A 53359-nucleotide genomic window follows, 5' to 3' on the forward strand; every position below is an offset into this window, starting at 1 on the left:
CCTGAATAATACGTTTTGTATAAGTGTAAACCGGGAATTCTAACACCACAAAGGGACAATTTGATAGCTGCTAAGCCAATTCCAGAAAACATGCCGCCGCTATGCAAATTTTCACACGCTTCCCGCAGCGCCATTCCAATACTGTATATCCAGACAGGTTAAATTGTGTCATAATTAGCCGTTTCTGCCGTTTGTCCTTCAAGCAAACCAGGCAATCCGTGTATCTACCTACCGGGAAAGGTGAATGGATAAGATCGAAGTTCGGGGCGCCCGCACCCATAATCTCAAAAACATCAACCTCGTTATCCCGCGCGACAAACTCATTGTCGTCACCGGGCTTTCCGGGTCTGGCAAATCTTCACTGGCTTTCGACACCCTGTATGCCGAAGGCCAGCGTCGCTACGTCGAATCGCTCTCCGCCTATGCGCGACAGTTCCTGTCGCTGATGGAGAAGCCGGACGTCGACCATATCGAAGGGCTGTCGCCGGCGATTTCCATCGAACAGAAATCAACCTCTCACAACCCCCGCTCGACGGTGGGTACTATTACCGAAATTCACGACTACCTGCGTCTGCTGTACGCCCGCGTCGGCGAGCCGCGCTGTCCGGACCACGATGTGCCGCTGGCGGCGCAGACCGTCAGCCAGATGGTCGATAACGTCCTCGCCCAGCCGGAAGGCCTGCGTCTGATGCTGCTGGCGCCCATTATTAAAGAGCGTAAGGGCGAGCACACCAAAACCCTGGAAAACCTCGCCAGCCAGGGCTATATCCGCGCACGGATCGACGGCGAAGTCTGCGATCTCTCGGATCCGCCGAAGCTGGAGCTGCAGAAGAAACACACCATCGAGGTGGTGATCGACCGCTTCAAGGTCCGCGACGATCTGGCGCAACGTCTGGCCGAGTCGTTCGAAACCGCGCTGGAGCTCTCCGGCGGTACCGCCATCGTGGCCAATATGGATGATGCGAAAGCGGAAGAACTGCTGTTTTCCGCCAACTTCGCCTGCCCGATCTGCGGCTACAGCATGCGCGAGCTGGAGCCGCGCCTGTTCTCCTTCAACAACCCGGCGGGCGCCTGCCCGACCTGCGACGGCCTCGGCGTGCAGCAATATTTCGACCCCGATCGCGTGGTGCAAAATCCGGAGCTGTCGCTGGCGGGCGGCGCCATCCGCGGCTGGGATCGGCGTAACTTCTACTACTTCCAGATGCTGAAGTCGCTGGCGGAGCACTACAAGTTCGACGTCGAAGCGCCGTGGGGCACTCTCAGCGCCAGCGTGCAGAAAGTGGTCCTGTACGGTTCCGGTAAAGAGAATATTGAATTCAAATACATGAACGACCGCGGCGACACCTCGGTACGCCGCCATCCGTTCGAAGGCGTGCTGCATAACATGGAGCGCCGCTACAAAGAGACGGAATCCAGCGCGGTGCGCGAAGAGCTGGCGAAGTTCATCAGCAATCGCCCGTGCGCCAGCTGCGACGGTACGCGTCTGCGCCGCGAGGCGCGCCACGTGTTTGTGGAAAACACCCCGCTGCCGACCATTTCCGATATGAGCATCGGCCACGCGATGGACTTCTTCAACAATCTGAAACTCTCCGGCCAGCGGGCGAAAATCGCCGAAAAAGTGCTGAAAGAGATTGGCGATCGCCTGAAGTTCCTCGTCAACGTCGGCCTCAACTACCTGACGCTCTCCCGTTCGGCGGAAACGCTCTCCGGCGGCGAGGCCCAGCGTATCCGTCTGGCGAGCCAGATTGGCGCCGGACTGGTTGGCGTGATGTACGTCCTGGATGAGCCCTCCATCGGCCTGCACCAGCGCGATAACGAGCGCCTGCTCGGGACCCTGATCCACCTGCGTAATTTAGGCAACACGGTGATCGTCGTTGAGCATGACGAAGACGCCATTCGCGCCGCCGACCATGTGATCGATATCGGCCCTGGGGCTGGGGTCCACGGCGGCCAGGTGGTGGCGGAAGGGCCGCTGGAGGCCATTATGGCCGTCCCGGAATCCCTGACCGGCCAGTTCATGAGCGGCAAGCGCAAAATTGAAGTGCCGAAGCAGCGCGTGCCCGCCGATCCGGAGAAAGTCCTCAAACTGACCGGCGCGCGCGGCAACAACCTGAAAGACGTGACGCTGACTCTGCCGGTGGGCCTGTTTACCTGCATCACCGGCGTCTCCGGCTCGGGTAAATCAACGCTGATCAACGATACCCTGTTCCCGATTGCCCAGCGTCAGCTTAACGGGGCGACCATCGCCGAACCGGCGCCGTATCGCGATATTCAGGGGCTGGAGCACTTCGATAAAGTCATCGATATCGACCAGAGCCCGATCGGCCGTACGCCGCGCTCCAACCCCGCGACCTATACCGGGGTGTTTACGCCGGTGCGCGAGCTCTTCGCCGGGGTGCCGGAATCACGTTCCCGCGGCTATACGCCGGGTCGTTTCAGTTTTAACGTCCGTGGCGGTCGCTGCGAAGCCTGCCAGGGCGACGGAGTGATCAAGGTCGAAATGCACTTCCTGCCGGATATCTACGTACCGTGCGACCAGTGCAAAGGTAAGCGCTATAACCGCGAAACGCTGGAGATTAAGTACAAGGGCAAAACCATCCACGAAGTGCTGGATATGACCATTGAAGAAGCGCGCGAGTTCTTTGATGCCGTACCGGCGCTGGCGCGTAAGCTGCAAACCCTGATGGATGTCGGCCTGACCTATATCCGTCTCGGCCAGTCGGCGACGACGCTGTCCGGCGGCGAGGCGCAGCGCGTGAAGCTGGCGCGCGAGCTGTCCAAGCGCGGTACCGGCCAGACGCTGTATATCCTCGATGAGCCAACCACCGGTCTGCACTTCGCCGATATCCAGCAGCTGCTGGAAGTGTTGCACCAGCTGCGCGATCAGGGCAATACCATCGTGGTGATTGAGCACAACCTCGACGTGATAAAAACTGCCGACTGGATTGTCGATCTCGGCCCGGAAGGCGGCAGCGGCGGCGGCGAAATTCTGGTTTCCGGTACGCCGGAAACCGTCGCTGAGTGCGAAGCCTCGCACACCGCGCGCTTCCTGAAGCCGATGCTGAAATAATTAGCGGGAAAGCTGCTGCCGGACCGGCTCCGGCAGCATTTTCACCGCCTGCTGGTAAGACGCATCGACCAGGTAGTAGATTTGCGAATCCGGCAGCGAGCCATCCAGAAAGACGGTGCTCCAGTGTGCTTTATTGAGATGCTTGCTGGGCCGGACGTCGCGATGCTGCTGCCGCAGGAGCTCCGCCAGCTCCGGACTCGCCTTCAACGCAACCGCCGGCCGCTGGTCTTCGACCTCCTTCACCATGGCAAACAGCACGTCCGAGACCTTAATTTGCGTGGCTTTCCAGTCGCTGTGGACGCTCTGCTCTGCTCCCGGCTTCGCCATGCAGTACTGCAATAACTCCGAAATTGTCATCTTTTATTCCCCCATGAGCGTCGCAACGATGTGCCGCGAACCGCCGTGTATCCGATGCTCCCCCAGCCAGATGCCCTGCCAGGTCCCCAGCCTGACGCGTCCGTCCTCGACCGGCAGCATCAGCGACACGCCAAGCATCGATGATTTGATGTGCGACGGCATATCGTCAGGGCCTTCATAATCATGTTCGTACGGCGCATTGTCCGGCACGGCGTTGAGAAAATACTGCTCCATGTCATACCGGACGGTGGGATCGCAGTTTTCGTTGAGCGTCAGGGAAGCGGAAGTATGCTGGAGCAGGAGGTGTAGCAGGCCGACCTTCACCCCGGACAGCCCGCGGATCTGGCCGAGGATTTCGTCGGTGACCAGATGAAAACCACGGGATTTGGGCCCAAGCGTCAGGGTTTGCTGATACCACATCATCGACTCCTTTTTGCGAATGAATCCCTCTAAGTGTGCAGCAATACGTGAAAAGGTAAAACCTTCCACCCCGGATTTTGCATAAAAAAACGGCAGCGTCACCGCTGCCGTTTATCCCGTTCAGGCGCCCATCAGTATTCGGAATTGACGATCACTTCTTCGCCCAGCGCGCCGGCCATCGGCAGCGGCTTGTAGGAGGAGTTGGCGGCGCGCAGCACGCGGATCCCGCGGGCGCCCGCCTCGCGGGCAGCGGTAATGTCGTTATCCGAGTCGCCATAGAAAACCTTTATCTGCTTCGCCTGCAGCCACTGGGTCTTGGTGTTCTGACCCGGCTTATCGCCAGCGAAAATTACCGGGTTCATATTGGCGGCCGGGATGAGGAAATCATCCTGCAGGGTTTTAGAAACGGTTTCTGTTTTGGTCTGGCTGCGGCCGGTGACGAACCAGATGCTGTCGCCACGCTTCACATGCATGGCAATCAGCTGGCGCGCCACCTCTTTTGGCATGCTGAATTCGTCCCAGCCGTTGTTCATTTTTTCCCAGAACTGCGGGTTTTTCAGGTAATCCTCACTGCCGGGGGAGAAGGTTTTTTGCCCGCGCCAGAAACCGGGACTGGAGAAGAGGACGGTGTCATCGATATCAAAACCGACGGCCATCGGCGGGCGCCCCAGCAGGCTGTTCTCAATTTGCGCCACCGAAACCCAGTGGATCGGCGCCTGCTCGGCCAGCTGGGCCACGTTGGTACCGACCCACAGCGGCTGCGGCGTGGAGGCGCGCGCCACGACGGCGCTGTTCAGCGTGAACAGGAGAGAGGCCGCCGCAAGGGCGAGAGTAAGTTTGCGCATATTTATCCCTAAATCTATCAATCATTATTGTTTTCAATAATGTGCATGCTTAGTAACGTCCCGACCTTACCCGCAGGCGGCAGGGATGAAAAGCCTTTTTCGCGCAGATGTCATAGAAAAAGAGGATGATCACAATCAGAGGGGGTTGCCCCTGCCCGTTGACCGGCAGAGACAACCTGCTGGAGAGCGGCTTACATTACCGCGGCAAAGGCTTTCGCTACCTGCTGAACATTACGTGAGTTTAACCCCGCCACGCACATACGTCCGCTGGCAATCAGGTAGACGCCAAACTCGTCGCGCAGGCGATCCACCTGCGCCGCGCTAAAGCCGGTGTAGCTGAACATCCCGCGCTGCTTGAGCAGATAATCCACTTTGCTGCCCGGAGCAACCTGCTGCAGCGCGTCGACCAGCGCCTGACGCATGGTCAGGATATGCGCGCGCATGGCGTCCACTTCCGCCTGCCAGGTGGCTTTCAGCCCGGCATCGTTCAGCACTGTCGCCACCACCTGCGCGCCAAAGCTCGGCGGGCTGGAGTAGTTGCGGCGCACGGTGGCCTTCAGTTGGCCCAGCACGCGGCCTGCGGTTTCACTGTCTTCACAGACCACCGACAGGCCGCCGACGCGCTCCCCGTACAGGGAGAAAATTTTGGAGAAAGAGTTGCTGACCAGCATCGGCATCCCGGCGCTGGCGATGGCGCGAATGGCGTAGGCATCCTCTTCCAGCCCTGCGCCAAAGCCCTGGTAGGCAATGTCGAGGAACGGGATCAGCTGACGCGCTTTCAGGATCTCCACCACACGATCCCACTGTTCCGGCGTCAGGTCGGCGCCGGTCGGGTTGTGGCAGCAGGGGTGCAGCAGCACAATGTCGCGCGCCGGCAGCGTTTGCAGCGTCGCCAGCAGCGCTTCAAAGCGCACGCCGTTGGTGGCTTTATCAAACCAGGGGTAAGTACTTACTTCGAAGCCAGCCCCTTCAAATATGGCGATGTGGTTTTCCCAGGTCGGGTCACTGACCCAGACATGAGACTCAGGAAAGTAGCGTTTGAGGAAGTCGGCCCCGACCTTCAGCGCGCCCGAACCGCCGACCGTCTGAATGGAGGCGATGCGGTTTTGCTTAAGCGCGGTATGCTCTGCGCCAAACAGCAGCGGGGCAATCACCTGGCGGTAGCCGCTCAGCCCTTCCATCGGCAGATACAGCGAGGCGCCGTGCGGCTCGGCGTTCAGGCGCGCTTCCGCTTCCGCCACCGCCTGCAGCTGCGGGATAATGCCGTCATCGTTGTAATACAGCCCGATACTCAGGTTGACTTTGTCGCTTCGCGGGTCTTCTTTGAAGCGTTCCATCAGAGAAAGAATTGGGTCGCCGGCGTAGGCGTCAACTTTTTGAAACACGCGATGTATCTCCAGGTTTACATAGGGCAGGTTCTTACACAATAAACCGGATATGACGGCAGGTCGAGAGGATGTTGAGGGGAAAGTGACTGCGCAGCGGTATAAACCGCTTTTTTGTCCGCGGCTATACCGATTGCGTACCGGACCAGCGTCTGAGCTATCCGGTACAAACGAGGCTCAGTCGAGGTATTTCATGGCGACGCGGGAGGTCAGTCGCGTAATAAGTTCGTAAGCGCTCACTTTCGTTATCTCGGCGATGCGCTCTACCGGGAGTCCCTCTCCCCACAGCACCGCCGCGTCGCCGGCTTTATCCTCGGCCTGCGGGCCGAGGTCAACACAGATCATATCCATCGCCACCCGGCCGACAATCGGCACTTCGCGGCCATTGACCAGCACTGGGGTGCCCGACGGCGCGGCGCGCGGATAACCGTCGCCATAGCCCATCGCGACCACGCCGAGCCGAGTGTCGCGTTCGCTGATCCAGGTGCCGCCGTAGCCGACGGGCTCCCCTGCTTTATGCTCGCGCACGGCAATCAGGCTGGACGTCAGGGTCATCACCGGCTGACAGTCAAAATCTTTCCCGGTGGAGCGATCGTCCAGCGGCGACACGCCATACAGGATAATGCCCGGACGCACCCAGTCATAATGCGACTGCGGCCACAGCAGGATGCCGCCCGAGGCGGCAATAGAGCGCCATCCCGGCTTGCCTTCGGTAAAGGTGGTGAAGATATCCAGCTGCCGTTCGGTGGCGCCGCAGGTCGGCTCATCGGCGCGGGCGAAGTGGCTCACCACGTTGACCGGCTGGCGGACGTTTTTGCACTGGCTCAGACGCTGATAAAACGCCTCAGCTTCCTCCGGGCGCACCCCTAAGCGATGCATACCGGTATCCAGTTTCATCCACACGGTTACCGGCTCGGGGAGATCGGCTTGCTCCAGCGCCGCCAGCTGTTCGGGGCTATGCACCGCCGTATGCAGACGCTGAGCGGCGATCACCGCCAGGTCTTCCGCCGCAAAAAAGCCTTCCAGCAGGAGGATCGGCTGGGCGATCCCCCCCGCTCGCAGGCGCAGCGCCTCTTCCAGGCGGGCGACGCCAAAAGCGTCGGCGTCGGTCAGCGTTCGCGCGGTCTCAAGAAGACCGTGTCCGTAGGCGTTCGCTTTCACCACCGCAACCAGTTTGCTGGCAGGCGCCAGTTCACGCAGACGTTGCAGGTTGTGTCGCAGAGCGCGGCGGTTGATAACTACAGTTGCCGCTTGCATTTGAATTCCTTAATTAAAGAAGGAGAAAGGATTACTCATCATCATACTGAGGGCCAGCATAATTATCGAAACGCGACCACTGGCCGTTGAAGGTCAGTCGCACGGTGCCGATCGGGCCGTTACGTTGTTTACCAATGATAATTTCCGCGATGCCCTTCAGATCGCTGTTCTCGTGATAGACCTCATCACGGTAAATGAACATGATTAAGTCGGCATCCTGTTCGATAGAGCCGGACTCACGCAGGTCGGAGTTGACCGGACGTTTATCAGCACGTTGTTCCAGCGAGCGGTTCAGCTGCGACAGCGCCACCACCGGCACCTGCAGCTCTTTGGCCAGCGCCTTCAGCGAGCGGGAGATTTCGGCGATCTCGAGGGTACGGTTGTCGGAGAGCGACGGCACGCGCATCAGCTGCAGGTAGTCGATCATAATCAGCCCGATGCCGCCGTGCTCGCGAGCGATACGCCGCGCGCGGGAACGCACTTCCGTCGGCGTCAGGCCGGAGGAGTCATCGATATAGATGTTACGTTTTTCCAGCAGAATGCCCATGGTGCCGGAGATCCGCGCCCAGTCCTCATCGTCCAGCTGACCGGTACGAATGCGGGTCTGATCGACGCGCGACAGCGAGGCCAGAGAACGCATCATGATCTGTTCCGAGGGCATCTCGAGACTGAAGATGAGTACCGGCTTGTCCTGCAGCATTGCTGCGTTTTCCACGAGGTTCATGGCGAAGGTCGTTTTACCCATCGACGGACGGGCGGCGACGATAATCAGATCCGACGGCTGCAGGCCGGCGGTCTTTTTGTTGAGGTCGTCGTAGCCGGTGTTGACCCCGGTAACGCCGTCGTGGGGCTGCTGGAACAGCTGTTCGATACGGGCGACGGTGGCGTCGAGGACATCGGCGATGTTTTTCGGCCCTTCGTCTTTATTGGCCCGGCTTTCAGCGATTTTAAAGACGCGGGACTCGGCGAGGTCGAGCAGATCTTCGCTGGTTCGCCCCTGCGGGTCGAAGCCGGCCTCGGCGATTTCATTGGCCACCGAGATCATCTCGCGCACGACTGCGCGTTCGCGCACGATGTCGGCATAGGCGCTGATGTTTGCCGCGCTGGGGGTATTTTTGGACAGTTCAGCCAGATAGGCGAAGCCGCCCACGCTGTCCAGCTGTCCCTGACGCTCCAGCGACTCCGCAAGGGTGATGAGGTCAATCGGGCTGCCCGACTCCTGCAGGCGCGCCATCTCGGTAAAGATATGACGATGCGGACGGGTATAAAAGTCGTCGGCAACGACGCGTTCGGCGACGTCGTCCCAGCGCTCGTTATCCAGCATTAAACCGCCCAACACCGACTGCTCCGCTTCAATCGAGTGCGGCGGGACTTTCAGCCCGGCGAGCTGCGGATCGCGTTCGCGGGTTTCTGTCTGTGGTTTGTTGAAGGGTTTATTTCCTGCCATAGCCTAACGTTTCACCGATACGGAAAAGAGCGTGACAGTATAGCGAGAAAGCCATTGCCGCTAAAGAACCCATTCAGCGTGACTGGCCTGAGGCGGGTAAGAAAATCCGTCGCCGCCGCCGCAGGCTGTTAAGCTTACTGGATAATCTCAGAACAACACAGGAGCGAACATGGCAACACGCATCGAATTTTCAAAACACGGGGGCCCGGAGGTGCTTCAGGCGGTTGAATTCACGCCCCGCGATCCCGCTGAGCATGAAATTCAGGTCGAAAACAAAGCCATCGGTATCAATTATATCGACACCTATGTTCGTGGCGGCCTCTATCCGCCGCCCTCGCTGCCGAGCGGCCTCGGCACCGAAGCGGCCGGCGTCGTCAGTAAAGTTGGCCACGGGGTATCGCACATTAAGGTAGGCGATCGGGTGGTGTACGCCCAGTCGGCGCTCGGCGCCTACAGCACGGTGCACAATGTGCTGGCCGACAAAGCGGCGGTCCTCCCGGACGCCATCTCTTTCGAACAGGCCGCCGCGTCGTTCCTCAAGGGATTAACGGTCTGGTATCTGCTGCGCAAAACCTATGAAATTAAGCCTGATGAGATGTTCCTGTTTCACGCAGCCGCCGGCGGCGTGGGGCTGATAGCCTGTCAGTGGGCGAAAGCGCTGGGGGCGAAACTTATCGGCACCGTCGGCAGCGCGCAGAAGGCGCAGCGCGCCAAAGCGGCGGGCGCCTGGCAGGTGATTAACTATCGCGAAGAACCTATCGCGGAGCGGCTCAAAGCGCTCACCGACGGTAAGAAAGTCGCCGTGGTCTATGACTCGGTAGGGAAAGATACCTGGGAAGCCTCTCTGGACTGTCTGCAACGCCGCGGCCTGATGGTCAGCTTTGGCAACTCTTCCGGCCCGGTAACCGGCGTTAATCTGGGGATCCTGAACCAGAAAGGTTCTCTGTATGTCACCCGCCCATCGCTACAGGGCTATATCACCAACCGGGAAGAGCTGGCGGAAGCCTGCAGTGAGCTGTTTTCGCTGATCGCCAGCGGCGTGATTAAAGTGGACGTGCCCGAGAGTCAGACCTATCCGCTCACCGAAGCGCGACGAGCGCATGAAGTTCTGGAGAGCCGGGTGACACAGGGGTCGAGTCTGCTGCTGCCGTAAGCGGACAAAGGGACAAAAGTTTAGGGCTTCCACCTGGGAAGCCCTTACTTTTTTTTAGTTCGGCTGTATGTAGGGTACAGCGCGATGAATTCGTTAACGCGCTAATAGTGACAGATTTGCGCAGTAATGCCTACGCGGTTCTGTGCAAAATTGTTCAGGTTGTGACATACCCCTCAATACCTTAGTAACGCCAACGGTTATTGTCGCGAAAAGCGTTTCCGTCCGGGGTTTTCAGTGCCCGAATAACCCACACCACCACCACCGCCAACAGCAGCCACGGCAGCAATTTAATCATTAAAGCAAACAAACCGCCGACGAACATCAGCGCCGTAGCCACCACGATAGCGGCGATAATCCCCAACAGCGATACGCCGGTGACCAGCAGCATGACAAAAAATCCGATGACAAATAACAGTTCCAGCATGGCTCTCTCCCCACAGTCATTAATATGTCGCTCTGCAGGTATTACAAAAAACATGCCAACAATAAATAATTGAATTTAAAAGAAAACGCCCCGCAATGGTGTGCGGGGCGTGGTCAATTTCACCAGGTTTTGGTGAGAAACTAACGCTTATCGGCCACCAGCTTCAGGGCCTGCTCCAGCACCGCAATGTCGGCGCCGGCTTTATGCGCATTCTCGCTCAGGTAGCGACGCCACTGGCGGGCGCCCGGGATACCCTGAAACAGTCCCAGCATATGACGGGTGATATGGCCCAGATAAGTACCCTTGCTGAGCTCGCGCTCAATATACGGGTACATGGCCCGCACGACGGCCACGGGATCGGCATCCGCACCGGCGACGCCGAAAATCTCCCGGTCGACCGAAGCCAGAATGCCCGGATTCTGATAGGCCTCACGCCCGACCATCACCCCATCCATATGCTCAAGCTGTGCTCTGACTTCATCCAGCGATTTGATGCCGCCGTTAATCGCCATCGTCAGATGGGGGAAGTCGCGCTTCAGCTGCCAGACGCGGGGGTAATCCAGCGGCGGGATCTCGCGGTTCTCTTTCGGGCTCAGACCGGAGAGCCAGGCTTTGCGGGCGTGAATAATAAACATCTCACATTCGCCCTTGCCGGAGACCGTCTCAATGAAATCGCAAAGGAATTCATAGCTATCCTGGTCGTCGATGCCGATACGGGTCTTCACCGTGACCGGGATCGATACCACATCGCGCATCGCTTTGATACAGTCGGCCACCAGCTGGGCGTTCCCCATCAGACAGGCGCCAAACATCCCGTTCTGCACCCGATCGGAGGGGCAGCCGACGTTGAGATTGATCTCATCATAGCCGCGCGCCTCGGCCAGCTTCGCGCACTGCGCCAGGGCCTGCGGATCGCTGCCGCCGAGCTGCAGAGCAACCGGGTGTTCTTCTTCGCTATAGGCCAGATAGTCCCCTTTGCCGTGAATAATCGCCCCGGTGGTCACCATTTCGGTATACAGCAGCGTATGCCGCGACAGCAGCCGCAGGAAGTAGCGGCAATGCCGGTCAGTCCAGTCGAGCATCGGCGCGATGGAGAAGCGGTGAGCAGGAAAAACAGGTGACGTTGATTCAGGCATCATGGCGAATAAATAAGCATCCGGGTAAAAAGGGGCGCTACTATAGCATAAAGATAAACCACAGGCGCGTAGTGCGCCGCGCTTCGCCCCTTCCCGGTGTCGATTACTTTATCCGCGGTTTGCCGTCATGTGGGCCAAAGAACTGCGGCGGATGATCAACCCAGCGATCCTGGCGCGTCGCGGCATAGCCGGGATTGAGCGGGTAGTAAATTCGGTTGTACTTTTTGTTGGCCTCACCCACCACCAACAGACGAACCTCCTGCTCGGTGTTATTGAGAAAGGTGTGGCAAACACCGGTGCCGGCGGGGAACCCCACGCTATCGCCCGGCTCCAGCTTCCAGAGATAGCCATTTATCCACACTTCCGGATAGCCCTCCAGCACATAGATGAACTCTTCCTCATCGCTCTCCGCGTGCGGGTAAGAGGTGCGCCGCCCGGGCGGCAGTCTCTCGTGGTGGATCCCCAGCCGGTTGAGGCGTAAACCGCGCCCCAGCGGCGCGCCAATGGAAAAACGCTCCGGGCTGTCGGGATAAGTGGCATCGTCGGGCCCTTCCAGTTCGCGCCAGTGGCGAATGCAATCAGGTCGTTTCATCGTTTTCTCCCGAAAATGAGACACTTCAGATATAGCATACCCTGGGTCAGGCGTGTTGCGATTAAATCGGGCATGACGGTTTTAGCGACCGGCTAAAGCGCAGCCTCCACGAGCGTCAGCGGCCAGCGCCAGGGAGTGGACTGGCGCCGACAATCTGAAGTATGACCCGCATCACCCGTCGGGTCTCGGCGTTTTCCGCGGAACGTGATAAAGTAACAGATTCAATTTCACGCAACCTGAGGATGCTCATGGATAAGTCCCCTTCGCAAGAGATGTTAGCGCATGCTGAAAAGCTGTGTGCGCAACGCGGCGTACGCCTGACCCCACAGCGTCTGGAAGTGTTGCGCCTGATGAGCCTGCAGCAAGGGGCAATCAGCGCCTACGACCTGCTGGATCTGCTGCGTGAGAAAGAGCCGCAGGCAAAGCCGCCGACGGTCTACCGCGCGCTGGAGTTTTTACTCGAGCAGGGTTTTGTCCACAAGGTGGAATCGACCAACAGCTATGTGCTGTGTCATCTCTTTGACCAGCCAACCCACAGCTCGGCCATGTTTATCTGCGACCGCTGCGGCGTGGTGAAGGAAGAGGCGGCTGAAGGGGTGGAAGATATCATGCATACGCTGGCGGCCAGAATGGGCTTCGCCCTGCGCCACAACGTGATTGAAGCTCATGGCCTTTGCGCGAGCTGCGTGGAAGTGGAAGCCTGCAGCACGCCGGGACAATGCCAGCACGATCATACGATTCAGCTCAAAAAGAAAGCCCGCTGAGCGGCAGCCGCAGCGGGAAAAAGGGTTAACGGCGCGTCCCTGCGCCATTTAGACAGGCACTAACACAAATGCTTCATTCTTCGGATCACGGAACGCTACCAGCGATAGTCGTTCTTATGCTCCCAGTCTGAGACTTCTTTCTCAGCCTGATCTTTCTCATAGCCGTAACGCTCCTGAATTTTGCCGACCAGCTGGTCGCGCTTCCCTTCGATAACGGTCATATCGTCATCGGTAAGTTTGCCCCACTGTTCCTTGGCTTTACCTTTCAACTGTTTCCAGTTACCGCCGATTTCGTCTTTATTCATGATAACGTCCTCATCATTCGGTGGGTTTACAGCCCGTTTTGTGCCGGACATGGTATTAACTATAGATGAGAATGCTGGCGCCGATTCGTTATTCGGAATTTTTAACCATAGCCCTCATTGGAAACGCTGAAGGTGGTTTTCCCGGCACGCGCTACGCTCGCCGGGCTACTGAGTCGCTCCGGCAAGCCTGGCGCGACCGGAGGACGTTCACCGATAATGGCGAGCTAGAGAAAGGGCTAACTAAACCAGGTGCCGCGTCGCCAGTGGCGGCGCCAGATCAGCGCCAGCGACAGGCCTCGCAGCGCGAGAAACACCGCCAGCGCCAGCCACAGGCCGTGATTGCCGAGCACCGGGACCGTAAGCAGCGTCACGGCGAAGCCGGCCGCGGCGACCGCCATACTGTTCCGCATCTCCGCGCCGCGCGTCGCGCCGATAAACATGCCGTCCAGCAGATAGCACCAGACCCCGACCACCGGCAGGATGGTCTGCCAGATCAGATAGCGATCGGCCAGCTGCTGCAGGGAAGGCAATGAGGTTAACAGCGCGATGATGTACTCCCCCGCCAGGCTGTAAACCAGGGCAAACGCCAGCGCCACCATACCGGACTGCCGGCAGGCCGCCCGCCACACCTCCAGCAGCTGGCTGCCATCGCGCGCGCCGTAGGCCTGGCCGGAGTGGGCCTCCACGGCATAGGCAAAGCCATCCAGCGCGTAGGCGGTAAAGGTCAGCATGGTCATCAGTACGGCGTTGACCGCCACGATATCGCTGCCCAGACGAGCGCCGTAGACGGTCAGCGCGCCAAAGCACAGCTGCAGCAGCAGGGAGCGCAGCATGATGTCGCGATTCAACGCCAGCAGACGGCGCATGTCGCCGCGCCAGGCGTTTTTCAGCATCGCCAGCGACACGCCGCGCAGCGTCAGCACCCGCTTCGCCATCATCAGGCCGATAATGAGAGTGGCGTACTCCGCGGTGACCGTGGCCAGCGCCGCCCCCTGGACGTTCATCCGCAGGCCCATCACCAGCCACAGGTCTAGCACAATATTCAACAGATTACCGACCACCAGCAAAATCACCGGCGCCCGGGCGTACTGGACCCCCAGCAGCCAGCCGAGCAGCACAAGGTTGGCCAGCGACGCGGGAGCGCTAAGCCAGCGGATATCGAGAAACCGTCTCGCCTGCTCGAGAACCGCCTCGCTGCCGCCGACGATATGCAGGGCGAGGTTAATCAGCGGCAGGCGAAACAGGATAATCAACGCCCCGGCGCCCAGCGCCAGAGCCAGCGGCTGCACCAGCGCCCGCGCCAGTCGTAGCGGATCTTTGGCCCCCCATGCCTGAGCGGTCAGCCCGGTGGTGCTCATGCGAAGAAACAGCAGCAGCATAAACAGGAAACTGGTGGCCGTCGCTCCGACCGCGACGCCGCCGAGGTATACCGGGCTGTCAAGGTGGCCGATCACCGCGGTATCCACCAGCCCCAGCAGCGGGACGGTGATATTGGAGAAAATCATGGGGAGTGCAAGGCGCCACAGCGCTTTATCGGCAGCGTTGAGCAGCATGTTCGGAGACCTGATTGAGGACAAACGTCGCAGCGTCATGCATCAGATGACGCTGCGCGGGGGCAGGCGTTACAGCCATTCTCCATTACGGATCACGCCAACGGCCAGACCCTCAATGGTAAAACTCTGCTGACGCAGATCGACAACGATAGGGGTAAATTCGCTGTTTTCCGGCAACAGTTCGACGACGTTGCCCTGCTTTTTCAGGCGCTTCACCGTCACTTCATCGTCAATGCGCGCTACCACCACCTGGCCGTTACGCACATCCTGGGTTTTGTGGACCGCCAGCAGATCGCCATCCAGAATACCGATGTCTTTCATCGACATCCCGCTGACGCGCAGCAGAAAATCGGCGTTGGGCTTGAACATCGACGGGTCGACCTGATAGTGGCCTTCAATATGCTGCTGCGCCAGCAGCGGCTCACCGGCGGCGACGCGGCCGATCAGCGGCAGGCCGTGCTCTTCTTCCGTCAGCAGGCGGATACCGCGCGAGGCGCCGGAGACGATCTCGATTGCGCCTTTACGCGCCAGCGCTTTCAGGTGTTCTTCCGCCGCGTTTGGGGAACGGAACCCCAAGCGCTGAGCAATCTCCGCACGCGTCGGCGGCATGCCCGTCTGGCTGATATGATCCCGAATGAGATCAAACACCTCTTGCTGCCTGGTCGTTAACGCTTTCATTCCGCCCCCTGGGTGTATATACAGTTATGCTGTGAGTATATACAGCTAACGGTGATTTTGGAACCACATGGCACACAAAAATCGGCAGATTGTTTATATTTTGCGAGGGTTAGCGAAGAACGTTAGTGATAATGGCTCCACAGCAGCGTTCCCCAGGTGATCAGCGCGATGATAATCGCCAGCAGGACCGCCGCCGACCCCATGTCTTTGGCGCGCCCTGAAAGCTCGTGATAATCCGAGCCAATACGGTCCACGACCGCCTCAATCGCGCTGTTGAGAATTTCGACTATCATCACTAGCAGGACCGAGCCAATCAGCAATACGCGGGTGATGGCGTCGACGTCCAGCCAGCAGGCTATCGCGACGGCCACGATGGCGGCGACACCTTCCTGACGAAACGCGGCCTCGTTGATCCACGCCGCGCGAAATCCTTTCCAGGAGTAACCTGCCGCCTTAATGATTCGGGTTAACCCGGTGGTATTATTGGCCATCACAAAACCTTTTTATGTAAATGACGTCGATGAGTGTACGCGTTTGCCGCGCGGTAACGGAAATTTTGCCCGCTTTCTGTTATTCTTGCCGCGCATTTGCATGATTAACCAGAGGCTTCACATCGTTTATGTCCGGCTGGCAACGAATTTACTATAAATTACTGAATTTACCATTACGGGTGCTGGTAAAAAGCAAGTCTATTCCGGCAGAGCCTGCTCAGGAATTAGGACTCGATACCTCGCGTCCGGTCATGTACGTCCTGCCCTATAACTCCAAGGCGGACCTGCTGACGCTGCGCGCCCAATGTCTGGCGCATGATTTACCTGACCCGCTTGAACCGCTGGAAATCGACGGCGCCCTGCTGCCGCGCTACGTATTCATCCACGGCGGGCCGCGCGTATTCACCTACTACACGCCAAAAGAAGAGTCCATCAAGCTGTTCCACGACTACCTCGATCTGCACCGCAACCATCCGGATCTCGATGTGCAAATGGTGCCGGTGTCGGTGATGTTCGGCCGCTCGCCGGGTCGTGAGAAAGGGGAAGTTAATCCGCCGCTGCGGATGCTTAACGGCATTCAGAAATTTTTCGCCGTCTCCTGGCTCGGCCGCGACAGCTTCGTGCGCTTCTCGCCTTCCGTATCGCTGCGCCGCATGGCGGATGAGCACGGTACCGATAAGATCATCGCCCAGAAACTGGCTCGCGTCGCGCGGATGCATTTTGCCCGCCAGCGCCTGGCCGCCGTCGGCCCGCGTCTGCCGGCCCGCCAGGATCTGTTTAACAAGCTGCTGGCGTCGAAGGCCATTGCCCGGGCGGTGGAAGACGAAGCGCGCAGCAAGAAAATTTCCCACGAGAAGGCCCAGCAGAACGCGATTGCGCTGATGGAAGAGATTGCCGCGAACTTCTCTTACGAGATGATCCGCCTGACCGACCGCATTCTCGGCTTCACCTGGAACCGCCTGTACCAGGGCATCAACGTGCATAACGCCGAGCGCGTACGCCAGCTGGCGCACGATGGCCATGAGATTGTCTATGTCCCCTGCCACCGCAGCCACATGGACTATCTGCTGCTCTCTTACGTTCTGTACCACCAGGGGCTGGTGCCACCGCATATCGCGGCGGGTATCAACCTTAACTTCTGGCCAGCCGGGCCAATCTTCCGCCGCCTCGGCGCATTCTTTATTCGCCGCACCTTTAAGGGCAATAAGCTCTACTCCACGGTGTTCCGCGAGTACCTTGGCGAACTGTTCAGCCGCGGCTATTCCGTGGAGTATTTCGTCGAAGGCGGCCGCTCCCGTACCGGCCGTCTGCTCGATCCGAAGACCGGTACGCTGTCGATGACCATCCAGGCGATGCTGCGCGGCGGCACCCGGCCGATCACCCTGGTGCCGATTTACATCGGCTACGAGCACGTGATGGAGGTAGGGACCTATGCCAAAGAGCTGCGCGGCGCCACCAAAGAGAAAGAGAGTCTGCCGCAGATGGTGCGCGGCTTAAGCAAGCTGCGCAATCTTGGCCAGGGCTACGTTAACTTCGGCGAACCGCTGCCGCTGATGACCTATCTGAACCACCATGTGCCGGAGTGGCGGGAAGCGATTGACCCGATCGAAGCGGTCCGCCCTTCCTGGCTGACGCCGACGGTGAATAACATCGCCGCTGACCTGATGGTACGCATCAACAACGCCGGCGCGGCCAACGCCATGAACCTCTGCTGTACGGCGCTGCTGGCCTCCCGCCAGCGTTCGCTGACCCGTGAGCAGCTCACCCAGCAGCTGGAGTGTTACCTCGCGCTGCTGCGCAATGTGCCCTATTCGCCGGATGCCACCGCGCCGTCCGCTTCGGCCAGCGAACTTATCGACCACGCGCTGCAGATGAACAAGTTCGAAGTCGAGAAAGACACCATTGGCGACATCATCATTCTGCCGCGCGAGCAGGCGGTGCTGATGACCTACTATCGCAACAACATCGCCCATATGCTGGTGATGCCGTCGCTGTTAGCCGCCCTGGTGACTCAGCATCGTCATCTCAGCCGCGCCGAAGTGCTGCGCCATGTGGAAACGCTCTATCCGTTCCTCAAAGCCGAGCTGTTCCTGCGCTGGGAGAAAGCGGAGCTGGCCGGAGTGATGGATGCGCTGATTGCCGAGATGCTGCGTCAGGAGCTGATCGTCATCGATGGCGATGTGATGAGCCTCAACCCGTCGCACTCTCGCTCTCTGCAGCTGTTGGCCGCAGGTGCCCGCGAGACGCTGCAGCGCTACGCCATTACTTTCTGGCTGCTGAGCGCTAACCCGTCGATCAACCGCAGCTCGCTGGAGAAAGAGAGCCGTACCGTGGCTCAGCGCCTGTCGGTGCTGCATGGCATCAACGCGCCGGAGTTCTTCGATAAAGCGGTGTTCAGTACCCTGGTGCTGACCCTGCGCGATGAAGGCTATATCAGCGATACGGGCGATGCCGAGCCGGAAGAGACCCTGAAGGTCTATCGGATGCTGGCGGATTTGATTACGTCGGATGTACGTCTGACGATCGAAAGCGTCACGCAGGACGACGCGTAACGCGGCGTTTGCTGTCCTCCTCGCCCCCCGGCAAACCGGGGGGATGGGGACAGGGATTTTACAGGTAGCTCATCGCCAGGCCGAGGAACAGCACCAGCCCGACGTAGTTATTGTTCATAAACGCTTTAAAGCAGTTATCGCGGTCGCGATTGAAGATAAGCTTCTGCTGCCAGCCAAACAGACCCGCCGCCACGAACAGCGACCAGTAGTATTCCCAGCCCAGCCCGTTCAGCCAGCCTACCGCGCCCATCAGCGCCAGCACGGCCACCTGCAGGATACCGATAATCAGACGATCGTTTTCGCCGAACAGGATCGCCGTCGATTTAATGCCGATCTTGACGTCGTCATCGCGATCCACCATCGCATACTGGGTATCGTAGGCCACCGCCCACAGAATGTTGGCGAGGAACATCAGCCAGCAGCTCAGCGGCAGCGATTCGCTGACGGCCGAGAAGGCCATTGGGATCGACCAGCCAAAGGCCGCCCCCAGCACCACCTGCGGCAGATGGGTGTAGCGCTTCATAAACGGATAGACCCACGCCAGCGCCAGCGCCGCCACCGACAGCAAAATCGTCATGGTGTTGAGGGTGAGCACCAGCAGGAAGGAGAGCAGCACCAGAACGATAAACAGCGTTCGCGCCTCTTTCTCGGTGACGTCGCCGCTCGGCAGCGGACGGCGGGCGGTACGCTTTACGTGACCATCAAATTTTCGATCGGCATAGTCATTCACCACGCAGCCGGCGGCGCGCATCAGCCAGACGCCGGCGACGAACACCGCCAGGATCCACAGCGGCGGGACGCCCGGCGAGGCCACCCACAGCGCCCACAGCGTCGGCCACAGCAGCAGCAAGGCGCCGATCGGTTTGTCAGTGCGCATCAGGCGATGAAACGCCAACAGCTTATTCTGCGACAGACTCCACTCCATTTTTTCTTCCTCTTAGTACAACGGCGACGCAGGCAAAAACAGCTCGGTCAGCAGCAGGGGTTTGCCGCTCAGCCGCAGACGGGAACGACGCCCCCACAGCGCTGCATCGCGACCAATTTCAATAAAATCGCGGGTTAACGTCGACGACGTGAACAGGTATCGGCCCAGCGGGGTCTGCCCGAGCTGCTGTAGCGCCAGCTCCGGCCCACACAGCGTCGACTCCGGCACCACCGTGCGTCCGGCCAGCCAGGGCTCGCCATCGGCATTGAGTATAATCTCCCGCAGCCAGTAGCGCGGCTCGTCGGGCAACAGCGCCGCTTCGTCAGCCAGCGCCTCACGCCCGATATACCCTTCGTTAACCAGGGTGACGGTGACCTGCTTTCCTTGTTGCTCAAAACGCTGGGTCATTGAGTCCTCCAGCAGCAGCCAGTCACTCAGGGGCGGCGCCAGGGGCGGCATAACGGCAAAATAGCGCAGCGCACGCAGTCGCGTAAGCGCAGGATGGGACATGCCTGATTCTCCGGTACATAACGTGAGAGCATTGTATCGCAGAATAGGCGGTTGGTGGCGGGCAAACGTCAATATACGATCATTCACGCAACAGCCATGCAACAGACCGCCGCGCGTGCAAAAAAAGGTGCATCCCGGAGGATGCACCTAAAGGCTGTGCCTAAACATCAGCATTGTGGGGAGACGATTACCCCTTGCCTTTTACACTGCTGATAAAGGTGGAACGAGCGGATTTGGAGCCGAGGCGCTCAGCTTCGTTCATCAATTTCAGGGCTTTGTCGATGTCACCTTGTTTCACCGCCTGCTTAATACCGTTGTTGAAGTAGGTCTCGGTATCGCTGAGCATCGGTTCGCTTTTGGCGGCCGGCGCCGCAGCGGCTGCGGCGGCTGGCGCAGCTACCGGCGCCGCGGTGTTACCGACGGTGACCGGGCCCGGGCCGGAGGAGCCGAACAGCGGCCCCACCAGCACGCTGGAGGTGCTGTTGGTTTTCACTTTCAGCTTCAGCACACCATCGGTGGTATGTTTGGCGATCGGATCCGGGATGTCCGGCGCCGCATTGCCTGCGCCTTTGGCATAGGCCTTCGCCGGATCCAGCAGGGTGGTGGTCTGCTGGAGATCTTTTTCAGTGGTAAACACCAGCACATAGAGTTTCTGCTGGCCCAGCGCCGGGGTCAGGCGCATCACACCGCCCAGGCGATCGGCAGTCATCACGCCCGGCTGCTGATAGGTAAAGTAGTTGCTGGGAAAGAACGCCGCTGGCGTCATGTTCTGGTCGAGAATCAGCACGTTCGGCGCAAAAATCTGCTTATGTTTGTTCAGTTCGCTGTCGAGGGTCAGGGTCAGCTCACCGATATTGGCCGGCACGCTCCAGGCGGCGACCGCTCCGACGATCCCTGGAACATCCAGGCGTTGACCGCCGGTGGTTAAATCTACGCTCTGCGTCTTCGATTGATCGGCAGGCGTCCAGATCAGCTGCTGTAACGCGCTGGCTGGAATAGACGGCGCGGCGCTGGTGTTCTGCGGTACAAAGTTAACGTCGGCAAGGCTCATCCCCGGCACGCATGCCAACATCCCTGCGGATAAACACAGAGCGACGAGAGTTTTCTTCATTTTCATTCTTCTCACCTTGGATAGCATCGGTTTAGCGGTAGCCAGGCAATAGCGCGCTAACCCTGAATAGTCAGGAGGGGCCGATGCCCCTCCCAGGTTACACCCGTCCTGCGGACGGTATTACCACCACACTTCCATCTGGGCACCGAAGGTAACTTCGCTGTCGTCACCGCGGCTGGAGGTGAAAGCGCCGCTTCCGCTGCTGTCTTTCGTCTGCAGACCAGAGGTGTTGCTGTAGCCCCAGTTTTCATCCCACTTCGCGTAGGTTGCGAAGATACGGATAGCCGGACGAGACCAGACGCTGTTGCCTGCCTGCCACTGTTGAGCCAGAGTAATTTTGTACTGGTTGTTGTTTTCGCTGGTACGCTGAGATTTCACGTTGTCGTAACCGATTTCCAGCTGGGTGCTCATGATCGGCGTCCATTTGTACATCGGACGAACACCCACGGTGTACCAGGTGGAGCCGTTTTTGCTGTCCAGATCCACGTCCTGGTACATCGCAACGTACATCAGGCCCCAGTCATCGTTGAAGTCCATCGCGCCGTGATCCAGAACGCGGATCATGCTGCCGTTGTTATCGATGCTGGTTCCCTGAGAGTGGCCGCTGTTCCAGGAGGTCATTGCGTCAGTGGCGTACTGAACCACAAACTTGTTGAAGCCGCCCCAGATGGACTGAGTATGTTCACCGGTCCACATCCAGCCGTCTTTCGACGCGCCGTCTTCCAGGCGATAGTCATCCTGCGGGTTCGCACGGCCGTAATCGACGCCTAACTCCAGTACGCCGCCCGGGTTGGTTTCCAGGCCCGCCAGACGGATGTCAAAGACGTCGTTGGCAGTTTTCGCAGCATATTTCTTGGTGTCATCGCTGGAGAAAGTATAAGAACCGCCGCTTTCTGAGTTACGGGTAGCGGCCAGAGAGAGCTTACCGAAGCCAAGGTCAACGTTTTCCAGACCTGCACCCGGGCCGGAGATATCCCAGTAGTAGAAGTCGATCATGTGAACGTCATGACGCTGATAGAAGCGTTTACCCGCCCACAGCGTGGAGCCCGGCAGCCAGTCGATCAGGTTTTTACCCTGGATGTTGGCTTCACGGAACGCCGGAGAGGTGCTTTCCCAGTCATCTTCCTGATTCACGGAATAGGCAACGTTAGTATCGAAATAAAAACTCTTATCTCCTTCCTTCCACAGCTCCTGGCCCAGCTTCAGTTCCGCATAGGTTTCACATTCGTTACCAAGACGGTATTTACTTTGAGCGCCGGTCGCTTTGAAGCACTGTTGCTCGCCGCCGCTGCCGGTCCAGCCAATGCCGGAACGCGCGTAACCATGGAAATCGACAGCCAGCGCCTGAGCAGACATAACGCCTGCCGCGACGGCGACCGCCAGTGGAAGTTTGCGCAGAGTAATCATCATTCTATCTCCTGAGATCATTGCTTTTCTTTGCACGCTTCGCCGGTGTACCGCCAGCCGGGTTCGCGCCTTTTTTTAATGGGAAGCCTTACACGCCCGGCTCTTTATGCAGCCGACGACAAGCGGTGCCATCCTCACGGAATAAATGGCAACGTTCTGGCGGCAAACCGATAGCGAATGTGGCTCCCTCTTCTACCAACACCACGTCGTTCTGGCGGTAGACCAGGTTTTGACGGATGGCGGGGATCTGGATATGAATTTGCGTTTCGTGACCTAACTGCTCGACAACCTGAACCTCGCCTTCGAGGGTCACATCGGCGATATCGCTGGGCAGTAAATGCTCCGGGCGGATACCTAAGGACATGTTGGCGCCCGCCTGAACGTTGGCGCTGTCCACCGGCAACCAGATTTGCTGACGGTTTGGCAGTTCAACCTGCACCTGATCGATAGCCGTCGCGGTAACTTTGACCGGCAGGAAGTTCATCTTCGGTGAACCGATAAAGCCGGCGACGAAGCGGTCAGCCGGATAGTGATAGAGTTCCAGCGGTTTCCCGACCTGCGCCACACGGCCGGCGTCGAGGACCACGATCTTGTCCGCGAGGGTCATCGCTTCCACCTGATCGTGGGTCACATAGATCATGGTGCGGCCCAGTCGCTTATGCAGACGGGAGATTTCGATACGCATCTGAACGCGCAGGGCGGCATCGAGGTTGGAGAGCGGCTCATCCAGCAGGAAGACGCTCGGCTCAGCCACCAGCGTACGGCCAATAGCCACACGCTGGCGCTGACCGCCGGAGAGGGCTTTCGGTTTACGCTCCAGCAGATGGGCCAGCTGCAGCACTTCCGCCACCTGGGTCACCCGCTGGTTAATCAGATCTTTTTTCGCGCCGGCCAGCTTCAGGCCAAACGACATATTTTCCGCAACGGAAAGGTGGGGATAGAGCGCATAAGACTGGAATACCATCCCAACGCCGCGTTCTGCCGGTGGGATCTCGTTCATGCGGGTGTCACCGATAAACAGGTCCCCGCTGGTAATAGTTTCTAACCCGGCAATCATACGCAGCAGGGTAGATTTGCCGCAGCCCGATGGCCCGACAAACACGACGAATTCCCCTTCGTGGATATCGAGATTGATATCTTTCGATACCACCACGTCACCCCAGGCTTTCGTTACATTTCGCAGCTGTACGCTCGCCATGCCCTTCTCCCTTCGTTACAACCTGTCACTAACAGTCACATTCAAGATGGGTCGACTATGCGGCATTCATTAGCCGGGCAAATCCTCCACCCCCCGGCTTTTTTATGGGGGAGGAGATGGGAGGATGAGAGATTGGCTCTCGCCGCGGGGGATGGCGGGCAGCGGGTGATTTCGTGATGGAGGCGACAAAATTGGGCGCTTTTTTCTGTGCTCCAGGACGCAATACGGCCGTTTTTGCAATGGAGATCACACAACCAGCGGGTGGGGCGTAGACCTGGGGAGGATGGAAAGGGGTTGTTAAAAAAGGAAACTCATCATCGTTAAGCCACCGAAGTGTATCCACGAGTACAACACCAAAAAGGACGGGTATATGAAAATCAAAACTGGCGCTCGCATCCTCGCGCTGTCGGCACTGACCACGATGATGTTTTCCGCCTCTGCCCTCGCGAAAATTGAAGAAGGTAAGCTGGTTATCTGGATTAACGGCGACAAAGGCTACAACGGCCTCGCTGAAGTGGGTAAAAAGTTTGAAAAAGACACCGGCATTAAAGTTTCTGTAGAACACCCGGACAAGCTGGAAGAGAAATTCCCGCAGGTTGCGGCGACCGGCGACGGCCCGGACATCATCTTCTGGGCGCATGACCGTTTCGGCGGCTACGCGCAGTCCGGCCTGCTGGCGGAAATCACCCCGGACAAAGCGTTCCAGGACAAACTCTATCCGTTCACCTGGGATGCCGTTCGCTATAACGGCAAACTGATCGCCTACCCGATCGCGGTGGAAGCGCTGTCCCTGATTTACAACAAAGACCTGGTGCCGAACCCGCCGAAGACCTGGGAAGAGATCCCGGCGCTGGATAAAGAACTGAAAGCGAAAGGTAAGAGCGCGCTGATGTTCAACCTGCAGGAACCGTACTTCACCTGGCCGCTGATCGCTGCCGACGGCGGATACGCGTTCAAGTTTGAAAACGGCAAGTACGATGTGAAAGACGTCGGCGTGGACAGCGCAGGCGCGAAAGCGGGCCTGACCTTCCTGGTTGACCTGATCAAGAACAAGCACATGAATGCCGATACCGATTACTCCATCGCGGAAGCGGCCTTCAACAAAGGTGAAACCGCGATGACCATCAACGGTCCGTGGGCGTGGTCTAACATCGATAAGAGCAAGGTTAACTACGGCGTGACCCTGCTGCCGACTTTTAAAGGCAAACCATCGAAACCGTTCGTTGGCGTGCTGAGCGCGGGGATCAACGCCGCCAGCCCGAACAAGGAGCTGGCGAAAGAGTTCCTCGAAAACTACCTGATGACCGATCAGGGTCTGGAATCCGTTAATAACGACAAACCGCTGGGTGCGGTGGCGCTGAAATCCTTCCAGGAAAAACTGGAAAAAGATCCGCGCATCGCTGCCACCATGGCGAACGCCCAGAAAGGCGAAATTATGCCTAACATCCCGCAGATGTCTGCCTTCTGGTATGCCGTTCGTACCGCGGTTATCAACGCCGCCAGCGGCCGTCAGACTGTCGATGCTGCGCTGAAGGATGCCCAGAGCCGTATCACTAAGTAATGCTGTAGCGTACGTGCCGGATGGCGGCATGAATGCCTTATCCGGCCTACACAATCCGTAGGCCGGATAAGCGCAGCGCCATCAGGCACTGACGCCGACAGATGTTTAACGCTGTAGAGGATGATCCCCATGGATGCCGTTAAAAAGAGACACTGGTGGCAAAGTCCGCAACTCACATGGTCTGTGATTGGCTTACTGTGCCTGCTGGTGGGTTACCTTGTTGTTTTGATGTACGCCCAGGGGGAGTACCTGTTCGCCATCATGACGCTGATTTTAAGCTCAGTTGGCCTGTATATTTTCGCTAATCGCAAGGCCTATGCCTGGCGCTATGTTTATCCCGGCCTCGCCGGCATGGGCCTGTTTGTCCTGTTTCCGCTGATCTGTACTATCGCTATCGCGTTCACCAACTACAGCAGCACCAACCAGCTGACCTTTGAGCGCGCGCAGCAGGTGCTGATGGATCGCTCCTTCCAGGCCGGCAAAGCCTATAACTTCACGCTGATCCCGGCAGGCGACGAGTGGAAGCTGGCCCTGACCGATGGCGAGAGCGGTAAAAACTACCTTTCCGATGCCTTTAAATTCGGCGGCGAGCAGAAGCTGGCGTTAAAAGAAACTGATGCCCTGCCGGAAGGCGAGCGCGCCAACCTGCGCGTCATTACCCAGAACCGCACCGCGCTGAACCAGCTGACCGCCGTACTGCCTGATGACAGCAAAGTGATCATGAGCTCGCTGCGCCAGTTCTCCGGCACCCAACCGCTGTATACGCTTGGCGAAAACGGCGAGCTGACCAACAATCAAACCCACGTCAAATACCGCCCGAACAACGACGTTGGTTTCTACCAGGCAATCAACGCCGACGGTAGCTGGGGCACAGAAAAGCTGAGCCCGGGCTACACCGTGACTATCGGCTGGGACAACTTTACCCGCGTCTTCCACGATGAAGGCATCCAGAAACCGTTCTTCGCCATCTTCGTCTGGACGGTGGTGTTCTCGGTTCTGACCGTGGTGCTGACCGTCGCGGTGGGGATGATCCTCGCCTGCCTGGTGCAGTGGGAAGCGCTGAAAGGCAAAGCGATTTACCGTGTCCTGCTGATTCTGCCGTATGCCGTACCGTCATTTATTTCGATTCTGATTTTCAAAGGCCTGTTCAACCAGAGCTTTGGTGAAATCAACATGATGCTCAGCGCGCTGTTCGGCATTAAACCGGCGTGGTTTAGCGACCCGACCACCGCGCGCACCATGATCATCATCGTCAACACCTGGCTGGGCTACCCGTACATGATGATCCTGTGCATGGGGCTGCTGAAGGCGATTCCGGACGATCTGTACGAAGCGTCGGCAATGGATGGCGCCGGCCCGTTCCAGAACTTCTTTAAAATTACCTTCCCGCTGCTGATTAAGCCGCTGACGCCGCTGATGATCGCCAGCTTCGCCTTTAACTTTAACAACTTCGTCCTGATTCAACTGTTGACCAACGGCGGTCCGGACCGTCTCGGCACCACCACCCCGGCCGGTTATACCGACCTGCTGGTGAGCTACACCTACCGTATCGCCTTTGAAGGCGGCGGCGGTCAGGACTTCGGCCTGGCGGCGGCTATCGCAACGCTTATCTTCCTGCTGGTTGGCGCGTTAGCGATTGTGAACCTGAAAGCCACACGCATGAAGTTTGATTAAGGGAGATAACGATAATGGCTATGGTCCAACCCAAATCGCAGAAGCTACGTTTATTTACCACGCATCTCCTGCTACTGATTTTTATCGCGGCGATTATGTTTCCGCTGCTGATGGTTATCGCCATCTCGCTGCGCGAAGGCAACTTCGCCACCGGCAGCCTGATCCCGGATACCATCTCCTGGGAACACTGGCGTCTGGCGTTAGGCTTCAGCGTCGAACACGCGGATGGCCGCGTCACGCCGCCGCCGTTCCCGGTCCTGCTGTGGCTGTGGAACTCGATTAAGGTCGCCGGGATTACCGCGATCGGCATCGTCGCCCTCTCCACCACCTGCGCCTACGCTTTTGCCCGTATGCGCTTCCCGGGGAAAGCGACCCTGCTGAAAGGGATGCTGATTTTCCAGATGTTCCCGGCGGTGCTGTCGCTGGTTGCCCTGTACGCGTTGTTTGACCGCCTGGGCCAGTACATCCCGTTCGTCGGCCTCAACACCCACGGCGGCGTGATCTTTGCCTACATGGGCGGTATCGCCCTGCACGTCTGGACGATTAAAGGCTACTTCGAAACCATCGATGGCTCGCTGGAAGAAGCGGCGGCGCTGGATGGCGCGACCCCATGGCAGGCGTTCCGCCTCGTGCTGCTGCCGCTGTCGGTGCCGATTCTGGCGGTGGTCTTTATTCTGTCGTTCATCGCCGCCATCACCGAAGTGCCGGTCGCCTCGCTGCTGCTGCGCGATGTGAACAGCTATACCCTGGCGGTAGGCATGCAACAGTATCTCAACCCGCAGAACTATCTGTGGGGCGACTTTGCCGCCGCGGCGGTACTCTCCGCCATCCCAATCACGGTAGTGTTCCTGCTGGCGCAGCGCTGGCTGGTGAACGGCCTGACGGCGGGTGGGGTGAAAGGTTAAGTTTTTTTTGTAACACCGGCCCCAAATTTCAGATGGGGGCCGACGGTCTAGCCGCAATACACGACCCCAACCGGGTATTGCCGCCGTCGCCCTCAGCTGAAAAAGTAAGGCCAATGCCACTGCTATCCTCAACTGGACCCTACATAAATTCTATTTGTGACTGTTGGTCAGCGGCCCTGGAGGCCGCTTTTTTTTATTCGCGTTTCAGGCGATTGGAGTTACACAGCCAGAGCGTAATCACCAGGATCAGGATCGCGGCGGAGTATATGAGCACCGCCATCGGCGATTCATGATCGATGATGATCAAACGCACAATCGCGGTGATGCCGATATAGACGAAATAGCGCAGCGGGAAGTGGAACCCCGACTGAAAATACTTGACGATCAGCGCGATAAATTCGAAGTAGAGAAAGTAGACCACCAGTCCTTCCACCAGCCGGTACTTACTGGTCGGCTCCGGGGTAAAGAGGACATCGGCCAGATGCAGCGTCTCTTTACCGAGGAAGACGATCAGGATAATCCCCAGGCACAGCAGCCCCAGATTCAAAACCGTTTGCATCGCAGTGGCGATAAAATTTACCAGTGGGCGATAAACCGACGACATATTCACACCTCATAATCAGTCCTTGTTGCGTCCGGTATAGCGCAAAAGTGTGATCCAGATCTACAGTTACCCCTCACCGCGTGGGCTTTCCACGTTTGCGCCCTCAGGACAGGATTTCGGCAAAAGAGAAAAATGCTCTCCTTAACGGCGTGTGATCGACATAACTGAATCCCCTTTTTTGTATAAAAACATCCATGCACAATCATTGTTAATCAATAAGTTAATTTACATACAGGCCTGCATGTTTAGATAAGGCTAAAAATAAAATTTTTCTCCAGACCTCAATAAATAAAGGGTTATTTGAGGAAGTTTTTTTCTGCCGATTCCCTTAGCATATTTCCTCATCATCTTACGTCCAGGAATCATAATAATGTCTGACCAAGCATCCTCACTTTTTATTCGCTGGCTACAGCGAGAAGTCGCACCAGCATTAGGTTGTACGGAACCTGTTGCTATTTCATTTACCACCGCTTACGCCGCGAAACATTTAGCGACACCCTGCGAAAAAATTAGCGGTTTTATTTCTGCCAACCTGTATAAAAACGCCACGGGCGTCACGATTCCCGGCACGACAGTTAATGGCGTCGCGCTGGCCGCCGCCATCGGCGCCTTTGGTGGCGATGCCGAGAAGGGATTACAGACCCTGGCAGGCATAACTTCACAGCATGTGGAACAGGCACAAGCGCTGGTGGATGCCGGCCACGTTACTATTGACGTCCAGGATACGCCTGACTTTATTCATCTCGATCTCACCCTCAGCGCCGGTGACCAGACCTGTCGCGTCGTGGTAAAAGGCACGCATACCAATGTGGTCGAGTTATATATTAATGGCGAACAGCAGCCATTACACGCCGGGGAAAATAGCGCCACAGCGCAGACTGAACTGCCAACTTTCTCTCTCCAGGAAGCGTATGACTTTATTATCTCCACCCCGGTTGAGAATATTACGTTTATTCTGGAAGCCGCCCGCCTCAATAGCGCACTGGCTGCAGAAGGCAAATCGAAAAAGTATGGGTTGAATATTAACGGAACATTCTCTGAAGCCGTTAAAAATGGTTTGTTAAGTAACGACTTAATGAGCGAGGTCATTATCAACACCGTCGCAGCTTCCGATGCGCGTATGGGCGGAGCCCCGGTGGTCGCCATGTCGAACTTCGGCTCTGGCAACCAGGGGATCGCAGCGACCATGCCGGTAGTTACCGTCGCCGAGCATCTGAATGCCGATGAAGAGACGCTCGCTCGCGCGCTGGCGCTCTCGCATCTGACGGCCATTTCCATCCATTCGCGCTATACCCGCCTGTCCGCACTGTGCGCGGCCTCTACCGCCGCCATGGGCGCCGCCGCCGGTATGGCATGGCTGTTTACCCGCAATATCGAAACCATCAACACCGCCATCATCAATATGATTAGCGATGTTACCGGCATGATTTGCGATGGCGCTTCCAACAGCTGCGCGATGAAGGTCTCCTCGGTGGTTTCCAGCGCCTTTAAATCTGTGTTGATGGCGATGCAAAACCGCTGCGCCAGCGCCAACGACGGCATTGTCTGCGCCGACGTCGAACAGTCGATTAATAACCTGTGCCGCCTCGTGATTAAGCCTATGGCGCAAACCGATAAAGAGATCATTCGCATTATGGTCAGCAAATAAGACCAGCCCTTTTGTACCCTACGCAATAATCATTTATTGCCTGCACCAACAGGTATTTTACGATGAATAAAAAAGTCATATTACGCGGCGCCAGCGCCATTATGCCCCTGTGCATCGGGGACTTTCCTTTCTCGTTCATTGTTGGCGCATTAAGCGTCAGCGCCGGCATGAGCGTCTGGCAAAGTACCGCGTGGTCGGCGATTGTGATTGCCGGTTCGGCGCAAATGCTGGCACTGAATATGTTAAAAACCGGCGCCACGCTCGGCGTGATTATTTTCACCACATTAATTATTAATCTTCGCCATGTGCTGTATAGCGCCTCTATTTCCGGCACCGTGCGCGAAGCCTCATTCTTTAAAAAATGCTTTATGTCCTATGCGCTCACCGACGAAGTGTATGCCACCACCGTCAAAGAGATGGAAGGAAATAAAAAGGAAAAATATCTGTTTTATGGTTCGGCGATGGTCACCTTCTGGGCGATTTGGGTGCTGGCCGATTTTCTTGGCGCGCTGGTCGGCGCCTCGTTTCCCCACATTGAGAAATACGGTCTCGATTTCGCCATGGTCGCCGCCTTTATCGCCATCGTGGTGCCGCAAATTAAAAGCCAGGCCTGCACCGTCGCCGCGGTAGTGGCCGCCGTTTCCGGCGTGCTGTTAGTGGTCCTGCCCTACTCGCTGGGGATCGTCGTCGCCTCCGTGCTCGGCGTCCTTGCCGGCCTGTGCGTCGACCTGGCGGAAGAGCGCAAGCAGATGGCAACAACCGAATCCGATATGCCGTTAGTGGAGGCGCTGGAAAATGAGTAATAGCTATTTTATCGCCCTGACGCTGGGCATGGCCGCGGTCACTTTTCTTATTCGTTTCTCGTTTATCGGCCTGGCCGGCAAGATCCAGATGTCTGAGCGGGTGACCAAAACATTGCGCTTCGTGCCGGTCACCGTCCTGCCGGCCATCATCACCATTCAGATCCTGAGCGTGAATTCCAGCATGGAGTTCGACTTAAAAAATCCGAAGGTGATCGCCGCCATTATCTGTACGCTCGCCAGCTTCCGTTTAGGTCTGGTGTGGGTGGTGGTGAGCGGCGTCGGCTCGCTGGTGCTATTGAATTATTTTCTGTAACTGTTTGAAGGGGTAACCACATGATTATTACTACCGCTGACGCGCCCGCCGCGATTGGTCCGTACGTTCAGGGCGTCAATCTCGGCGCGATGACCCTCACCTCCGGCCAGCTGCCCATTAATCCGCAGGACGGCACCATGCCCGACGACATTGCCGAACAGGCGCGCCAGTCGCTGGAGAACGTGAAAGCCATCGTCGAAGCCGCCGGCCTCACCGTTGGTCAGATCGTCAAAACCACGGTGTTTGTGAAAGACCTGGCGGATTTTGCCGCCATTAATGCCGCCTACGAGGCCTTCTTTACCGAACATCAGGCGGCCTTTCCGGCGCGCTCCTGCGTGGAAGTAGCCAGGTTACCGAAAGACGCTGGCGTCGAAATCGAAGCGATCGCTTTCGCCCGTTAATCCCCCCGGCTGGAGGAAGAACCTCCAGCCCCTTCCCCACCGATTTTTGTCGTTCCACGTTGTTCATATTACAGGCACTATAGCCACTGAACGACCCGAGGAACGCAGCATGTTAACTATCCGAAAGGCATTGCCCGAGGACGCGCCACAACTGAGCGCGATGGGTTATGCCAGTTACCAGCACCACTTCGCCCATCTCTGGCGCAATGCCGATGAACTGGCGTTATTTCTTAAGCAAGAATATGCCGAAGATGCGCTACGTCGGAGTCTTACCGATGCCAACCATCATTGGCTCATCGCCGAAGCCGCTTCCCCCGTTGGTTTCGCTAAATATAGCTATCAGCAGCGAATGGCTGAAGATGGCACGATGGGTACGCTGCTGCATAAGCTCTACCTGATGCCGGGGGAGACTGGCCACCGCTACGGCGAGCAGATTTTTCACGCCGTCGAGACGCGAGCAAAAACGGCCGGCGAACGCTGGCTGTGGCTGGAAGTACTCGCCGCGAATCCCGCCGCGCGCCGTTTTTACGAACGCCAGGGGATGCAGCACATCAGAGACACGACTTTCCATTCCGCCAGCCAGCAAAGCACCTTACATATTCTGGCCAAACCGCTGTGAGAGGAACTATGCCTGAGCTTCGTGATACCGGCGTACGTAACGTCGTCTGTGGGAAAAATGTCGTTATTTATCAGCCCGCCAACCTGTACGACTGCACGCTGGGTGATAACGTCTTCGTTGGACCGTTCGTTGAGATCCAGGGGAATACCCGCATCGGCGCGGAGAGTAAAATCCAGTCGCATACCTTTATCTGCGAGTACGTCACCATTGGCCGGCGCTGTTTTATCGGTCACGGGGTGATGTTCGCCAACGACCTGTTTCGCGACGGCAAACCAAACGCCGACCGCGCCAGCTGGGGGCGGATTGAGATTGGCGATGACGTGTCGATCGGTAGCGGCGCCACGATTCTGGCCGTCAACATCTGCGACGGCGTGGTGATTGGCGCGGGCAGCGTGGTGACGAAGTCCATCACCGAGAAAGGCGTGTGGGCGGGAAACCCAGCCCGCCTGCTGCGGAGGCTGTAAAAAAATGCCGACCATAAGGTCGGCATTTCGTCTTAACGGCGCAAGCGTTATGCGCGCCAGGCTTTATAACGGTTAATCAGACCGTTAGTGGAGCTGTCGTGGCTGCTGACTTCGCTGCCGTCTTTCAGCTCCGGCAGGATGCGGTTAGCCAGCTGTTTGCCCAGCTCAACGCCCCACTGGTCGAAAGTGAAGATGTTAAGGATCGCGCCCTGGGTGAAGATTTTGTGCTCATACAGAGCAATCAGCGCCCCGAGGCTGAACGGGGTGATCTCACGCAGCAGGATAGAGTTAGTCGGGCGGTTGCCTTCGAACACTTTGAACGGCACCACGTGCTCCAGGGTCGCCGGATCTTTACCCTGATCGCGATATTCCTGCTCCACCACTTCACGGGATTTACCGAAGGCCAGGGCCTCGGTCTGGGCGAAGAAGTTGGACAGCAGCTTCGGATGATGATCGGAGAGCGGGTTGTGGGTGATAGCCGGGGCGATGAAATCGCACGGTACCATTTTGGTGCCCTGATGGATCAGCTGGTAGAACGCGTGCTGACCGTTGGTGCCCGGCTCGCCCCAGATAATCGGGCCAGTCTGGTAGTCCACGGCGTGGCCGTTACGGTCGACATACTTACCATTGGACTCCATGTTGCCCTGCTGGAAGTAGGCGGCAAAACGGTGCATGTACTGGTCGTACGGCAGAATCGCTTCGGTTTCCGCACCGAAGAAGTTGTTGTACCAGATACCGATCAGCGCCAGCAGCACCGGCAGGTTTTTCTCCGCCGGGGTGGTGGAGAAGTGCTTATCCATCGCATGCGCGCCAGACAGCAGCTCTACGAAGTTGTCGAAGCCCACGGAGAGAATGATGGACAGGCCAATCGCCGACCACAGGGAGTAACGGCCGCCAACCCAGTCCCAGAATTCGAACATGTTGGCGGTGTCGATGCCGAACTCGCCAACCGCTTTCGCGTTGGTGGAGAGCGCCGCGAAGTGTTTAGCCACATGCTTGTCGTCGCCCGCGGTCGCCAGGAACCAGTCGCGCGCGCTGTGGGCGTTGGTCATGGTCTCCTGAGTGGTGAAGGTTTTGGACGCGACCAGGAACAGGGTGGTTTCCGGGTTGACGTTCTTCAGCACTTCGGCGATGTGGGTGCCATCGACGTTGGAGACAAAGTGCATGTTGAGGTGATTTTTATATGGACGCAGCGCTTCGGTGACCATGAACGGACCGAGGTCGGAGCCACCGATACCAATGTTGACCACGTCGGTGATCGGTTTGCCGGTGTAGCCTTTCCAGCTACCGGAGATAATCGCTTCAGAGAAGGCTTTCATCTTCTCCAGCACAGCGTTCACTTCCGGCATCACATCTTTGCCATCAACCACAATCGGCGTATTGCTGCGGTTGCGCAGCGCGACGTGGAGTACCGCGCGATCTTCGGTGCGGTTGATCTTCTCACCGGAGAACATCGACTTGATGGCGCCTGCGAGATCGGTCTCTTTCGCCAGATCCTGCAGTTTAGCCAGCGTCTCTTCGGTGATGCGGTTTTTGGAGAAGTCCACCAGCATCAGATCGTCGAACGTCGCGGAAAACTTAGAAAAACGGTCGCTATCTTTGGCGAACAGCTCGCTGATAGTGACATCTTTCATTTCGTCGAAGTGTTTCTGTAATGCCTGCCAGGCAGAGGTCTGCGTTGGGTTGATGTTTTTCATTAGCAATACTCTTCTGATTTGAGATTGTGACTTCGGTCGATTGTAGCGCCGGTGACGGAAAATTGTGATGATTTTTGTGACTTGTCCCTGACGCCGGTCAGGAATCAGGTCAAAACGGAGTAAAAAGCCCCATTAGTATAGCTATCATAAGGCTTTTTTCTGTTAGCCGCAGGGGCATGAAAAATCCGCATAACCGCAGCGTTGACATAGCTGGCGTTAAGCCTTTATATATCCGCAGTGCTTACGTATTGTAAGTATCTATTGCTCGCGCATTTCACGCTACAGCGAAAGGGTATTCGCGGGGGATATAATGTCCTTATTCCCCCGGCCAGGTGAAAGACGTCGGTAATTGCCAGAAGAGGTGCGTTGCCCAGGTAACCGTATTGGAGGAACCAGTCCGGCGAAAATACGTGAGGGGGAGCAACGCCGAGGTGAAAGAGCGTCTGGTTACGCTCCTCACCGGCCACAGGGGCTGAATCCCCTGGGTTGTCACCAGAAACGTTCGCAGTCGGGCGTTTCATACCCGAACACTTCAGCGCCCAGAGCGGTGAGTCGGGTCTACAAGGTGGAGCACTTCTGGGTGACATCGTAGTTGTTTATCATTCTGCGCCACCCTGTTTATCGCTCTTCCCTTGTGCCATGGCTGAATAATTTGGCCTGGCTTATTAAGACATTTTGTTGCGATCCGGCGGCATCCAGCCCCTGCCAGAATCGGTGTTCAGGAATCGTTTTAATAAGTCAGGCCCCCTGACACGAGGTTGTTATGACAGATTTAGTCGTCGCCAAATTTGGCGGCACCAGCGTTGCTGATTTTGACGCGATGAACCGCAGCATTGATGTGGCGCTGCTCGATGCCAATACCCGTATTGTTGTGCTCTCCGCCTCTGCCGGCGTGACCAACATTCTGGTGGCCTTAGCGGAAGGGCTGGAACCCACCGAACGTTTTGCCCAGCTGGACGCTCTGCGCCAGATCCAGTTCAATATTCTGGAGCGTTTGCGCTATCCCAACGTGATCCGCGAAGAGATTGAGCGCCTGCTGGAAAATATCACCACGCTGGCGGAAGCCGCCGCGCTCGCCTCCTCTAGCGCGCTGACTGACGAACTGGTCAGCCATGGCGAACTGATGTCCACCCTGCTGTTTGTAGAGATTCTGCGTGAGCGCGGAATTCAGGCGCAGTGGTTTGACGCCCGTAAAGTGCTGCGTACTAACGATCGCTTTGGTCGCGCCGAACCGGATATCGCCGCCGTCGCCGAACTGACTCAGCAGCAGCTGACGCCGCGTCTGGCGGAAGGCCTGGTAGTGACGCAGGGCTTTATCGGCAGCGAAGCGAAAGGCCGCACCACCACCCTCGGCCGCGGCGGCAGCGACTATACCGCCGCTCTGCTCGGCGAAGCGCTGAATGCCACCCGCGTCGATATCTGGACCGATGTGCCCGGGATCTATACGACCGACCCGCGCGTCGCGCCTGCGGCGAAACGCATCGACGTCATCGCCTTTGAAGAGGCGGCGGAAATGGCCACCTTTGGCGCCAAAGTGCTGCACCCGGCGACCCTGCTGCCTGCCGTGCGCAGCGATATCCCGGTATTTGTCGGCTCCAGTAAAGAACCTAAAGCGGGCGGTACGCTGGTGTGTAAAACCACCGAGAACCCGCCGCTGTTCCGCGCGCTGGCGCTGCGTCGCCGCCAGACGCTGCTGACGCTGCACAGCCTGAATATGCTGCACTCCCGCGGCTTCCTCGCCGAAGTGTTCGGTATTCTGGCGCGCCATAACATCTCCGTCGATTTGATCACCACCTCCGAAGTGAGCGTGGCCCTGACCATGGACACCACTGGCTCAACCTCTGCGGGCGATACCCTGCTGACCCAGGCGCTGCTGACCGAGCTCTCCTCGCTGTGCCGCGTGGAAGTGGAAGAAGACCTGGCGCTGGTTGCCCTGATCGGCAACGAGCTGTCGAAAGCCTGCGGCGTCGGCAAAGAGGTGTTTGGCGTCCTTGATCCGTTTAACATCCGCATGATCTGCTATGGCGCGTCCAGCCACAACCTCTGCTTCCTGGTGCCTGGCGCCGATGCGGAGAAGGTGGTGCAGACGTTGCATCATAATTTGTTTGAATAAAATTCCTTAGCACGATAAACAATACCTATAGCCGGGCTCGAACCCGGCTTTTTTATAACAACATCAACACAACCAGCTGACCTGCTCGCCGCCCTACCGGGACGGCGCGGCCGGTTTGCGTATCGCAAGGAACACAACATGCTCGCAACTCTGACGCGGCTGTTCCCGTTATGGGCACTGCTGCTCTCCGTTCTGGCCTATTACACCCCCACCACCTTCACCCCGATCGGCCCGTGGGTTACCACCCTGCTGATGCTGATTATGTTCGGTATGGGGGTACATCTGAAGCTGGCGGATTTCAAACGCGTCCTGTCGCGTCCGGCGCCGGTCGCCGCAGGGATATTTCTGCACTATCTGGTGATGCCGCTCGCCGCCTGGCTGCTGGCGCTGCTGTTTCATATGCCGCCGGAGCTCTCCGCCGGGATGGTGCTGGTGGGCAGCGTCGCCAGCGGGACGGCCTCCAACGTGATGATCTTTCTGGCCAAAGGGGATGTGGCCCTGTCGGTGACCATCTCCTCGGTCTCCACCCTGGTCGGCGTCATCGCGACGCCGCTGCTGACCCGTCTGTACGTCGACGCGCACATTCAGGTCGACGTCATGGGGATGTTGCTGAGCATTCTGCAGATTGTGGTCATTCCCATCGCCCTGGGGCTGATTGTCCATCATCTGCTGCCGAAGGTGGTGAAAGCGGTGGAGCCGTTCCTGCCCGCTTTCTCGATGGTGTGCATTTTGGCGATCATCAGCGCGGTGGTGGCGGGTTCCGCGGCCCATATCGCGTCCGTCGGCCTGGTGGTGATTATCGCAGTGATCCTGCATAACACCATCGGCCTGCTCGGCGGCTACTGGGGCGGACGTCTGTTTGGTTTTGATGAATCCACCTGCCGTACGCTGGCGATCGAGGTGGGGATGCAGAACTCCGGCCTGGCGGCCGCGCTGGGTAAAATTTACTTCGGCCCGCTGGCGGCGCTGCCGGGAGCCCTGTTCTCCGTCTGGCATAACCTGTCCGGTTCGCTGCTGGCCGGATACTGGTCAGGGAAGCCCATCGCCAAAAAAACCAGCAAGCGCTGAGCGTGACACGTCCGGGCGCCGGCCCGGACGTGTGCCTGCTTTAGTTGCCATACAGGCTATCAGTAAAATATTCATTGCCGTACACTGGGTGCTCTGGTCTGACTGAGGGCACCACCATGGCACTCCCCCGTATTACACAAAAAGAGATGACCGAGCGCGAACAGCGCGAATTGAAAACGCTGCTTGACCGCGCGCGCATTGCGCACGGCCGCCCGCTGAGCAATGCGGAAACGAACAGCGTAAAAAAGGAATATATCGATAAGCTGATGGCCCAGCGTGAAGCGGAAGCGAAGAAAGCCCGCCAGGTGAAAAAACAGCAGGCTTATAAGACAGATAAGGAAGCGACCTTTTCCTGGTCGGCGAATACGCCGACCCGCGGCAGGCGTTAACGCCCTTTCTTTTTACGTCCCGGCTGGGTGAAACGTTTGCCGTTGCCAGTCGGGCGGCCCTTATCGTTGCTATTTTCCATCTTCACCACCGGGCGCTTGATGCCGGGGGTCGCCGCTTTGGCCTTCGGCTTAGCTTTCGGCTTCGCTTCGGAAGAAGAGTTTTCAATCAGCTTGAACAGATCGATCAGCTCGTCATCGGTCAGATCGCGCCACTCACCCAGCGGGATCCCCGTCAGGCTGACGTTCATAATCCGCGTACGCTCAAGCTTCGTCACTTCATAGCCAAAGTGCTCGCACATGCGACGGATCTGGCGATTCAGCCCCTGCACCAGAGTGATGCGGAAAACGAACGGCGCTTCTTTCTTTACCTTACATTTTTTGGTCACGGTCCCGAGAATCGGTACCCCCGCGCCCATGCCGCGAATGAACTCATCGGTCACCGGCTTATCGACCGTAACCAGATACTCTTTTTCATGGTCGTTGCCGGCGCGCAGGATCTTATTCACCAGGTCGCCGTGATTGGTGAGGAAGATCAGCCCCTGGGAGTCTTTATCCAGACGGCCGATAGGGAAGATACGCTTGCTGTGGTTGACGAAATCGACAATGTTGTCGCGCTCGCCGTCTTCCGTGGTGCTCACAATGCCGACCGGCTTATTCAGCGCAATCAGCACCAGATCATCCGCTTCGCGCGGCTCAATCAACCGTCCGTTAACTTTGACCAGGTCGCCAGGCTTCACCTGATCGCCAATCGTGGCGCGCTTGCCATTGATAAAGACGTTGCCTTGTTCAATAAAGCGGTCCGCTTCGCGACGCGAGCAGATGCCGCTTTCACTGATGTATTTATTTAATCGGGTTGATGAGTCGGGCAGCATAGATTCTCCTGTAAAAGCGAAATATACCCTACCTTGCGGGCGAGAAAAAACCTGGATTGCGTTATTCATTATTCAACGGCTTCGTCGGGCTCATGAACAGCATTCCGCTTACCCACATCATGCGCCATATCAGCGCGCCGGTATCGGGGCGATGCTAGAATTTCTGCTTCAATAATAGGTTTAAAACAGGAAGAAAAGATGGAACTGCTGCTACTCAGTAACTCCACGCTGCCGGGGAAAGCCTGGCTGGAACACGCCCTGCCGCTGATTGCCGGTCAGGTCAAAGGCCGCCGGACGGCGGTATTCATCCCCTTCGCTGGCGTGACGCAAACCTGGGATGATTACACGGCCAAAGTGGCTGCGGTTATGGCGCCGATGGCGGTCAGCGTAACCGGTATCCACAGCGTCGCCGACCCTATCGCCGCCATTGAAAGCGCCGAGATGGTGATCGTCGGCGGCGGGAACACCTTCCAGCTGTTGAAAGAGTGCCGCAGCCGCGGGCTGCTGGCGCCGATTGTCGATGTCGTCAAACGCGGGGCGTTGTATATCGGCTGGAGCGCAGGTTCAAACCTCGCCTGCCCGACCATTCGCACCACCAACGATATGCCGATTGTCGATCCGCAGGGATTTGATGCGCTGGGGCTGTTCCCGCTCCAGATTAACCCGCACTTCACCAACGCGTTGCCGACCGGGCATCAGGGTGAAACCCGCGAACAGCGTATCCGCGAACTGCTGGTCGTGGCGCCGGAATTAACGGTGATTGGTTTACCGGAAGGAAACTGGATCCAGGTCACCGATGGGCACGCGACCCTCGGCGGCCCGAACCCAACGCTGTTGTTCAAAGCGGGGGAAGCAGCGGTAACCCTGCCTGCAGGCCACCGCTTCTGAGCTGGTATGGCTAACGTTTCCCGGATAGCGGCGCGTTGCGCCTTATCCGGGCTGCCTCAACGGAACGTCCAAACGCATAACCCCGGTTAGCGCAGCGCCGCCGGGGAAGTTCTCAGTAGTCATCCCGTTCGTCGTCTTCATCCGGTTGCTCCATCACGCTGTAAGCCACCGAGCAGAACAGGCTGTTCAGACGCTTCATATCCCCCAGCAGCGCCAGGTGCAACGTACTGGTTTCGATACTCTGCACGTTCTGCTGATGCAGACGGTCAACGTGCGCATGCGAGTAGCGGCGGTTAAGAATGCGGAACCGGTGTTTACTGCGCCGCAGGCGACGGGCGCTGGGCACATCGCTGGAGAAGAAGACCGACATCGCCAGCTGCAGGTTGCTGAGCAACAGATCGTACAGGGCGTCCAGCTCCTTTAACCCTTCCACCGAGAAGGCGCGCCGCGCCGCCAGCGATTTATCAGCGATCTCGCTGCCCATCCGCTCGACGATATCGGAGGCCTGCTCGAGGTTTAACGACATCTCAATAATTTCCGCCCAGCGCCGGGACTCCTCTTCCGCCAGCTCATCCTTTGGCATTCGCGCCAGATAGAGCTTAATGGCGGTGTAGAGCACGTTGATATCGTCCGCCATGCGGCGTAGCTCTTTCTCCTGACGCGGTTCGCCATGCATCACCTTATGCAGGCTCTCCAGCATTTGCTCCATCGCGTCACCAATGCGCAGCGTCTCGCGCGCGGCATTGGCCAGCGCCAGCGCCGGGGTGTCCAGCGCCGACGGGTCGAGATGCTTGGGTTTGAGATGGTTATCCAGCTCGGGTTCATCGCGGATCATGCGCTGGCACAGCTTCGCCATCGGTCCGGCAAAAGGCACCATCGCGATGCAGCGCAGCAGGTTGTAAAAAACGTGGAAGTAGATAACCAGCTCGGACTCGGCCAACGGCAGCTTATGCATCGCCGCGGCCAGCGGATGGACGAACGGCAGAATGATCAGGCTTCCCACCAGCTTAAACAGCAGGCTGCCCAGCGCCACCCGGCGCGCCGCCGCGTTCGCCGCGCTGTTGTTGAGCATCGCCAACAGCCCCGATCCCAGGTTGGCGCCAATCACCAGGCACAGCGCCACCGGGAAAGAGATCGCTCCTGCCGCGGTCAGCGTCGCGGTCAGCAGCACCGCCGCCAGGCTGGAGTAGCTGATGATCGCGAATACGGCGCCAATCAAGGCATCCAGCATAATATCCCCGGTCAGCGAGGCAAAAATCACCTGCACGCCGTTGGCCTGGGTAATGGGGTGGACGGCCTGCACAATCAGCTCCAGGGCCAACAGGATCAGCCCAAGGCCAATCCCCACTCGCCCCAGCTGCCCGGCGCGGGTCTGCTTACGGCCGAGGAAGAAAATCACCCCGATAAATATCAACAACGGCGACAGCCACGACAGGTCGAAGGTCAGCACCCTCGCCATCAGCGCCGTCCCGACGTCGGCCCCCAGCACCATCACCAGCGCCGGCGTGAGGCCCACTAAATCCTGGGCGACAAACGAAGTCACCAGCATGGTGGTGGCATTGCTGCTTTGCACCAGCGCAGTCACGCCAAGACCCGCGCAGAAGGCGAGCGGCTTTTTCTCTACGCTGCTACTGAGAACGGTACGCAGGCGAGCGCCATAGACGCGCATCACCCCGGTACGCACGATATGCGTGCCCCACACCAGCAGAGCGACCGCGGACAACAGGTGTAGCAGAGTTAACACGGAATCAGCTTCTCCTTATCGTTATAGGTGTTCCGACGTTCTGGAACCTATCTCAGTATAAGGGGTTAACCTCAATAAAGAGACAAGGCGCTCACAGAGCGCCTTGTTTGTTGTAAGGAAAGATGACGACTAGTCCGCATCATATCCCAGATTAGGGGCTAACCAGCGCTCGACTTCCGCCGGGGTCATCCCTTTACGCAGCGCGTAGTCTTCGACCTGGTCGCGCTGGATCTGCGCCACGGCGAAGTATTTGCTGTCCGGATGGCTGAAGTACCAGCCGGAAACCGATGCCCCCGGCCACATGGCGAACGATTCGGTGAGCTTCATGCCGGTATGGGCTTCGACGTCCAGCAGCTGCCAGATGGTGCCTTTTTCGGTGTGCTCCGGACAGGCCGGATACCCCGGCGCCGGACGGATCCCCTGGTAATTCTCGCGAATAAGCTCCTCATTGCTGAGGTTCTCATTGGCCGCATACCCCCAGTAGACCTTGCGCACTTTCTCGTGCAGATACTCGGCGAAGGCTTCCGCCAGACGATCGGCGATGGCCTTGATCATGATCTTGTTATAGTCATCATGCTGCGCTTCATAGGCTTCCGCCAGCGCGTCCTCTTCCAGGCCGCCGGTGACGGCGAAGGCGCCGATATAGTCCGCTTTGCCGCTCAGCTTCGGCGCCACAAAGTCGGCGAGGCAGTAGTTGGCGAAGCCGACCTTCTCCGTCTGCTGGCGCAGGTGATGGCTCACCGTCAGCACGTGGGTGCGGGTTTCATCGCGATAGATTTCAATATCGTCGCCCACGCGGTTGGCCGGGAACAGGCCCACCACGCCGCGCGGGTTGAGGGTTTTCTCTGCGCTCAGCTTATCCAGCAGCTCGTTAGCGTCTTTGAACAGGCGCTGCGCCTCTTCCCCAACCACTTCATCTTCCAGAATGCGCGGATATTTGCCCGCCAGCGACCAGGTCATAAAGAACGGCGTCCAGTCGATGTAGTTGCGTAGCGTCTCGATATTGGCTTCCACCTCCTGAATCCCCAGGCGATGGGCCACCGGCGGAGTGTAGCTCTCCCAGTCAAAGGCCAGATCGTTTTCCCGTGCGGCGGCCAGGGTTACCGGCGGGGTGCGCGGTTTTTTACGCCCATGCTGGATACGCACGGTTTCATACTCTTTGCGCGTACGGGCGACAAACTCATCGCGCTGCGTGTCCGAGAGCAGCGCAGCCACCACCCCGACGGTGCGCGAAGCGTTCTGTACGTAAACGGTCGGGCCGCTGTAGTTCTGCTCGATTTTCACCGCCGTATGCGCTTTAGAGGTGGTCGCGCCGCCGATCAGCAGCGGGATGGTAAAGCCCTGGCGCTCCATCTCTTTCGCCACGTTAACCATTTCGTCGAGCGACGGGGTAATCAACCCGGAAAGGCCGATGAGATCCGCGTTCACCTCTTTGGCGGTTTTGAGAATTTTATCCGCCGGGACCATCACGCCAAGATCGATTATTTCGTAGTTATTGCACTGCAGCACCACGCCGACGATGTTTTTGCCGATGTCATGAACGTCGCCTTTTACCGTGGCAATCACCATTTTGCCGTTACTGGAGCCCTGCTCTTTACTGGCTTCAATAAACGGCTCCAGGTAGGCCACCGCCTGTTTCATGACGCGGGCGGATTTCACCACCTGCGGCAGGAACATTTTGCCTTCGCCGAACAGATCGCCGACCACGTTCATGCCGTCCATCAGCGGCCCTTCGATCACCTCAATCGGGCGAGCGGCCTGCTGACGCGCTTCTTCGGTGTCCTGTTCAATAAATTCGGTAATGCCCTTCACCAGCGAATATTCGAGGCGTTTTTTCACCTCCCAGCTGCGCCATTCCGCCTGCTGGGCATTGGCGCCGTCGTCAACTTTACTGCCGCGATATTTTTCCGCCAGCTCGAGCAATCTTTCGGTGCTGTCATCGCGGCGGTTGAGGATCACGTCCTCCACCGCGTCGCGCAGCTCGCCCGGCAGGTCATCATAGATGGCCAGCTGACCGGCGTTGACGATCCCCATGTCCATGCCGTTACGGATCGCGTAGTAGAGGAATACCGCGTGGATCGCCTCACGTACCGGGTCATTGCCGCGGAAAGAGAAAGAGACGTTGGAGACGCCGCCGGAGATCAGCGCGTGCGGCAGCTCGCGTTTGATGTCTTCGCAGGCGCCGATAAAGTCCTGGGCATAGTTATTGTGTTCTTCGATACCGGTCGCCACCGCGAAGATATTCGGGTCAAAGATAATATCTTCTGGCGGGAAGCCGACCTCTTCGGTGAGGATTTTGTAGGCGCGACGGCAAATCGCAATTTTACGTTCACGGGTATCGGCCTGGCCCACTTCGTCAAAGGCCATCACCACCACCGCGGCGCCGTAGCGGCGAACCAGTTTCGCATGGTGGATAAAGGGTTCGACGCCCTCTTTCATCGAAATCGAGTTAACGATGCCTTTGCCCTGAATGCATTTCAGGCCCTTTTCGATGACCTCCCATTTGGAGGAGTCGATCATGATCGGCACGCGGGCAATGTCCGGCTCGCCGGCAATCAGGTTGAGGAAGCGCACCATCGCCGCTTCGGCGTCGAGCATCCCCTCGTCCATGTTGATATCGATGATCTGCGCGCCGCTTTCCACCTGCTGACGCGCGACGTCCAGCGCTTCGCTGTACTTCTCTTCTTTGATTAAGCGTTTAAATTTCGCCGAGCCGGTAACGTTGGTACGTTCGCCGACGTTCACAAACAGGCTGTCATCGCCGATATTCAGCGGCTCCAGGCCGGAAAGACGGCAGGCGACGGGGATCTCCGGCAGCTGGCGCGGCGGCAGGCCGGCCACCGCGCGGCTCATGGCGGCGATATGTTCCGGCGTGGTGCCGCAGCAGCCGCCGACGATATTGAGGAAACCGGCTTCCGCCCATTCGCGGATCTGCGCCGCCATGGTATCGGCATCCAGATCGTATTCGCCGAAGGCATTGGGCAGGCCAGCGTTCGGGTGCGCGGTAACGTAGCATTCAGCGATACGCGACAGCTCCTGGACGTACTGGCGCAGTTCGTCCGGCCCGAGGGCACAGTTCAGACCAAACGATAAGGCTTCGGCGTGACGCAGCGAGTTATAGAAAGCTTCGGTGGTCTGCCCGGACAGCGTGCGGCCGGAGGCATCGGTAATGGTCCCGGAGATCATCAGCGGCAGGTCAACGCCCAGCGCCTCCAGCTCCTCTTTCACCGCATAGATGGCCGCTTTGGCGTTCAGGGTGTCAAATACCGTTTCAATCAGGATCAGATCCACGCCGCCTTCCACCAGCGCTCGGGTGGATTCGCGATACGCAGCCACCAGCTGGTCAAAGGTAATATTGCGGAACGCCGGATCGTTCACATCAGGCGAAATAGAGGCGGTGCGGTTGGTTGGGCCAAGCACGCCCGCGACGTAGCGCGGTTTTTCCGGCGTGCGGGCCGTCCAGGCATCGGCGCTGGCGCGGGCCAGCTTCGCCGCCGCAAAGTTGATCTCTGCCGACAGGGATTCCATCTGGTAATCCGCCATCGCAATGGTCGTCGAGTTAAAGGTGTTGGTCTCAATGATATCCGCGCCGGCCTCGAAGTAGGCGTCGTGGATCTCGCGGATCACCTCGGGCTTGCTGAGCACCAGCAGGTCGTTGTTGCCTTTCAGGTCGCACGGCCAGTCAGCAAAGCGCTCACCGCGAAAGTCCTGCTCACTCAGACGGTAGCCCTGGATCATGGTGCCCATGCCCCCATCCAGAACCAGAATACGTTCTTTTAACTGCTGATGCAGTTGCTCAACTTTGCTGCTCACACTTGCTCCCGACAACGCTCAACACAGGCCAAATAGCCAACAAACCATACTGGCATAAACCACCGGAGCGGAAAAGACAACAACGGGCAATATGAGACATGTTCAGCTTCACTCCTCCGATGAGTCCGGTTGTGATTGCATTATCGCCAAATAAAACGAAAATCATTTCCACGATACAGAAAAAGGAGTCCGCGATGGCCACTACCCCCGTTCCCGCGAAACGCGGCAGAAAACCCGCGGCTGCCACCGCCCAGCAGGCTGGCGGTCAGGTTCAGTCGCTGACCCGCGGCCTGAAATTGCTCGAATGGATTGCCGAGTCCCACAGCAGCGTCGCGCTGACCGAGCTGGCGCAGCAGGCGGGTCTGCCCAACTCAACCACTCACCGCCTGCTGACCACCATGCAGCAGCTGGGTTTCGTTCGCCAGGTCGGCGAGCTGGGCCACTGGGCCGTCGGCGCGCATGCCTTCGTGGTCGGCAGCAGCTTTCTGCAAAGCCGCAATCTGCTGGCGATTGTCCACCCGATCCTGCGCCAGCTGATGGAGGATTCCGGTGAAACGGTGAATCTGGCGGTGCTTGACCAGAGCGACCACCAGGCGATCATTATCGACCAGGTGCAGTGCACCCAGCTGATGCGTATGTCGGCGCCAATCGGCGGAAAACTGCCGATGCACGCCTCCGGCGCCGGGAAGGCGTTCCTCTCGCAGCTGAGCGAAGAGCAGGTGACCAGCCTGCTGCACCGTAAAGGGCTGCATGCCTATACGCATGCCACGCTGGTCTCGCCGCTGCATCTGAAGGAAGATTTAGCGCAGACCCGCAAGCGGGGCTACTCGTTCGATGACGAGGAGCACGCGCTCGGCCTGCGCTGCGTCGCCGCCTGCATTTATGATGAACACCGCGAACCGTTCGCGGCAATCTCCATCTCCGGTCCCATCTCACGCATGACCGATGATCGGGTGACCGAGCTGGGCGCGCTGGTGATCAAAGCGGCGAAGGAAGTGACGCTGGCATACGGCGGGGTTAAATAAAAAAATGCCCCGCAGGGGCATTTTAAGTAGGCCGGATAAGCGTAGCGCCATCAGGCAGATCGGCGCACCTTGCCGGATGGCGGCGTAAACGCCTTATCCGGCCTACTGTCAGCGCCATAGCGCACGCTAAAACGCTGCTTACGCCGGTAAGCATAGACATCTTCCACATGACCGTTTTTAATCCGCGTCTGCAGTTCGCGCCAGTAGTCGGCACGCAGCAGGTCGGCATGCATCTCCTCAAACAGCGGCCCAATGCGCGGGTCAGCGCACAGCCAGTGGCGGAACTCCTCCGGAAACACATCCCCCGGCGAGACGCTGTACCACGGCTCGCTGGCCAGCTCATCCTCGGGATAGCGCGGCGGCGGGATCTGGCGGAAATTCACCTCCGTCATATAGCAGATTTCATCATAGTCGTAGAACACCACCCGGCCGTGGCGGGTGACGCCGAAGTTTTTAAACAGCATATCGCCGGGAAAGATGTTGGCGGCGGCCAGCTGGCGGATAGCATTCCCATACTCTTCTACCGCATCGCGCAGCGCCTGGCCGTTAACCTGTTCCAGCCACAGGTTGAGCGGCACCATTCGCCGTTCAATATACAGATGACTGATGACAATCCGGTCGCCGAGGTCGGTCAGTTTGTTCCCCGCTTCCGCCTGCAGCAGCGCCAGCAGCGCTGGCGCGATTTGTCGTTTCTCCAGCACGAAGTTTTCAAACTCCTGCGTGTCCGCCATCCGCCCGACGCGGTCATGCTCCTTTACCAGCTGATAGCAGGCGCGCACGTGGGCGGCGGTCATCTCCTTCTGCGGCGCGAAGCGGTCTTTGATCACCTTGAACACCCGGTCAAACCCCGGCAGGGTAAACACCAGCATCACCATCCCGCGAATGCCCGGCGCCTCGATAAACTGCTCATCGCAGCGAGCGATGTAGTGCAGATATTCGCGATAGCTTTCGGTTTTGGCGTGCTTCTGGCAGCCAATCGCCATATACAGCTCGGCCGTGGTTTTACCCGGCAGGATCTCGCGCAGCCATTCCACCAGAGCGCCGGGCAGGGGCGCATAAACCATAAAATAGGAACGCGCGAAGCCAAAAACGATGCTCGCTTCGGCATGGGTGGTCAGGCAGGTATCGACAAACAGCTCGCCCTCGTCGCTGCGATGGATCGGCAGCAAGAAGGGCAGCGTGGTCATCGGCATCACCAGTTTGCCCACCAGCCAGGCGGCTTTGTTGCGATAGAACAGCTCATTGGCGACCTGTAGATGACAGGTGGCGAGCGGTTCCTCCCCCAGCGCCTCCTGCAGACTGGCAATGATATAGCCGATATCCCGCGTTTTATTTTGCCACGGCAGCCGCAGCGGCAGATCGGACAGCACTTTACCCAGCAGGTGCGACCAGCCGCGCTCTGGATAGAAATCTTTCGCCAGCGGGCGCGGAAGGGTGCGAAAAGGACGCTCGGGCTGCGAGCTGAAAATAAAGAGCCGCTCGGGGGTCAGCGAGCGGTGGTCAAACAGTCGGCAGTAGACCGAATTGAAAAAGCTCTCGGCAATTTCAAAGCGAGGGTAATCCGGCAACAGTTGGGTGTACTGCTGTTTCACCCGCAGAAGAAAATCGACGTCGGTACTTTTCCCTTCGGTAATGCAGCGCAGCTGCTCTACCACCAGGCCAACGTGGTGATCGTAGAGATGGATACGCTGTTTCATCGCCTGCTGCACCGCATGCCAGTCGGCCTGTTCAAAGCGCTGCTGCGCGCCGGAAGTCACTTCGAGAAAACGCCCATACTGAGCGTCAAATCCCTGCAATATCGTTTGGGCAATCAGTAATTCCAGACCACGCGTCATCGAACTCCCCCATCCGGTACCACGTCAGGCCGGATGGCGCGCTCGCTTATCCGGTCTGGATCCCTTCACAGGCCCGGTGAGCGTCGTGCCACCGGGCATGGCTCAAAACTGATCTTCTTCGGTCGAGCCGGTCAGCGCCGTCACCGACGAGGCGCCGCCCTGGATAATGGTAGTGACCTTGTCGAAGTAGCCGGTGCCCACCTCCTGCTGATGCGAGACGAAGGTATAGCCTTCCGGCCCGGCGGCGAATTCCGGCTGCTGCACTTTTTCAACATAGTGGCGCATCCCCTCACCCTGAGCGTAGGCATGGGCGAGGTCGAACATGTTGAACCACATGCTGTGGATCCCGGCGAGAGTAATAAACTGGTATTTGTACCCCATGTCCGACAGCTGCTGCTGGAAGCTGGCGATGGTTTTATCATCGAGATTTTTCTTCCAGTTAAACGACGGCGAGCAGTTATAGGCCAGCAGTTTGCCCGGGAAACGCGCATGAATGGCTTCGGCAAAGCGACGCGCCTGCTCGAGATCCGGTTTCGACGTTTCACACCACACCAGGTCCGCATACGGCGCGTAAGCCAGCCCGCGGCTGATCGCCTGCTCGATCCCGGCATGAGTGCGGAAGAACCCTTCGCTGGTGCGATCTCCGGTAATAAACTCACGATCGTACGGATCGCAGTCTGAGGTAATTAAATCGGCAGCGTCAGCATCGGTACGGGCGATCACCAGCGTCGGGACCCCCATCACGTCGGCAGCCAGACGCGCCGCCACCAGTTTCTGTATCGCCTCCTGGGTTGGAACCAGCACTTTACCGCCCATATGACCGCACTTCTTCACCGACGCCAGCTGATCTTCGAAGTGAACAGCCGCTGCACCGGCTTCAATCATCGATTTCATCAGCTCAAAGGCGTTCAGGACGCCGCCGAAACCGGCCTCCGCATCCGCCACGATCGGCAGGAAGTAGTCGATAAAGCGCGGATCGTTCGGCTCAATCCCGGCTGACCACTGGATCTGATCGGCGCGGCGGAAGGTATTGTTGATCCGATCCACCACCGCCGGTACCGAGTTGGCCGGGTACAGCGACTGATCCGGGTACATGCTGGACGCCAGGTTAGCATCCGCCGCCACCTGCCAGCCGGAGAGATAAATGGCTTCGATGCCGGCCTTCGCCTGCTGCAAGGCCTGGCCGCCGGTCAGCGCGCCAAGGCTGTTGATGTACCCTTTCTTCGCCTCACCGTGCAGCAGACGCCACATTTTCGCTGCGCCAAGCTGCGCCAGCGTGCATTCCGGGTTCACCGAGCCGCGTAATTTCACCACCTCTTCCGCGCTGTACGGGCGGGTAATCCCTTCCCAGCGCGGGTTCGTCCACTCTTTGTTTAATTCTTCGATTTGTTGGGTACGGGTTTTCATGTGCAGATGCTCCATATTATTTCCTGGCTCCCCAGGCGTCATTGGTGAAGGACTAAATGGCGAACAACACCATCTGGCGATTAGGCCAGCAGGCGGTAGCCCGGTAATGTCAGAAAATCAATCAGTTCGTCGGAGGTGGTGATCTGCTCCATCAGCCGCGCCGCATCGTCAAAGCGGCCATGGCTGAAGCGGTGCTCTCCCAGCTCCTCCTGAATCACCATCAGCTCTTCCGCCAGCCACTGGCGGAACAGCGCTTTCGTGACCGGCGTGCCGTCGTTCAGGGTTTTCTGATGATGGATCCACTGCCAGATAGAGGTGCGCGAGATCTCGGCCGTCGCGGCGTCTTCCATCAGGCCATAAATCGGTACACAGCCGTTGCCGGAGATCCAGGCTTCGATGTACTGCACCGCAACGCGGATGTTGGCGCGCATCCCGGCTTCCGTGCGCTCACCCTCGCAGGGGGCCAGCAGCTGTTCGGCGGTAATTGGCGCGTCCTCGCTACGGGTCACCGAGAGCTGATTCGGCTTGTCGCCAAGCACGCGGTTAAACACCGCCATGGCGGTATCCGCCAGCCCAGGATGGGCGATCCAGGTGCCATCGTGACCGTTGTTCGCCTCCAGCTCTTTGTCGGCGGTGACTTTATTCAGCACCTGACGGTTACGCTCGGCCTCTTTACTCGGGATAAAGGCCGCCATTCCACCCATCGCAAACGCCCCGCGTTTGTGGCAGGTCCTAATCAACAGCCGTGAGTAGGCGCTGAGGAAGGGTTTATCCATCGTCACCACCTGGCGGTCCGGCAGTACGCGGTCAGGATGGTTTTTCAGCGTCTTGATATAGCTGAAGATATAGTCCCAGCGGCCGCAGTTCAGGCCGACAATATGGTCGCGCAGCGCATGCAGGATCTCATCCATCTGGAACACCGCCGGCAGTGTTTCAATCAACAGCGTGGCCTTGATGGTGCCGCGCGGCAGGTCAAAGCGATCTTCAGTAAAGCTGAAGACATCGTTCCACCATGCCGCCTCCTGCCAGGCCTGGGTTTTTGGCAGATAGAAGTAGGGACCACTTCCTTTTGCCAGCAGCGCCTGGTAGTTATGAAAGAAATAGAGCGCAAAATCGAAAAGACTGCCGGGAATGGCCTCATTACGCCAGGTCACATGCTTTTCCGGCAGGTGCAGGCCGCGCACACGGCATACCAGCACAGCGGGATTGGGCTGCAGTTGGTAGATTTTGCCAGCCTCATTGGTGTAGCTGATGGTCCCGTTCACGGCATCACGTAGGTTGATTTGGCCATCAATGACTTTACGCCAGTCCGGCGCCAGCGAATCCTCAAAGTCCGCCATAAAGACTTTTACGTTAGCATTCAGCGCGTTAATGACCATCTTGCGCTCGACGGGGCCGGTAATTTCAACGCGGCGATCCTGCAAATCCGCCGGGATACCGCGAATGGTCCAGTCGCCATTTCTAATGGAAGCAGTTTCCGAAATAAAATCCGGCAGCTGCCCATCGTCAATGGCCTGCTGCTGCTGCAGACGCGCGGCCAGCAGTTTATTGCGCGCCGGCGTAAAGCGGCTCACCAGTTCCGTCAGGAATTCTACCGCCTCAGGCGTCAAGATCTGCTTCTCCTGCTCGCCATAGGGCTGACTAAAGGCCAGTTCATCGGTGATTGTCGCCTGCTGCGTCATTGTGCTGCTCCTCTTGGTTGATCCGCTGGAAGCGAGCGAAAGATCGTTGTGCAGTTTTCGCTCAGCACAATTAAGACTACTCAATTAATTTTCAAAATCAAAAACAATTTCCATTTTAATTTTAAAATTAGATTAACATATTGATAACAATGAAATTAAAGTTATCATCAGCCATGAGGTGAATTTCGGAAATAAAAAAGGCACCCGAAGGTGCCAGAGGCAAAGTGCTGAAACGCTTTAGGATCGTTTCGTGCGGAGTATTACTCCAGCGTTGGATTCATATGACGCAGATCGTATGGTGTAATCTGGTAGACGTAATAGTTCAGCCAGTTAGCGAACAGCAGATTACCGTGGCTCCGCCAGGTGGCGCGCGGTTTGTTCTGCGGGTCGTTTTGCGGAAAATAGTTGTGGGGAACCTCAGGGTTCAAACCGGCTTCCACATCGCGGAAATATTCACTTGCCAGGGTATTGGCATCGTACTCGGGGTGGCCGGTGACAAAGGCTATACGCTTATCTTTACTGGCGAACAGATACGCATCGCCCTCTTCCGTCTCCGCGAGGATCTCGAGATCGGTATAATCCCGGATAAGCCCTGCAGGAAAGTCAGCATAGCGTGAGTGTGGGGCCAGGAAAGAGTCGTCGAAACCGCGGGTCAGTAAAGCGTGTGGATGAAGAATATGGTGTTCATAAACGCCAGAAATCTTTTCGGCGCGGGTCTGCTTGGGAATGCCGTACAGAATATTCAGCGCGGCCTGAACCGCCCAACAGACGAACAGCGTCGAAGTGACGTGATCCTTGGCCCACTCCAGCACCTGTTTGATCTGCGGCCAGTAAGCGACATCATTAAATTCAACCAGGCCTAAGGGAGCGCCGGTGACGATCAGGCCGTCGAAGTTCTGATCGCAGATCTCATCGAAATTGCAGTAAAAGTTATTCAGATGCTCCGCCGGCGTATTACGTGACTCACGCGCATCGATACGTAATAACTGGATGTCCACCTGCAGCGGAGAGTTCGACAGCAGACGCAGGAACTGATTCTCCGTCTCGATTTTCTTCGGCATCAGGTTGAGGATTAACACCTTCAGGGGGCGGATTTCCTGAGTTGTTGCACGCGTTGTCGTCATCACAAAGACGTTTTCATTGCGCAAGAAATTGACGGCTGGTAGCTCGTCCTGCACCCGAATTGGCATAACTCTATTACCTCATAGCATACGTATAAACGTTTAGACATCCAGATAGCTGAAGATAACCAGGAATCGGGTGAATGTCGAGTCTGCATGTTCACGGTGAGAAAATTTCACGGCGCGCATTGAGTTAGAATATAAGAATGAAGAAAAGGAGAAAATATGGTTATTAGCATCCGCCGTTCCCGGCCTGATGAAGGGGATAAACTGATTGCGATCTGGTGTCGATCAGTCGACGCCACGCACGATTTTCTGTCAAAAGCGTATCGGAGAGAGCTGGAGGAGCTGGTACGTGCCTTTATACCGGAGGCTCCGCTGTGGGTGGCGGTTAACACGGAGGACCAGCCGATCGCCTTTATGCTGCTGACCGGAGATCATATGGATGCGCTGTTCGTCGATCCGGATGTCCGCGGCTGCGGTGTGGGGAGATTGCTGATCGCGCATGCGCTGTCGTTAACGCCAACACTGACGACCAACGTAAATGAGCAGAATGAACAGGCGGTCGGGTTTTATCAGAGGATGGGTTTTAACGTGACAGGGCGTTCTGAGACGGACGATCTGGGGCAACCGTATCCGTTATTGAATTTGATACATGAGCAGCAGGCTGAAGCAGACTAAGATTGACGTCGCAACTGCTGACCCTTAGACAGGGACCTCCCCGGAGGCGGTGCTGCGCACCTTGTCCGGGCTACAGGTCGTGCAGGGCGGGTGCGAATCCGTAGCCCCGGTAAGCGCAGCGCCACCGGGGAGATATACCCCACACAGCAAAAAAACCCGCACCTTTCGGGACGGGGTTCTTGTTAAAACGCAAAAACAAAAAGCTCAGTCTTTCGACTGAGCTTTTTGCTTTATTTGATGCCTGGCAGTTTATGGCGGGCGTCCTGCCCGCCCCCCTTCGGGCCGTTGCTGCGCAACGTTCAAATCCGCTCCCGGCGGATTTGTCCTCCTCCGGAGAGCGCTCACCGACAGACAACAGACAAAACAAAAGGCCCAGTCTTTCGACTGAGCCTTTCGTTTTATTTGATGCCTGGCAGTTCCCTACTCTCACATGGGGAGACCCCACACTACCA

The 53359-nt window shown here is 57.9% G+C and carries 47 protein-coding genes and 1 riboswitch; of the genes, 20 read left to right on the plus strand and 27 right to left on the minus strand.

Annotation, left to right across the window (positions count from 1 at the left end):
- The first annotated feature begins 244 nt into the window (after nucleotides 1–244).
- Nucleotides 245–3070: an excinuclease ABC subunit UvrA gene (gene uvrA, locus ABLV52_RS21475; protein WP_348890914.1), complete on the plus strand. Its 2826-nt coding sequence runs from the start codon at nucleotides 245–247 to the stop codon at nucleotides 3068–3070.
- Here uvrA and ABLV52_RS21480 read toward each other — a convergent pair whose 3' ends face one another.
- The 6 genes from ABLV52_RS21480 to dnaB all read right to left on the minus strand — a co-directional run bounded on the left by ABLV52_RS21480 (nucleotide 3071) and on the right by dnaB (nucleotide 8781).
- A complete protein-coding gene (locus ABLV52_RS21480) occupies nucleotides 3071–3427 on the minus strand; it encodes an MmcQ/YjbR family DNA-binding protein (protein WP_023291634.1) in 357 nt (118 codons plus the stop codon).
- 3 nt (nucleotides 3428–3430) lie between these two features.
- The gene (locus ABLV52_RS21485) at nucleotides 3431–3847 is read right to left on the minus strand and encodes a secondary thiamine-phosphate synthase enzyme YjbQ (protein ID WP_004206303.1); all 417 of its coding nucleotides are present in this window, start codon (nucleotides 3845–3847) and stop codon (nucleotides 3431–3433) included.
- Between the two features lie 131 nt (nucleotides 3848–3978).
- A complete protein-coding gene (gene aphA / locus ABLV52_RS21490; protein WP_004151745.1) occupies nucleotides 3979–4692 on the minus strand; it encodes an acid phosphatase AphA in 714 nt (237 codons plus the stop codon).
- A 191-nt stretch (nucleotides 4693–4883) separates the two neighbouring features.
- The gene (tyrB, locus tag ABLV52_RS21495; RefSeq protein ID WP_032454560.1) at nucleotides 4884–6077 is read right to left on the minus strand and encodes an aromatic amino acid transaminase; all 1194 of its coding nucleotides are present in this window, start codon (nucleotides 6075–6077) and stop codon (nucleotides 4884–4886) included.
- 177 nt (nucleotides 6078–6254) lie between these two features.
- Nucleotides 6255–7334 (minus strand): alanine racemase, encoded by a 1080-nt coding sequence (gene alr, locus ABLV52_RS21500; RefSeq protein WP_348890915.1) that lies wholly within the window; start codon nucleotides 7332–7334, stop codon nucleotides 6255–6257.
- 31 nt (nucleotides 7335–7365) lie between these two features.
- Complete coding sequence (gene dnaB, locus ABLV52_RS21505) at nucleotides 7366–8781, minus strand: replicative DNA helicase (RefSeq protein WP_002884942.1); 1416 nt, start codon at nucleotides 8779–8781, stop codon at nucleotides 7366–7368.
- Nucleotides 8782–8950: 169 nt separating this feature from the next.
- On the opposite strand from dnaB, the gene ABLV52_RS21510 reads away from it, so the two are divergent.
- Complete coding sequence (locus ABLV52_RS21510; protein ID WP_023291630.1) at nucleotides 8951–9934, plus strand: quinone oxidoreductase; 984 nt, start codon at nucleotides 8951–8953, stop codon at nucleotides 9932–9934.
- Nucleotides 9935–10115: 181 nt separating this feature from the next.
- Here ABLV52_RS21510 and pspG read toward each other — a convergent pair whose 3' ends face one another.
- From pspG to ABLV52_RS21525, 3 genes are all read right to left on the minus strand, one after another.
- Nucleotides 10116–10358: an envelope stress response protein PspG gene (gene pspG / locus ABLV52_RS21515; protein ID WP_004206297.1), complete on the minus strand. Its 243-nt coding sequence runs from the start codon at nucleotides 10356–10358 to the stop codon at nucleotides 10116–10118.
- 140 nt (nucleotides 10359–10498) lie between these two features.
- Complete coding sequence (gene dusA / locus ABLV52_RS21520) at nucleotides 10499–11497, minus strand: tRNA dihydrouridine(20/20a) synthase DusA (RefSeq protein ID WP_072199093.1); 999 nt, start codon at nucleotides 11495–11497, stop codon at nucleotides 10499–10501.
- Nucleotides 11498–11597: 100 nt separating this feature from the next.
- Entirely contained in the window at nucleotides 11598–12086 is a 489-nt protein-coding gene (locus ABLV52_RS21525) for a cupin domain-containing protein (RefSeq protein WP_023291628.1), read from the minus strand.
- A 248-nt stretch (nucleotides 12087–12334) separates the two neighbouring features.
- On the opposite strand from ABLV52_RS21525, the gene zur reads away from it, so the two are divergent.
- The gene (gene zur, locus ABLV52_RS21530; protein WP_348890916.1) at nucleotides 12335–12850 is read left to right on the plus strand and encodes a zinc uptake transcriptional repressor Zur; all 516 of its coding nucleotides are present in this window, start codon (nucleotides 12335–12337) and stop codon (nucleotides 12848–12850) included.
- Nucleotides 12851–12945: 95 nt separating this feature from the next.
- Here zur and ABLV52_RS21535 read toward each other — a convergent pair whose 3' ends face one another.
- From ABLV52_RS21535 to ABLV52_RS21550, 4 genes are all read right to left on the minus strand, one after another.
- A complete protein-coding gene (locus ABLV52_RS21535) occupies nucleotides 12946–13155 on the minus strand; it encodes a CsbD family protein (protein ID WP_023291626.1) in 210 nt (69 codons plus the stop codon).
- 236 nt (nucleotides 13156–13391) lie between these two features.
- The gene (gene dinF, locus ABLV52_RS21540; RefSeq protein WP_186977720.1) at nucleotides 13392–14708 is read right to left on the minus strand and encodes an MATE family efflux transporter DinF; all 1317 of its coding nucleotides are present in this window, start codon (nucleotides 14706–14708) and stop codon (nucleotides 13392–13394) included.
- Nucleotides 14709–14777: 69 nt separating this feature from the next.
- Nucleotides 14778–15386: a transcriptional repressor LexA gene (lexA, locus tag ABLV52_RS21545; RefSeq protein ID WP_004206291.1), complete on the minus strand. Its 609-nt coding sequence runs from the start codon at nucleotides 15384–15386 to the stop codon at nucleotides 14778–14780.
- Nucleotides 15387–15508: 122 nt separating this feature from the next.
- Nucleotides 15509–15877, minus strand: coding sequence for a diacylglycerol kinase (locus ABLV52_RS21550; protein ID WP_004206290.1), 369 nt, complete (start codon nucleotides 15875–15877; stop codon nucleotides 15509–15511).
- A 128-nt stretch (nucleotides 15878–16005) separates the two neighbouring features.
- Here ABLV52_RS21550 and plsB point away from each other — a divergent pair, with 128 nt between their 5' ends.
- The gene (gene plsB, locus ABLV52_RS21555; RefSeq protein WP_017900122.1) at nucleotides 16006–18429 is read left to right on the plus strand and encodes a glycerol-3-phosphate 1-O-acyltransferase PlsB; all 2424 of its coding nucleotides are present in this window, start codon (nucleotides 16006–16008) and stop codon (nucleotides 18427–18429) included.
- Nucleotides 18430–18487: 58 nt separating this feature from the next.
- Here plsB and ubiA read toward each other — a convergent pair whose 3' ends face one another.
- The 5 genes from ubiA to malK form a co-directional block, all read right to left on the minus strand.
- Nucleotides 18488–19354: a 4-hydroxybenzoate octaprenyltransferase gene (gene ubiA / locus ABLV52_RS21560; protein WP_002884808.1), complete on the minus strand. Its 867-nt coding sequence runs from the start codon at nucleotides 19352–19354 to the stop codon at nucleotides 18488–18490.
- A 12-nt stretch (nucleotides 19355–19366) separates the two neighbouring features.
- A complete protein-coding gene (gene ubiC / locus ABLV52_RS21565; protein ID WP_017900123.1) occupies nucleotides 19367–19864 on the minus strand; it encodes a chorismate lyase in 498 nt (165 codons plus the stop codon).
- Nucleotides 19865–20051: 187 nt separating this feature from the next.
- Nucleotides 20052–20981, minus strand: a complete 930-nt coding sequence (gene malM / locus ABLV52_RS21570; protein ID WP_348890917.1) for a maltose operon protein MalM — start codon at nucleotides 20979–20981, stop codon at nucleotides 20052–20054.
- 114 nt (nucleotides 20982–21095) lie between these two features.
- A complete protein-coding gene (locus ABLV52_RS21575; RefSeq protein ID WP_002884747.1) occupies nucleotides 21096–22385 on the minus strand; it encodes a maltoporin in 1290 nt (429 codons plus the stop codon).
- An 85-nt stretch (nucleotides 22386–22470) separates the two neighbouring features.
- Nucleotides 22471–23580 (minus strand): maltose/maltodextrin ABC transporter ATP-binding protein MalK, encoded by a 1110-nt coding sequence (malK, locus tag ABLV52_RS21580; protein WP_002884743.1) that lies wholly within the window; start codon nucleotides 23578–23580, stop codon nucleotides 22471–22473.
- Nucleotides 23581–23950: 370 nt separating this feature from the next.
- Between malK and malE the strand changes: the two genes are divergently transcribed.
- The 3 genes from malE to malG all read left to right on the plus strand — a co-directional run bounded on the left by malE (nucleotide 23951) and on the right by malG (nucleotide 27720).
- Entirely contained in the window at nucleotides 23951–25141 is a 1191-nt protein-coding gene (gene malE, locus ABLV52_RS21585) for a maltose/maltodextrin ABC transporter substrate-binding protein MalE (protein WP_004206285.1), read from the plus strand.
- A 129-nt stretch (nucleotides 25142–25270) separates the two neighbouring features.
- Entirely contained in the window at nucleotides 25271–26815 is a 1545-nt protein-coding gene (gene malF, locus ABLV52_RS21590; RefSeq protein ID WP_023291623.1) for a maltose ABC transporter permease MalF, read from the plus strand.
- A 14-nt stretch (nucleotides 26816–26829) separates the two neighbouring features.
- Nucleotides 26830–27720 carry a maltose ABC transporter permease MalG gene (gene malG / locus ABLV52_RS21595; RefSeq protein WP_002884725.1) on the plus strand — a complete coding sequence of 297 codons (891 nt, stop codon included), beginning with the start codon at nucleotides 26830–26832 and terminating at the stop codon, nucleotides 27718–27720.
- A gap of 193 nt (nucleotides 27721–27913) precedes the next feature.
- Here the strand turns inward: malG and psiE are convergent, their stop codons facing one another.
- Nucleotides 27914–28324 (minus strand): phosphate-starvation-inducible protein PsiE, encoded by a 411-nt coding sequence (gene psiE, locus ABLV52_RS21600; RefSeq protein WP_004206282.1) that lies wholly within the window; start codon nucleotides 28322–28324, stop codon nucleotides 27914–27916.
- Nucleotides 28325–28694: 370 nt separating this feature from the next.
- Between psiE and ABLV52_RS21605 the strand changes: the two genes are divergently transcribed.
- From ABLV52_RS21605 to ABLV52_RS21630, 6 genes are all read left to right on the plus strand, one after another.
- Nucleotides 28695–29972, plus strand: a complete 1278-nt coding sequence (locus tag ABLV52_RS21605; protein WP_102006228.1) for an L-serine ammonia-lyase, iron-sulfur-dependent, subunit alpha — start codon at nucleotides 28695–28697, stop codon at nucleotides 29970–29972.
- A 62-nt stretch (nucleotides 29973–30034) separates the two neighbouring features.
- Nucleotides 30035–30775, plus strand: coding sequence for an AzlC family ABC transporter permease (locus ABLV52_RS21610; protein ID WP_023291621.1), 741 nt, complete (start codon nucleotides 30035–30037; stop codon nucleotides 30773–30775).
- Nucleotides 30768–31088 (plus strand): AzlD domain-containing protein, encoded by a 321-nt coding sequence (locus ABLV52_RS21615; RefSeq protein ID WP_004206276.1) that lies wholly within the window; start codon nucleotides 30768–30770, stop codon nucleotides 31086–31088. The genes ABLV52_RS21610 and ABLV52_RS21615 overlap by 8 nt, the downstream gene beginning before the upstream one ends.
- A 20-nt stretch (nucleotides 31089–31108) precedes the next feature.
- Nucleotides 31109–31489: a Rid family detoxifying hydrolase gene (locus tag ABLV52_RS21620; RefSeq protein WP_047718378.1), complete on the plus strand. Its 381-nt coding sequence runs from the start codon at nucleotides 31109–31111 to the stop codon at nucleotides 31487–31489.
- 109 nt (nucleotides 31490–31598) lie between these two features.
- Nucleotides 31599–32108: a GNAT family N-acetyltransferase gene (locus ABLV52_RS21625; protein ID WP_101977424.1), complete on the plus strand. Its 510-nt coding sequence runs from the start codon at nucleotides 31599–31601 to the stop codon at nucleotides 32106–32108.
- Nucleotides 32109–32116: 8 nt separating this feature from the next.
- A complete protein-coding gene (locus tag ABLV52_RS21630) occupies nucleotides 32117–32572 on the plus strand; it encodes an acyltransferase (protein WP_023291618.1) in 456 nt (151 codons plus the stop codon).
- Between the two features lie 47 nt (nucleotides 32573–32619).
- Here ABLV52_RS21630 and pgi read toward each other — a convergent pair whose 3' ends face one another.
- A complete protein-coding gene (gene pgi, locus ABLV52_RS21635) occupies nucleotides 32620–34269 on the minus strand; it encodes a glucose-6-phosphate isomerase (protein WP_023291617.1) in 1650 nt (549 codons plus the stop codon).
- 348 nt (nucleotides 34270–34617) lie between these two features.
- Nucleotides 34618–34853: riboswitch (Lysine riboswitch) on the plus strand.
- 179 nt (nucleotides 34854–35032) lie between these two features.
- Between pgi and lysC the strand changes: the two genes are divergently transcribed.
- The 3 genes from lysC (at nucleotide 35033) to ABLV52_RS21650 (ending at nucleotide 37839) form a co-directional block, all read left to right on the plus strand.
- Nucleotides 35033–36382 (plus strand): lysine-sensitive aspartokinase 3, encoded by a 1350-nt coding sequence (lysC, locus tag ABLV52_RS21640; RefSeq protein ID WP_032454552.1) that lies wholly within the window; start codon nucleotides 35033–35035, stop codon nucleotides 36380–36382.
- 138 nt (nucleotides 36383–36520) lie between these two features.
- Complete coding sequence (panS, locus tag ABLV52_RS21645) at nucleotides 36521–37450, plus strand: ketopantoate/pantoate/pantothenate transporter PanS (RefSeq protein ID WP_023291615.1); 930 nt, start codon at nucleotides 36521–36523, stop codon at nucleotides 37448–37450.
- A 116-nt stretch (nucleotides 37451–37566) separates the two neighbouring features.
- On the plus strand, nucleotides 37567–37839 hold the full coding sequence (locus ABLV52_RS21650) for a DUF3811 domain-containing protein (RefSeq protein ID WP_004177859.1): 273 nt from the start codon (nucleotides 37567–37569) through the stop codon (nucleotides 37837–37839).
- Here the strand turns inward: ABLV52_RS21650 and rluF are convergent.
- The gene (gene rluF, locus ABLV52_RS21655) at nucleotides 37836–38711 is read right to left on the minus strand and encodes a 23S rRNA pseudouridine(2604) synthase RluF (protein WP_044525123.1); all 876 of its coding nucleotides are present in this window, start codon (nucleotides 38709–38711) and stop codon (nucleotides 37836–37838) included. The two genes, ABLV52_RS21650 and rluF, sit on opposite strands and share 4 nt — an antisense overlap.
- A 198-nt stretch (nucleotides 38712–38909) precedes the next feature.
- Here rluF and pepE point away from each other — a divergent pair, with 198 nt between their 5' ends.
- Nucleotides 38910–39599, plus strand: a complete 690-nt coding sequence (gene pepE / locus ABLV52_RS21660; RefSeq protein ID WP_048336442.1) for a dipeptidase PepE — start codon at nucleotides 38910–38912, stop codon at nucleotides 39597–39599.
- A gap of 112 nt (nucleotides 39600–39711) precedes the next feature.
- On the opposite strand, the gene ABLV52_RS21665 is transcribed toward pepE, so the two are convergent.
- Nucleotides 39712–41343 carry a Na/Pi cotransporter family protein gene (locus ABLV52_RS21665; RefSeq protein WP_004206824.1) on the minus strand — a complete coding sequence of 544 codons (1632 nt, stop codon included), beginning with the start codon at nucleotides 41341–41343 and terminating at the stop codon, nucleotides 39712–39714.
- A gap of 129 nt (nucleotides 41344–41472) precedes the next feature.
- Nucleotides 41473–45156, minus strand: a complete 3684-nt coding sequence (metH, locus tag ABLV52_RS21670; protein ID WP_348890918.1) for a methionine synthase — start codon at nucleotides 45154–45156, stop codon at nucleotides 41473–41475.
- Between the two features lie 194 nt (nucleotides 45157–45350).
- Between metH and iclR the strand changes: the two genes are divergently transcribed.
- Complete coding sequence (gene iclR / locus ABLV52_RS21675) at nucleotides 45351–46181, plus strand: glyoxylate bypass operon transcriptional repressor IclR (protein WP_004206826.1); 831 nt, start codon at nucleotides 45351–45353, stop codon at nucleotides 46179–46181.
- Between the two features lie 50 nt (nucleotides 46182–46231).
- Here the strand turns inward: iclR and aceK are convergent, their stop codons facing one another.
- The 4 genes from aceK to metA all read right to left on the minus strand — a co-directional run bounded on the left by aceK (nucleotide 46232) and on the right by metA (nucleotide 52295).
- On the minus strand, nucleotides 46232–48016 hold the full coding sequence (gene aceK / locus ABLV52_RS21680) for a bifunctional isocitrate dehydrogenase kinase/phosphatase (protein ID WP_348890919.1): 1785 nt from the start codon (nucleotides 48014–48016) through the stop codon (nucleotides 46232–46234).
- Nucleotides 48017–48118: 102 nt separating this feature from the next.
- Nucleotides 48119–49423: an isocitrate lyase gene (gene aceA, locus ABLV52_RS21685; RefSeq protein ID WP_004206828.1), complete on the minus strand. Its 1305-nt coding sequence runs from the start codon at nucleotides 49421–49423 to the stop codon at nucleotides 48119–48121.
- Nucleotides 49424–49503: 80 nt separating this feature from the next.
- Nucleotides 49504–51105, minus strand: coding sequence for a malate synthase A (gene aceB / locus ABLV52_RS21690; RefSeq protein WP_101990232.1), 1602 nt, complete (start codon nucleotides 51103–51105; stop codon nucleotides 49504–49506).
- 260 nt (nucleotides 51106–51365) lie between these two features.
- Nucleotides 51366–52295: a homoserine O-succinyltransferase gene (gene metA, locus ABLV52_RS21695; RefSeq protein ID WP_004206830.1), complete on the minus strand. Its 930-nt coding sequence runs from the start codon at nucleotides 52293–52295 to the stop codon at nucleotides 51366–51368.
- 156 nt (nucleotides 52296–52451) lie between these two features.
- Between metA and ABLV52_RS21700 the strand changes: the two genes are divergently transcribed.
- Both ABLV52_RS21700 and ABLV52_RS21705 read left to right on the plus strand, forming a co-directional pair.
- Nucleotides 52452–52907 (plus strand): acetyltransferase, encoded by a 456-nt coding sequence (locus tag ABLV52_RS21700; RefSeq protein WP_348890920.1) that lies wholly within the window; start codon nucleotides 52452–52454, stop codon nucleotides 52905–52907.
- A gap of 179 nt (nucleotides 52908–53086) precedes the next feature.
- On the plus strand, nucleotides 53087–53359 hold a 273-nt coding region (locus tag ABLV52_RS21705), incomplete at its 3' end, for a hypothetical protein (protein WP_348890921.1).

Origin of the sequence: Klebsiella sp. GB_Kp056 (assembly GCF_040064755.1) — a bacterium.
Classification (GTDB): Bacteria; Pseudomonadota; Gammaproteobacteria; order Enterobacterales; family Enterobacteriaceae; genus Klebsiella; species Klebsiella quasipneumoniae.

Excerpts from the sequence above, each read along its gene's own strand:
- uvrA (WP_348890914.1), top strand. The coding sequence starts at position 245 with ATGGATAAGATCGAAGTTCGGGGCGCCCGCACCCATAATCTCAAAAAC.
- ABLV52_RS21480 (WP_023291634.1), bottom strand. The coding sequence starts at position 3,427 with ATGACAATTTCGGAGTTATTGCAGTACTGCATGGCGAAGCCGGGAGCA.
- ABLV52_RS21485 (WP_004206303.1), bottom strand. The coding sequence starts at position 3,847 with ATGTGGTATCAGCAAACCCTGACGCTTGGGCCCAAATCCCGTGGTTTT.
- aphA (WP_004151745.1), bottom strand. The coding sequence starts at position 4,692 with ATGCGCAAACTTACTCTCGCCCTTGCGGCGGCCTCTCTCCTGTTCACG.
- alr (WP_348890915.1), bottom strand. The coding sequence starts at position 7,334 with ATGCAAGCGGCAACTGTAGTTATCAACCGCCGCGCTCTGCGACACAAC.
- dnaB (WP_002884942.1), bottom strand. The coding sequence starts at position 8,781 with ATGGCAGGAAATAAACCCTTCAACAAACCACAGACAGAAACCCGCGAA.
- ABLV52_RS21510 (WP_023291630.1), top strand. The coding sequence starts at position 8,951 with ATGGCAACACGCATCGAATTTTCAAAACACGGGGGCCCGGAGGTGCTT.
- pspG (WP_004206297.1), bottom strand. The coding sequence starts at position 10,358 with ATGCTGGAACTGTTATTTGTCATCGGATTTTTTGTCATGCTGCTGGTC.
- dusA (WP_072199093.1), bottom strand. The coding sequence starts at position 11,497 with ATGATGCCTGAATCAACGTCACCTGTTTTTCCTGCTCACCGCTTCTCC.
- ABLV52_RS21525 (WP_023291628.1), bottom strand. The coding sequence starts at position 12,086 with ATGAAACGACCTGATTGCATTCGCCACTGGCGCGAACTGGAAGGGCCC.
- zur (WP_348890916.1), top strand. The coding sequence starts at position 12,335 with ATGGATAAGTCCCCTTCGCAAGAGATGTTAGCGCATGCTGAAAAGCTG.
- ABLV52_RS21535 (WP_023291626.1), bottom strand. The coding sequence starts at position 13,155 with ATGAATAAAGACGAAATCGGCGGTAACTGGAAACAGTTGAAAGGTAAA.
- dinF (WP_186977720.1), bottom strand. The coding sequence starts at position 14,708 with ATGCTGCTCAACGCTGCCGATAAAGCGCTGTGGCGCCTTGCACTCCCC.
- lexA (WP_004206291.1), bottom strand. The coding sequence starts at position 15,386 with ATGAAAGCGTTAACGACCAGGCAGCAAGAGGTGTTTGATCTCATTCGG.
- ABLV52_RS21550 (WP_004206290.1), bottom strand. The coding sequence starts at position 15,877 with ATGGCCAATAATACCACCGGGTTAACCCGAATCATTAAGGCGGCAGGT.
- plsB (WP_017900122.1), top strand. The coding sequence starts at position 16,006 with ATGTCCGGCTGGCAACGAATTTACTATAAATTACTGAATTTACCATTA.
- ubiA (WP_002884808.1), bottom strand. The coding sequence starts at position 19,354 with ATGGAGTGGAGTCTGTCGCAGAATAAGCTGTTGGCGTTTCATCGCCTG.
- ubiC (WP_017900123.1), bottom strand. The coding sequence starts at position 19,864 with ATGTCCCATCCTGCGCTTACGCGACTGCGTGCGCTGCGCTATTTTGCC.
- malM (WP_348890917.1), bottom strand. The coding sequence starts at position 20,981 with ATGAAAATGAAGAAAACTCTCGTCGCTCTGTGTTTATCCGCAGGGATG.
- ABLV52_RS21575 (WP_002884747.1), bottom strand. The coding sequence starts at position 22,385 with ATGATGATTACTCTGCGCAAACTTCCACTGGCGGTCGCCGTCGCGGCA.
- malK (WP_002884743.1), bottom strand. The coding sequence starts at position 23,580 with ATGGCGAGCGTACAGCTGCGAAATGTAACGAAAGCCTGGGGTGACGTG.
- malE (WP_004206285.1), top strand. The coding sequence starts at position 23,951 with ATGAAAATCAAAACTGGCGCTCGCATCCTCGCGCTGTCGGCACTGACC.
- malF (WP_023291623.1), top strand. The coding sequence starts at position 25,271 with ATGGATGCCGTTAAAAAGAGACACTGGTGGCAAAGTCCGCAACTCACA.
- malG (WP_002884725.1), top strand. The coding sequence starts at position 26,830 with ATGGCTATGGTCCAACCCAAATCGCAGAAGCTACGTTTATTTACCACG.
- psiE (WP_004206282.1), bottom strand. The coding sequence starts at position 28,324 with ATGTCGTCGGTTTATCGCCCACTGGTAAATTTTATCGCCACTGCGATG.
- ABLV52_RS21605 (WP_102006228.1), top strand. The coding sequence starts at position 28,695 with ATGTCTGACCAAGCATCCTCACTTTTTATTCGCTGGCTACAGCGAGAA.
- ABLV52_RS21610 (WP_023291621.1), top strand. The coding sequence starts at position 30,035 with ATGAATAAAAAAGTCATATTACGCGGCGCCAGCGCCATTATGCCCCTG.
- ABLV52_RS21615 (WP_004206276.1), top strand. The coding sequence starts at position 30,768 with ATGAGTAATAGCTATTTTATCGCCCTGACGCTGGGCATGGCCGCGGTC.
- ABLV52_RS21620 (WP_047718378.1), top strand. The coding sequence starts at position 31,109 with ATGATTATTACTACCGCTGACGCGCCCGCCGCGATTGGTCCGTACGTT.
- ABLV52_RS21625 (WP_101977424.1), top strand. The coding sequence starts at position 31,599 with ATGTTAACTATCCGAAAGGCATTGCCCGAGGACGCGCCACAACTGAGC.
- ABLV52_RS21630 (WP_023291618.1), top strand. The coding sequence starts at position 32,117 with ATGCCTGAGCTTCGTGATACCGGCGTACGTAACGTCGTCTGTGGGAAA.
- pgi (WP_023291617.1), bottom strand. The coding sequence starts at position 34,269 with ATGAAAAACATCAACCCAACGCAGACCTCTGCCTGGCAGGCATTACAG.
- lysC (WP_032454552.1), top strand. The coding sequence starts at position 35,033 with ATGACAGATTTAGTCGTCGCCAAATTTGGCGGCACCAGCGTTGCTGAT.
- panS (WP_023291615.1), top strand. The coding sequence starts at position 36,521 with ATGCTCGCAACTCTGACGCGGCTGTTCCCGTTATGGGCACTGCTGCTC.
- ABLV52_RS21650 (WP_004177859.1), top strand. The coding sequence starts at position 37,567 with ATGGCACTCCCCCGTATTACACAAAAAGAGATGACCGAGCGCGAACAG.
- rluF (WP_044525123.1), bottom strand. The coding sequence starts at position 38,711 with ATGCTGCCCGACTCATCAACCCGATTAAATAAATACATCAGTGAAAGC.
- pepE (WP_048336442.1), top strand. The coding sequence starts at position 38,910 with ATGGAACTGCTGCTACTCAGTAACTCCACGCTGCCGGGGAAAGCCTGG.
- iclR (WP_004206826.1), top strand. The coding sequence starts at position 45,351 with ATGGCCACTACCCCCGTTCCCGCGAAACGCGGCAGAAAACCCGCGGCT.
- aceK (WP_348890919.1), bottom strand. The coding sequence starts at position 48,016 with ATGACGCGTGGTCTGGAATTACTGATTGCCCAAACGATATTGCAGGGA.
- aceA (WP_004206828.1), bottom strand. The coding sequence starts at position 49,423 with ATGAAAACCCGTACCCAACAAATCGAAGAATTAAACAAAGAGTGGACG.
- aceB (WP_101990232.1), bottom strand. The coding sequence starts at position 51,105 with ATGACGCAGCAGGCGACAATCACCGATGAACTGGCCTTTAGTCAGCCC.
- metA (WP_004206830.1), bottom strand. The coding sequence starts at position 52,295 with ATGCCAATTCGGGTGCAGGACGAGCTACCAGCCGTCAATTTCTTGCGC.
- ABLV52_RS21700 (WP_348890920.1), top strand. The coding sequence starts at position 52,452 with ATGGTTATTAGCATCCGCCGTTCCCGGCCTGATGAAGGGGATAAACTG.